Raw genomic sequence first — 57,671 nt, 5'->3', positions numbered from 1 at the left:
CTTCTCGAGGTAATGAACAAAGCCTTCTTCCCAGCTCTCCGTTGGTCCGCGCGAGCAGCCTACGATGATGCTGAAATCCTGGCCCAACCAGCCCGCTTGCTGCACCGCCTCATCGGCGGCATGGAGCGCGAGAACGGTAGTTCGGTCGGGGTCCGTTCGCTCGGTGAAGGCCTCGATTTGGTTGTGGCCGGGGAGTTCTTTGATCTTGTAAACCGGCATGCCGGTTGGTTCGTCGACCGACCAACTGGGCGTGCCCTGCACGTAAGTCTTCCAGGCGGCTGCAGAACTGCCGCCCGCCGCTGAAATACTGCCGTATCCGTGGATATTAATTTTCATCGGGGCGCGAAGGTACGATTTTGATTACTCGCCCTCAATGATGTCCTTCCGCCGGTAGTAGTCGAGGATCTTTTTTGCGGTACTTAGGTTCGTCACCTCCGCAATCTCCGACGCGAGGGCATTACGGACTTTCTTGGGGCTACCGAAGTGGGCCATCAGTTTCTGCACCGTCTTATCTCCGATGCCGGGGATTTCGTGCAGTTCGGTACCGACCATACCGATGCTCCGTTTGTTGCGGTGATGGCGCAAACTGAAACGGTGAGCTTCGTCACGGCACTGCTGGATGAGCCGAAGCGATTCCGATTTCTTATTGATGTGCAACGGAACGGAATCATCGGGGAAATAGATTTCCTCCAATCGTTTGGCGATGCCCACCACTACCATTTTTCCGCGCAGACCAAGCTCATCGATTGCTTCCATAGAGTGGCTCAGCTGACCTTTACCACCGTCGATGATGACCAGCTGCGGGAAGGGCTCGTTTTCGTCCCGCAAGCGGCGGTAGCGGCGAAAAACGACTTCCTTCATACTGGCGAAGTCATCCGGCCCCACTACGGTTTTGATGTTGTAGTGGCGGTAGTCCTTCTTACTTGGCTTCGCGTTTTTGAAGACCACGCAGGCACTTGCCGGATTGGTTCCCTGGATGTTGGAGTTATCGAAACACTCGATGTGCATCGGCAACTCGTTCATCTGGAGGTCCGACTGGAGGGTCCGGAGAATACGCTCGGCCGGCGTTTGTTTGTTCTGGTGGCTGATGCGCTGCTTTTTGCGCTGCAGCAGCATGTATTTGGCGTTCTTTTGGGAGAGTTCCAGCAGGCGTTTTTTATCCCCGATTTTGGGAACCACGATCTCTGCGTCTACGCCGGGCAGGTCCATTTCCTGGTCGAGGATGATCTCCGGGGCGATACTGTTGAAGCGGTCGCGCATCGCGGGGATGGCGTAGGTGAGCAGGCTCTCGGCGTCGTCGTCGAGGTTCATCACAATTTCCCGGGTATCGGTGTTGATGATGTTTCCGTTCACGATTTTGATGTAGTTGAGGTAGGCTTCTTTTTCGTCGATAGCGAGGCCGAACACATCCACGTCTTTGATGGTGATGGAGACAATCTGCGATTTGCTCTGGTAGTTCTTCAGGGCATTCAGCTTGTCTTTTTGCTGCTGCGCTTTTTCGAATTCCATCTCTTCGGCGTAGCGTTCCATATTTGCCTGCAGGTGCCGCTTCACTTCGGCGAAATTACCCTTCAGGATATTCTTGATCTGGTCTATCTTGGCGTTGTAGCTTTCCTCCGTTTCTTCACCAACGCAGGGTCCTTCGCAATTTTTGATGTGGTACTCGAGGCAGACTTTAAACTTACCTTCTTCGATGTTGCTTTCGGAAAGATTGAGGTTGCACGTTCGGAGCGGGAAGAGTTCTTTAATCAGCCCCAGAATGATTTTGCGCTGGGTAATGCTCGTATACGGCCCGAAGTAACTGCTGCCGTCTCTGACCACATTTCTGGTGACGTACACCCGGGGGAAGCGCTCGTTTTTAACACAGATGTAGCTGTAACTTTTATCGTCTTTGAGCAGGATGTTGTAGCGTGGCTGGTGGGTTTTGATCAGTGCGTTTTCCAGCAGTAGAGCGTCGGCTTCGGTCTCTACGATGGTAAATTCGATCCGGCTGGCGTTTCGGACCATAATCCGGGTGCGGTGCAAACGGTCTTTACGCTCCCCAAAATAGCTGGCCACCCGGTTGCGCAAAACCTTCGCTTTACCCACGTAAATAATCTTATCATCCGAATTGATGAACCGGTAGACACCGGGTTGTTTGGGTATGGTATCGGCAATGGCCTTGAAATCTTCGGTGGTCATGGTTGAAGTAACAGTTGCTCTAACAAATCGTTTGAAGCGGAAGGGAATAATCCGGCGGGGACGCAGGATGCCGTGCACGTTTTCGGGCAAAGTTGCAGCCCCGGAAATCGGTACGGTGCGGAGGGAGATCTCCTCTCCCCTTCAACCTGGCTCCTTCCAACCTTGTAGTGCACCTGCGGCCGCGCCCGGTTACCCTTTATAATTGAAACTATCAAAAGTATCCGTCAGCGTCAGCCGGCCACGATCATTCTCGGCCAAACGTCCTCCGGCCACTTTGGCGTCGTGTTCGAGCAGTAACGTCCAGTCTCCGGCCAGGGCGTCTCTGAGCAGCCGTTTCTTCTCCTCCAGCGTGCTCAGCGGGCGGACGTCGAAAGCCATCACCCAGGGCAAACTGAGGTGAGCGGCGCTGGGGATCAGGTCTGCACAATAAGCCAGTTTGCGCCCGTCGGGCAGGTCGATCAAGGGCAACTGCATAGCCTCAGTGTGGCCATATACGGTCCGCAGGCGAATCCCTGACAGCCACTCAAAATCAGAATCCTGATCGGGAAGAAAACGGAGTTTGCCGCTGTCCTTCAGAGGGTTCAGGTTAGAAGGTAAAAAACTGGCGGCTTCGCGTGCATTAGGCGTATTGGCCCAGTTCCAGTGTTTTCCGCTTACCCAATGCGTTGCGTTGGGGAAAGTGAGGTGCGCCTTCCCCTTTTCGTCGAGGTAGCTTGCTCCCCCCACATGGTCGAAGTGTAAATGGGTGAACAGGACGTCGGTAATTTCTTCAGGCCGGATCATGGCTTCTTTCAGCCCGGAGGCCAACACCTGCGGTACACTCGGATTAAAATGCTTGCGGAAACGCTCGTCGTCTTTTTCCCCGATTCCGGTGTCTACCAGTATTTTACGGCCATCACCTGTCTCTATCAACAGACACCGCATGGCCCAGGTACAGCGGTTGGTTCCCGGCTCCGGTGGGTATGCCTTGCTCCATACCGATTGAGGGACGACACCAAACATGGCTCCGCCATCTAACTCAAGGGTGCCGGCAAGGACCGTTGTTAACCTTGTTATCAAATCATTTTTCATCTATACGACTTAATCTGTTCGCTGTGTTGCTTAACGTTGTTTCTTTCACCCTGACACCAATCCGGTTCCGGACACAGGGAGGCAGACGTGGGCAAATTACTAATTAAAAGTTATCCCTGAAGATTAGTTTGGACATACGCCAGAATTGCTATAATTTAGCACCATATTTAAACGCCTTAAAACCCAAACAAATGCGTATCCTCTCCATCCTCTTTTTCGCGCTCGCCTGCACTTTAGGCAGCCTTTCAGCGCAAAGCATCGGCCTCCGAGCTGGCGCCAACTCCTCCAGCCTCAAGTTCGAATCCGATGGTATTTCCATTACTTACGACGCCAAAGTCAAGCTCATGTTTGGCGCATTTTTCGACCTACCGGTAGCAGACCGCCTCCTCCTCTCCCCCGAAGTAAGCTACCTGGGCCGGGGCTACAAGTATTCCGAAGACTTTTTCGGCCCAGACCTGGACAGCGAAGCGACCATCAACTACATCGACCTGGGCGTCCTGGCTAAATACCAACTCGTAGACAATGAGTCCATCGGTGTTTACATCGGAGCCGGCCCCGTCCTCGGATATGCCCTCAGTGGTACATCTGAATTTGGTGGTGTAAAGGAAGACATCGAATTTGATGACGAAGACGGTTTCAACCGAACTTACCTCAGCCTCGCGGGCGTTGGCGGTGTCACTTTTGCGAAAAATTTCTTCGTTGAGGCGCGTTACATGCTTGGTCTCAGCTCCTTAAATGAGGAGGAAGGTAACGATGTAAAGGCTAAATGGAATTCCATCGGCATCAACGCTGGTGTCCGCCTTCCGATCGGACAATAAGATCAAAGGACTCAGGGCTTAGAAGCGAACCACAAGCCTGTCAACGGTAACGAAACCAATTCCATGCTTGTGTTATTCGATTGATCTTTCCCTACATGCCGGTGCCCTGTCGATTATCTCGGCAGGGCACTTGTTCTTTTGGCACGATACAATCCGCAAATTCTGTTCAGGATAACCAGCCTACCTCCCCTCTCAGCGCTATAAAGCCCAGCAACGCAATTAGTGGGCCTACCCAGCAGGACAATACAAAACCATAATAGTTATGGGTTACCCGGCTCGGCTGAATCCATTCCACGATGTAACTGATAAGCCACACAAAAAAGGCTATGCTTCCCAGAATGACTGCCAGCATAAACCCTGCATACTCATCGAATAAGAGCAGCAAGCCATAGATAATCACCTGGCCGAGAATCATCAGGATTGTATTCATACAGAGGTCACTATCGTATAATCAGGCAACCACATACTGCTGCACAGCCTGAAGTTTCGGGAGAATAAAAGGCGGTTACTTCTTTTTGGTCAGGTTTGCCCGTGGCTGTACCCGGCTGAGCAGGTGTTTGCCGACAGCTTCTCCCTGCGTTACGCCGTAATCGATAGCAGGGCGGTAATGAATGCCACCGTACAGTCGGCTGAGGGCGGCTTCCTCACTAGCCTCCAGGAAACTGTTGTAACTGCGCTCCGGCAGGTCGTACTCTACTTCAGAGTCATCAGTGAAGGCGAAGTCATCACCAAAGATGTCGGTCAGGACGACGGCGCAGGCGCGGCTCACGACACTGTGCCCTGAGGTGTGCTCGGGGAAGGGAGGTGTTTGGAGCAGCGGGCGCCAGTCTTCGTCGAGGTGACGGTTGATGAAGGTTTCCGGACGAACAAGGCTCGAGCGGTACTTCTCATCCCAGCAACTGATAAAGCCATCGTGCATCGCCATACTGGTCATTGCGTAGGCGTGGGTGGTGGTTTTAAAATCAGCACCGGCTTTACGGGCAGCGATAGCGGCGATATTGATCCAGTGGCCACCAGGCGTAATCTTCTTAGTGGCAAACATTACGTGGCCTACGTGGTGGCTCACGTAAGGGTTACAGTCCCAAAACTGGGCGATTGCGGTTCGCTCTTCCCGTTCTGAATCATCTTCAGTTTTGAGTGCGTTGTAGACTTCCTCGACTTCAGTCCACCAGTCACTCCCCTTCTCTTCGCTGTATTTGGTTGGGGGAAGCGGCTTGAACTGATCGGAGCGATCGAGGGCGAAAGGGCGGATTTTGGACCAGCTGGGCTCGATGCCATCCATATAATCCGGAGGAGTAGGTTGCCACTTGCTGGGATCGGCGGAAATCGAATACTTGGGGAAGGTACGCGACTGCTTGTAGGTATCGCCGTCGTACCATTTAATGACGTGATCGGCCACAGCGTGGCCGTAATCGATGGAAGCCTGCAGGGTGGCGGCCGGGACTTTGATGGCGGCGAATTCTTTGAAGATCTCGTCCTCGAAAGCTTCGATCTTTTCTTCGCTGAAGATGAGGCTCTTGCCAACTTTGAGTTGGGCAGCGACGGCGGCGATGGGGTAAGCGATCTCAACATCGCCCGACACATCTGCGGGCTGAGGTAACGGCTGGAGGTGAGGAATCTGACCAGCGAGGGTATTCAGGCCTGGGTCTCCGGCAGCGAACGCTTCGTAGCCCGCGATGCTGGAGTAAGCGTAAATACGGCCCGCCTGCGGCGGGCTGAAGATGTCGTGAACGATCACATCGGTCAGTTTCTTCACCGAGCGGTGGTAAAACTCCGGCTGGGCTACTTCTTCCTGAAAGTTGGGATTTACTTCTTCTCCGCAGGAGAGAAACAAGCCTGTAAGAACAAGCAGTGAACAGATTCGACTTAGTATCTTCATAGTTCTGAGACAGTTTTTATTTCCGATTGAATGGTTGAGAGCGCTCTCTTTCGATCAGGCAAAGATAAGCCATTGCCCGGGAGGGTGAGGCCGGGGCGGGAGATCATCATTTTCAGGTTTACGAAGTCTTGATGTTTTTCAACACCCATTTAGAGTACTGTTCATCATGCCTCAGCGTGATCTGACCGGTAAGAACACCCTACGGGCTAAAGCCCGGAAAAAGCGCAGCCTGAAGGCTGCCGAACAGCAATTGCTTATCTTGATCAATAAAAAATCATGCAACGTCGAAACGCCCTCCGCCTTACCGCCGCCCTACCTCTCCTGGCAGCAGAGGTCTCCGCTTGTGCTACGACAGCCAATGCTCCTAAACCTTCCACGGCACCTGCTGCCGAGCCCTTCAAACTGGCCTTTGCTCCGCACGCAGGCATGTTTAAGGCGCACGCAGGAGCAGACATCCTTGATCAGATTCAGTGGGCCGCCGACCAGGGCTTTACGGCCTGGGAAGACAACGGCATGCTCAACCGGACGCCGGAACTACAAGCTCAAATCGGAGATCTGCTCGCCAAAAACAACATGCGAATGGGCGTGTTCGTGGCTAACAAAATCAACTGGAAAGAACCTACCCTCGTGCTCGGCGCCGGTATTCACCGCGAAGAATTCCTGCAAAGCATCCGCGACTCCGTCGAGGTTGCCAAACGCTGCAACGCCAAATGGATGACTGTCGTCCCCGGCTTCACCGACCTGCGCCTCGAACCCTTTTACCAATTCGCCAACGTTATGGAAACCCTTAAACAGGGTGCTGCCATTCTGGAGCCGCACGGCCTCACCATCGTACTCGAGCCCCTGAATTACCGCAACCACCCCGGCCTTTTCCTGACCAAGGCGGCGCAGGCTTACGCTTTGTGTAAGGCTGTCGACAGTCCGGCCTGTAAAATTCTGTTCGATATCTACCACCAGCAAATTCAGGAAGGCAACCTGATCCCCAATATCGATGCTGCGTGGGACGAGATCGCTTATTACCAGATCGGCGACAATCCCGGCCGCAAAGAACCAACAACGGGGGAAATCAATTACGAACGTGTACTTGCGCACATTCACAGCAAAGGCTTTACTGGCATCTACGGAATGGAACACGGAAACAGCATGGACGGTAAAGCAGGAGAACTGGCTGTGATGGAGGCTTACCGAAAAGTGGACGCTCGGTAGTAGGTAGTGGGTAGAGTGTAGAAGGTAGTTGGTAGTGGCTGCCACACGTTGGAGGCTACGATCATAACGACCATGTTGTTTAACTCTGACTCGTCCGATTGCCTGATTAGGTAGTGCTGCTGAACCGGATATCCGCACAGCACTACCTACTACATTCCACGCACTACATTCTACCCGGCCTTACGCAAAGCTAAATCAGTTTATAGCTGGTTGCAATTTGCTCGCTCAGGACATCCTTGAGCACTTCTGCGGCATCGAGGATGAGTTGTTCGTTGGAGGGGAATTCCACCGGGCGGTTACCGATGTTTCGGGCCGAAGCGGAGCTGAGTGCACGGCGGTCTCCCTGAAAAGTCGAAGCGTAGTTTTCGAAATTTGCCTGAGCGGTCAGTTCTCCCTGATCGACTATGCGGCGGTTGCGAACGTCGTAAAGCTCGAAGCCGGCAGTTACGGACGCCACTTTAGTTTGCAGCACCTCGATCACATCGGCGCGGACAATTACTTCTTTGGGTTGGGTAATGTCATTGCCCAGACTGTCTTTTGCGACGTTGCCATTTTCGTCGAGCACGTACTCAGTGCCGTCCGTTATTTCTTTTTCGTCGGTGTACTGCCGTTCGCTGCTGCGCTCGGGGCTCACATCGATGTTGCGCATGATGATCCGGGCTACGTAATCGTACTGCCGGTCGGGTTTGCGGGTGGTTTCGAATTTCCGCCAACGGTCCTCCATATTTACGGCGTTGATGCGGAAAAGAGCTTCTTCGAAACCGGCAGGAAGGTAGGCTCCGCTTTCGTTGCGCATCTCGACGGTGATGTAGAGCATGCCCAGCTCTTCGGCTTCAGTCATGTAGAGGTTGGCGCCTTTGTAGCCCTGGCGGTAGTACGCAATGCCCTCAAAAGTCTCGTAGGCTTCGCGCGCGGCGGCTTTATCGCCCTGCCGGCCGAGTTCGAGTAGCCGCTCGCCTTCGAGGTACATTTGCTCAGCGGCTTTGCCCGCTGCATCGTTCAACTGGCTGTTGACTTCCACGAACCGCAACACGGCCTGATGGCCATCCTTATCTATCAGCGGCGTGAGGGGCCTCACTTCGTCGGCCCGGTTTCTTATGCTTCGGTAATAGCTATGAATCTGCTTCCAATCTGGGTTTCCGCTGGTTTCTATACGGCGTGCCCTGGTGAGGTCTTCGTCGTTAGCTTTGTTGAAGGCCGTTTCTAAGGCAGCCACGTATTTTGGGCTTTTGTTCCGTTCTCCGACAAGTTTTCGTTTGGCCACCTGAATGGTTTCATCGTAGTTCCCCTGGTCCACCAGGGTTTGTACTTTAGGTCCGCAGGAAACGGTAGTCAGGCAAAACAGCCCCATCAAGAGCAAGTAAATCAGGTTTCTCATAAAGCAATGGGTTGATCACTATGCAAACATAGTATTTTTGGGTCTCGGGCTGTGTTATGGTAAAGTTATGCTTCAAAATCCAACACTCTTGCGGGTGAAGCGTTCCTCTATCCGGGCGCGGCGCGCAGGTACCTGGTTTGGTTGAAGTGCAGGCCTCGCTCAGCCGCCGCCCCGCCGACAAAAGACTAATATACAATTTCCCTACCTTCGCGCCAACCCTTCCCCCATGGCAAAACCTACCAACATCTGGACCCCGCTGCTCTTCGCCCTTACGCTCGCGATCGGCTTGTTTATCGGTTACCGCTTGCAAAGCAGTGCTCCCCTGATCGCTACCGGCACGGATTCCTCCGGAGGAGGACGCGTGGAAGAACTGCTTCGTTTCATCGAAGCCCGTTATGTTGATGATGCTGACACCGACAACCTCCACGAGGTAGCCATCGAGGCAGTACTCTCCGAACTGGATCCGCACAGCAGCTACATCCCGGCGGATGAGTTGCTGGCCCTTACTGAATCCATGGAGGGAAACTTTGAAGGGATAGGCATTGAATTTCTGGTTGTCGACGACACCATAACCGTGGTATCCGTTTTGCCCGACGGACCAAGTTCCGTGGCCGGCCTTCAGTCCGGAGATCAGATCCTCATGGTGGAGGACAGCCTCGTAACGGGCGTGAACGAGCACGGCATCGACCCCGCCAGTCTGATGCGGGGCGTCAGCAATACCGACGTAAACATCACCGTGCGCCGCCCCGGCGAGCCCGAACTGATCGGATTCAACATCACCCGCGGGCCAATTCCCGTATACAGCGTAGACGCCGCTTACAACCTCAACGAATCTACCAGCTACGTCAAAATCAACCGCTTCAGCGCAACGACCTACGATGAATTCGTGAAAGCTCTGGAAGAAAATATGGAGAACGGCGGTACCCGCAACCTCGTCATTGACCTGCGCGACAACCCCGGGGGCTACCTCCAGCAGGCCACCAAGATCCTCAGTCAGTTGTTTCCTCAGAAAGGGCAACTGCTGGTGTACACCGAAGGACGCAACTCCCGCCGGGTGGAATACAAAACCAACGGCCGCGCGTTCTACAACATTCAGAACGTTGCTGTTTTGATTGACGAAGGCTCCGCCAGCGCCAGTGAAATCATTGCAGGAGCAGTTCAGGACCGGGACCGCGGCATTGTTGTCGGCCGCCGTAGTTTCGGTAAAGGTTTGGTGCAGGAACAATACCCACTCAGCGATGGCTCAGCTCTCCGGCTAACGGTTGCGCGCTACTATACGCCCTCAGGGCGCAGTATCCAACGCTCTTATGAAGATGGAGAAGACGACTACCGCTCCGACCTCAACCGGCGGTTCAATAACGGAGAACTAACCGGCGGCTCTGAAGCAGTTCAGGATAGTTCAGAAATTTACTACACCAACTCCGGCCACGCCGTCTTTGGTGGTGGAGGCATCACGCCCGATTACTTCGTCCCGCTCGATACTTCCCTCAACAACGAGACTTTCCTTCGTCTCCGGCAGCAGGTTCCGGCTTACCTGTTCCAGTACATCCGGGAGAACCCATCTCTCAAGCAGTACGAAACTCTGGAAGACTTTCTTGCCGGTTACCGCCTGCAACTGGATGACGTCATCCCCGAACTAACCAAGCGCGCACTTCAGGATTACGACGAGGGGATCGGCCCCCTGCCGGCCCGCCTCCGCCCAGAGCTCGCCCTGTTCTTCCGCGCCCGGTTGGCGCGTCAGTTGTTCGACAACTCTGCTTTCTTTCAGGTCCTCAACGAAGAAGACCCTGTGGTACTCGAAGCGCTGCGGTTAATGGAAGAACCAGACGTGATGATTGCCGCGCGGCCGGGAACGGAGCAAGAGTAAGTCTGGTCGAAGCATGCTCCGCGTGCGAGCGGCAGGAGCTGCCTGCAGCAGCGAGTTTGTAGTTCGACAACCACAGCATATGGAATCTTCGATTAATGTCACCTTCGAAGTTCAGAAAGCAGAAAGCCATCTGCGGTACCCCCAAATAATCTAACGAGGAAAAACATTTGGAAGTAGCTCTTTGCGCACAGACGATACGTGTTTTGAGGACCGAACTCTAACAATCTACTGTGTAAAATCGCGCCCGGAGAGTGCATCGGCCGGGGCTACTTCAGCGCCCAGCGCCAGCCAACGAAAAACCTGCGTCCCTGGTTGGAAGCATAAACGTACGTGGGGTCGAACGTGAGCGCCTGCGGGTTACCGGGCGTAGCCAACGCCTGGCCCTCAGCGTCGAATTCGACCTCACGGTCAAAAGGATCGAAGGCCCGGGCGATACTGTTCGCCGGAGGCGTATAATTCAGCAGGTTTTTCACCCCTCCGTACATCTCCATGCCATTGAGGAAAGTCTTAGAGAGTTGCAGATTCTGAGTCGAGAACCATGGCGATTGAGCCGGGCGCTCATCCAGTTCGCCGAGTAGCGGCAGGTCCATCGGGCCGTAGACGTTGCCCGTATAATCAATCTTCATTTGGTAGCGAAGCAGAGGAACACTCAAACGCCATACGCCGGAGACCGACTCGGTCAGTAATTGCCGCTCTTTGACACCATCCTCGTCGGTGTAGACATCCTGAACGGTAAGCCCCACATTGAGGTTGGTACCTTTCCGGAAGCTCACATCGGAGCTTAAACTGAAGCCACGAGACACCGCTGAGCCGTCGAGGTTAGCGTAGATGATAGCGTTAGGGTTCGTTTCGTAATCCGGCAGAATCCGGTTAGTGAAGTAGGTATAGAAGGCCGACCCATCGAGACTGAGAACGGTCCCGCTGTGCGAAAATATTTTTTTAGTGTAATTCAGGTTTGCGTTCCAACTGGTTTCAGGCAGAAGTTCGTCTTCGAAGATAACATCACGCGCTCCCGAGAGTGCTGCGTGGTCTTCGGTGAACACGTTGGCGACCCGGTAGCCGTTGCCAATGCTCAGGCGTACCACATCCTTCGAGCTCTTCGAGTTCCATTTGTAGTTGAGGCGCGGCGTAACGATGCTGCCGTGCAGCGAATTGTAATCGTACCGCAGGCCGAGGAGTAGTACATCGCGGCTGCCAAGACGAATTTCGTCCTGAAGGAAGGCACCAGGCAGGTGAATGAGCGATGGTTTGTTGGTACCGATGTCATCCCCAAAACCAGCCGTCACCGGTGTATTATCGTCGTACCAGGTATAGCGGTAAGAAGCGCCGAGCAATACATCGTGGCTGCCAAATAAGGTTTTATTCCAACTCAACTGACCGAAGCCAACATACTGAGTGGCATCGTAGAAGGTTTCTCCGTAGACCGAATTCTGGTCGTGGCCATTGGCCGAAAACTGAAACATCACCCTATCCCTGACGGGGAGCTGGTAAGTGCCGAATGCCTCCCAGCGGTTGGTGTAAATGCTTTCGCCGTACACCTCATTTCCTCCCCTATGCAGGGCCCGGTCCCAGTTTAACTGCCCGCCAAAGCGATCTTCGTATACATAGCGACCGGCAATGGTAAACACCCTACCCTCCGCGCGGTCAAAAGACCATTTATTGAAGACGGAGATGCGGTCCTGCAGTGTCAGATCCGTAAAACCGTCTCCGTTGTTGTCAATCGGGTTTTGGTAACGAAAATAGTTGACGCCCAGCAGAGAATGAGCTTTGCCACCAACGGTTGCCTTGAACCCAAGGTCGGTGTTCAGTTCGCCCCAGCCAGATGCCATCACATCAGCAGAGAACGCTGGTGCATTGTCCGGATTTTTGGTAATTACGTTGATAAGCCCACCTACTGCTTCTGATCCGTAGAGCGTCGATGCGGGCCCTTTCACTACTTCAATCCTGTCAATCAGGCTTTGCGGAATGCCCGTGAGCCCGTAAACCGTGCTCAGGCCCGAAACGATAGGCATACCGTCGATGAGTACCATGGTATACGGGCCTTCAAGACCGTTGATGTGAATATCGCCGGTATTGCAAACCGCACAGTTGAGTTGTGGCCGGACACCATTGACGGTTTGCAGGCTTTCGAATACGCTCGGCGTCGGGTTGGAGCGGAAAAAATTTGCGGTGTACACCTCCACCGGAACCGGACTGTTGGTTCGGCTAACTGCTTTCATCGTACCGGTAACGACTACCTCCTCTATGGTTTCTCCCGTGGCCACCAGCACTACCTCTACCCTTTCGGTTATGTCTGCAGCGAGTTCGACAGATATGGTTTGCTGCGCAAACCCAAGTGCCGAAACAATCAGTTCCACACGCCCGGCCCGGAGATTCTCCAGAAGGAAATCACCGTCTTCGTTCGCCAGTACGCCCACGCCCTCGGCGGGAACACCAACAGAGGCAAAGGGAACGGTGTCGCCTTCTCCGTCAATGATCCGACCTGTGATCGTTGCCGACTGAGCAATCAAAACATTAAAAAGAAAAAGCTGAATGAGTAAAAAAACAAAACGCATTGATGTGTTTTTTGGCGCGAACGCGGGTGCAAAAATGGGTTCTCGGGCTGGTTGAACTTTCAACCGGCAACTCCCTCGCGACAAAGATACATTCTCCTAAAATAAAAGTTAGTCTATTCTAACATTTAATTTCTCACAGGCTTATTCGGATACTGCTTTGCAGTATTTTCCTTTTTATCCTGTGCTGATTACCCGCCCTGCACCTGCGGCCGCGCCCCGGATATTGTTACAATCCGTTTTTTGGCTACCAGGGACCGGATTCCCACTTATGCGATGATGGCCAACGGGCTGGTGCTTCGCCAATTGCCCCGGGTGAAATCCGGAAACTCCTGGGGAGCTCCTCCGTTAGCAACCGAAGCTTCCGACAATGGAGCGACGGCACTCCAGAGGCACCCTTCGTACACGTTTTGGTCGAGCGGCAATCCTTTTTGCAGGCACTCTACGATCCGGTACATCATGATGCCATCCATGCCACCGTGTCCTGATCCTTCGGCTGCCGCGACGAGTCGTTTGTAAAGCGGATGATCGTATTTGTCGCGCAATTCGGCGAGTTGCTCGCCCTGCGCCCAGCTGTGGTGGCTATCGGTGGCACCCGGCACCCCGCCTTCGAGCGCAACACGGGTCGGGAAGCCGGCCAGGCAGCCTCTTGTCCCCTGAATAAGGTTGTGTCGGCTGTACGGGCGGGGGCTGGTTTCATCCCACTGCACCATGATCGTCCGGCCGAGCGCCGTTTTGATGATGGAGGTATTGAGGTCGCCGCCTTTGTAATCGAGTTTGTTCCATTTGTGGTCGGCTGCGTAATTTTTTTCCGCGTACAGCTGGCGTCCACGGGCCGGGGTGGAATAAGACACAATGCTCTGAAAGTTATCGTCGGTCCGGCCAATGTTCATGTACTGCGCCACGGGCCCGAGGCCGTGGGTTGGGTACAGGTTTCCGTTGCGGTTGGCGTAATGATGGGTTCGCCAGGATCCGGTGCCCCGCTCCTGCTCTTCCATCTGGAACCGTAGTTCGTGGATGTAAGCCGCCTCGGCGTGCAGCGGCTCTCCGATCACGCCCTGTCTAACCATGTTGAGGAACATCAGCTCGTCGCGGCTGTAGTTCACGTTTTCCATCATCATGCAGTGCTTACGGGTCCGCTCGGAGGTATTCACCATTGCCCACATTTCATCGATGGTTACCGCGATGGGAACTTCAACGAATGCATGGGCACCGCCTTCCATCGCCGCAATCGCCATCGGGGCATGGTTGGCCCAGTTGGTGGCGATGAAGACAACGTCGGGCTTCACTTCGGCCAGCATCGCTTTCCAGCGGTTTTCACCACCGTAGTAGGTCTCTATTTCCTGATGGCGGGTCCCCTTCCCTACCTCTTCGGCGACCTTTTTCCATTTCATCACATTGTCTTCGTACAGGTCGCTGATGGCGACCACCCGGGTATTGGGCAGGCCGGCGAGAAACTTCAGGTGGTAGCCACCCCGGGCGCCTACGCCGATGAAGGCGGCGCGCAGGTCGGGAATGGGCGGGGCGGCGTAGTCGCCCATGTATTCGCCTTCGCGGGCGGGCACCTGTTTGGCCGCCGTGCAGTCCGACAATAGTCCTCCGGCGACGAGTGCGGCTCCGGAGAGGGATGATTTCTTAAGAAAGTTTCGGCGGCTGGTGGGCTTCATCTTACGGTTGCTTTGGTGAAAACGCAAGATAGAGTTATATCCCAAAGGCGCTTTGCCATGTAAATGACAATACCGGATTAGCCTCAGTACACTAGGCGTGCAGAAGTTGACGAAGAAAACGAAGGAGCATTACTACGCTTTAAAGTACCCAATGGAGCCTCCCACCCAGGTCTTATCCTTATTGTACTTCACGCCGATCATTTCTCCCTTCGAGAGACGAACGAGATTGTTGACCAGACGGGGCCGTTCTTCGTCTTCGGGCCAGACGAACATCATCCGGATTTCTACCCGTGCCGGGTCATCCAGGGTTTCTACCAATGGCAGGTAATTCACTTTTTTCTGCAGGATGAAGTGCTCAGGCTGCTCAATGGCGGCGATTTTTTGAGCCGTGGGGTGCAGGTCTACTCCGGCCCCGGCAAAACTGTAAAGTGGTTTCAGGACGTAATCTTCAAGGTTGTCCGGCAGTTCGGTCACTTCATGCAGGAAGCGGGTATCGGGCACAAACTTGCTGTCGATCATCGGCAGGGTGTACTTACTCAAGAGAAAGAACCAGTTCGGGTGGCCGGCCCACTCTACGTCCACCTCCTCGATCATGTTGAAGGTGCGCTTCAGGTCCGTACGAAGTTTGAGCTCATCGAAGATCACCCGGTTGTAAATCCGCTTCACCTCATGTCGTTCGCCATCGATCCGGTGGTATAGTTTACCGTTCTCGAGCTCTACGTCACTGATGCAGACTTCCGCAATGCCAAGTTCTGCGCAGCAGACGATGAAGTCAATTCTGGTGTTCTGGCCTACGGGGTCTACCTCCAGCAGAATTACGTTTTCCGGAGCGTGATCTCCGAGGATGGCTTTCCGAAAAATGCGGAGGTATTCTTCTTCGTCAATCCCGCCAAACAGGCACGTACGATCATCGGGGATCGGATAGAACTTCCGGTAGCTGCGGTTGAGCAGAAACTGGAAAAAGTACAGCGATGGAAACCCCTGGCACTCGATCAGCTGCGGAGCAATTCCGCCATCCTCCCCTTCGCAAATCCCAAAGTCGAACTGCATGAACAGGGGGTGTTCGTTTTGCCCGGGCACGAATTCTCCGGGAGGGATGGCGGCACGGGAACGCTCCGCAAAATCTTCGCGGGTAACGACCGCAAGGATGTCGTCACAGGCAGTCAGCAAATCGCGTTTCAGCGTATCGGGGATGAACACCGGCGTTTCGGCGACGTGGAAGTTAGGTCGGTGATTGTACTGATTGCTCAGCCATTCCAACATGGCGGTATAATTAGCTTCAGTGAAATCAGCATTGAATTTACGGCGGAGGTCCTTGATCATTATGGGGGGGTATTGGTTGACACGCTTTACTGTTCGGCAGCCAGTTCCCTTAACGGAGTCTTTGGCCCGATGTTTGCCCCCCAAAGATCAATAAAAGATAGTTTGTTCCGGTTTTTTCAGCTCAATACGTTGCGCTCCGGGCTGAAAATCTTTCAGGCTCGTCCGCAACACTTCATAACGCCCATATACGATTTTGGCTTTTTCTGCGGCATCGCAGGACGCTGGCCGGTAAAACCCGTTCAACTGAGCGTCGATGGCGTTCGACAGTTTCAGGTCGTACTGAAACAACCCGCAGACTTCAGAGCTCTCAAAGCGAAGACCGGTGAAATAATACTCATCGTTCACTTTCCGGTCGAAGTGGTAATCGTACCTGCCGTTGGCCATCGCAACGCGAAAACTCAGCTTGTCCTTTGAGGCATTTATTTCTTCGATGCGGGGAACGAGTTCATCGGTCAGCATACTCTCGCTGCCGAGGGTGTAGAAAGCTTTCCAGCCATCGTTCGTCATTCGTTCCATTACGAGGGTCGCCTCCCCTGAGGCCGACTTGCTCATTCTTCCGCGCAGCAACAGGTTATCGCGCTCGGCTACGCTCACCTCAAGGAGGACTTCGTCGTCGGCCTTTCCGTCTTCCGGATTTTCCGGAAGAACAGGTACTGAGAAATGATAGAAAATGCTTTCACGGTAAGAGGTTCCCATTTCGTTTGCCGACTGAGAGCGGTTGTAGTTGGTTGCGGTAATTTGCCATCCTTCCCGTCTCAGTTCATCGAGCAGGTCGTGGACCATTCTCAGGTCGAAGCGGTCGGTGCCCGGCACGATGGTATAGTTCTTAAACACAGCCGGTCTCCGGTCATAGTTCGCCTGGGTTACGTACCGATATTTCTGGAAACGCGTACTGCTGGAAAGTGAAAGCTCCCAGGTCCCGTCTCCGAATTCGACGAGCAGACTCGCGGAGCCGCGTGGAATTCCGGTTGATCCGGCGTCTGTTTGGGCGAAAACGCAGGTGCAAAGAAGGGATAAGAAAAGCAGGGTTAATAATCGGGGCATAGGTAAAGGGTATTTGTTCTGAATCAACGTTAGGCGGAGACCGGGTTCCAAAGCAAAACAACGAAGACGACAGACAAAGCCATCGCTTCCTTTGCCCTCTGGATTCCTGTCTTCAAATCTCACATTAAATTAGACTACGCTGACGTCCTGCAATACTCCATGCCAGACATTTAACCAGACTTTAAGAAAAGTCATCCCCGATTCAGACGAACACCTCAAACTGAAAGATTGGCCTTAGCCAATCACGCCGTCATCGTCCATATCCAGCTGGAATACCTTTTCGAGCAGGCGGAACATTTTGGGATGATGCTCGGCAAAGGCCGCCGGGCGGTTGAAGAAATACTCGGCTACTACGGCGAAGAATTCGGCTTTATTGGTGGTCGCATAATCGTCGATATCGGATTCCCCGCGCTCGATAGCTTCCATTTCGCTGCGGATCATCTCCAACCAGGGGAGAACGTAACTATTGTCCATAAAATAGGCGGGGATACCATCGGTATCTCCGTCGGCTTTATCCAGCAAATGGGCAAACTCGTGGATTCCGGTGTTGCCTCTGCCCGCATGTTCGAAGCCCTGGTGGAGGGACGGCCGCGAAAGCAATAATTTTCCGTTCATGAATCCGCCACCCACCATGCCGGCAACGCGGCGGTCGGCACCGGTTGTAGCGAAGTCTCCTTCGCGAAAGGAAGTTTTGTACAGCAGAACCTCGTTCAGCTTCGGGTACTGGTTCCACTTCAAAAAACCGAAGGTAGGGATGATGCCGCTCGCCGCTACGTACACCCGGTCAGTTTCGGTCACCTCGGTACCGATACCCGTTATCTCGACCCTGCGCAGGAAGTCCCGCATTCGCTGACGGAATCGGCTCTTGTCTTCGTCGTCCAGTTCACGGTAATAGTTGACTTTTTCTTCGAGGGTGTCCCGCCAGGTTTCCTTGAACTCGGGCAGCGGCTCCAGCGGTTTGGGGCGAAAGATCCAGTACAGCAATGCTGCGAAAAGGACGACGACCGCAATGGCGGCCAGGATGATGGAAGTAGACAATTACGGAAGGTTTAGCATTCCTCTAACCCCGGTTGCTGGTGATCTGTTGACTTCAGCGTACTTTTTGCTGTGACCCCGATTACTTTTTTTCCTACCTTGACCCGTCGTTAACAAACAATCGATCCCACATGCACAGCTTCTCAAAAAACCTTATTTGCACCTGCGTCCTCGCGCTGATGTGTTCCTTCCTGAGCGCCCAACAGTTCAGCGCGCTCCTTATCACCGAAACGGCCGGCTGGCAGCACGAGAGCAGTTTCGACGCCATTCCGGCAATGCACAAGCTGGCATCCCGACACGATTTCAAAGTGGAGCTGAAACAAAAAGCGATGCGCTTAAACGACGAGTGGTTGGCTAAATACGACGTGATTATCATGATCAACACTACCGGTGATGTTTTCAACGACGCCGAGCAAGCTGCCATCGAGAAATTCATCCAGGCCGGTAAGGGTTGGGTAGGTGTTCATGCCGCCTCCGATACCGAATACGACTGGAAATGGTACACGGATATGGTGGGCCATATGTTTAAAATCCACCCTGTAGTTCAAACCGCAATGGTGGATGTTCACGACAATAGCTTCCCCGGACTGAACACCTGGCCCAAACGCCGGATGTGGACCGACGAATTCTACGAATATAAAGACGGAACCCGCAGACCCGGATTCAACTACCTCATTACCGTAGACGAAACCACCTATAATACAGAGGCTCAATGGGGAGACAACAAATCGCGCGGGCATGGTGATTTCCACCCAATGTCATGGTACCACAATTATGATGGAGGACGTGCATGGTACACCAACTTCGGGCACGTTCCGGCTGTATTCAGCGACAAAGACTTCCTCGATCACCTCTACGGAGGCATTTTCTGGGCGGCGAAGGGGAAGAAGTAATTGGTTCGTTGGGGCGTTGGTTCGTTGGAGTTAGCACGTCTCAAAATTCCAACGCCCCAACGAACCAATTACTTTCAGACGATCCCGTTTTTGACAGCATAAAGGACGAGTCCAACGATGTTGCGCGACCCGGTCTTGTCCTGTAGGCTCCGACGGTGTCCTTCTACCGTACGGGCGCTGATGAAGAGTTTTTCGGCGATCTCCTTGCTGGTGAACTCCTGGCAAATGAGGCAGAGGACCTGACGTTCTCGCTCGGTTATTTCGGGCCCGCCGTAACTGGCGGAATCTGACTTTTGGCGCCCTCCTTTGAGCAGTGCCTTGGAGACGTAATCGCGGAAGTAGATGCCCTCCTGGGCAACCCTTTCCACGGCAGTGCGTACCACCTCGGGGTTCTCATCTTTGAGCAAAAAACCACTCGCCCCTTCTTGCATAAGGTGATTGATGAGCCGGTCGTTGTCGTGCATGGTCAGCATGATGACATGAACCTCTGGATACTTTTCTTTGATCAGTTTCAGGGTTTCGATACCGTCCATTATGGGCATCTCGACGTCGAGGATTACGACGTCAACTGGCTCGAAGGCGAGGCGTTCGAAAAACTGTTTGCCGTTGCCCGCCTCAAAAACGACGTTGAAATTTTCATTGTCGGACAGGATCATCCGTAAGCCTCCGCGAAATAGTTTCTGATCATCGACCAATGCGATGCGAATAGGAGTGGTGGAAGTCATGGTATGCAGGTTATTCATGTGAACAGTATTTCGCTAACAGGGTCCTTGTTTTCTATGTCGTTAATGTCACGGTAACGGTGAGGCCATTGCCGGGAGAGGTCGTGGATTTCAAATTCCCCCCGATCAGGGAAACACGGCTCTCGATGTTGCGCAGTCCGAGACCGACGCTTTCTATAGCTGCGGGGTCGAAACCTTTTCCATCATCAGCGTAAACAAAGCTGAAGCTGTCCTGCTTTTGCCCGATGGATACATCGATGGTTTTAGCCTTGGCGTGCTTCAGGGTGTTGTTGAAAAGCTCCTGCAGTACGCGGTAAATGGCCACTTCCTTTTTAGGATCGAGCCTTACATCCGTGTCAGAACGGAAGTTAACCTTTATTCCGCCGCTCTTATTGATTCGTTCACACATATCTTCAGCGGCGGCCTGAAGTCCGAACTTTTCAAGTGTGGGAGGCAACAGATCGTGGGTGATCCGGCGGGTATTCTGGATCATTTCGTCGAGGATGGAAAGTGCCTGGTCTCTTATTTCTGTATTTTTTTCGATGGGTGCATCAGCCTTAAGCTGACGCAGATAAAGCCGGGTAGCGGACAGCAGGCTGCCAATATCGTCGTGGAGGTCTCCGGCAATTCGGCGTCGTTCTGCCTCCTGTACTTCTACTGCAGCTATCAGCAATTCCTTCTGATGTGCCTTTTCTTCCTCTTCTCTTTTTCTTTCCTGCGCGAAGATTCGCCGCTGATACACCACGAAAAACACCACGAGAGCGATGCTTAACAAGACCATGCCAAATATTCCGGCAAGGAATAAGTTCAGGTACTCTCCGCTAAGATTGGCTAAAACAATCATTTTCGTTAATTAGGTGACCTGTGTTTATTTTCATCATGAGGATTAAGAAAGATTGCTATCGTGAAGAAAACATAAAGCAAAACCGTCACGATAGAATTGATCCGGTAAATCGAGTAAAAGAAGTCACGGTCGTAAGTGATAAAATTCAAACCTATCCAGAGTAAAAAATTCCCGGCGAAATAGATCAACAGCCCCGAGCTGACCCAAAACATCGGCTTTCTTTCGATGTAGTAGTCGGTAAGAGTACGCAGCAGGTAAAGGAAGTAGCCCACAGAAAGGATGATGCCCGCAATCGAATAAAGGCCTACAATCTTGCTGGGAAAAACCTCCAGCCCTCCCTCCGAAATGATGTTCAGGATAACGAGAATCAAGAACGCCAACGGTAGAAGCCAGCGCAAAAATCTGTACTTTCCATGATCCAGGTACTCTGAAAAAAACCTGGTAAGTAAAAAAAACAAGACCGGAGTAAGCAGATGGTACCAGGGTGAATTGGTCTCATCGTTGAATAGATTTTTGAGGTCATTGTCGGTGGAGCAGTGCTCCATTAACAAAGAATATCCGGAAAAAAATATGATCTTAAGGTGTACAGGATGCCTGAAATGGCCTGTGATCAAAGCTACTATAATTGGCAGTAGCAGCGTCTTACGACTGACTGATCTCCATGTCCATTCCAATGCCCAAAAGTCAGGATTGTACAAATAGTCTATCATAGTTCTTTTGGAGGCGGTTCAGGGCCTCCAAAGTCATAAAAGGTATCCCCTTCGCTGTTTGCAGTACTATTGATTCCTGCCATTCGCGGACTTTCGGCATTCTTCAGAACATCCTTCACCTCGATGACGGGACGAAAGCTGAAAGGGTGCTGCCAAACAGCCATACCGTTGCCCATATGTACATCGAGCATGGGGGCATCGCTCTTGAGGCTGTTCAGAATATCTTGGTAGATACTTGCACTTTCGGCTTCGGCAAAACGATAAGACCGTACTCTTTTACCGAGTACTTTGGATACCGCAGTAAAGGGCTCAGCCAGGACTTCTTCAGGCAATTCCATCCAGCTGTGGATGAATAAATAAGCTCCGGCCGCCGAAAGCGCGTTCTTGTCGCTTTCGGTTCCTTCGCCCATCGTTTCGCTGAAGCGGCTGTTTTTCTCCCAAATAAGCTCTACGCTTCCGGCGTAATCGTCCGCACAAAGTTGCTGCCCTTTGGCCGGGTAGTGATTCAGCGCCTGCATGAAGAGCGTAAATGCGGGGTACTCCGGAATTTCATCGGTGAGCAAATCCTTACGCAAACCGAGGTGAATTTTGAAATGGAAGTCCTTTGTGGGCATTCCCTCTTCATTGGTCACGACGTTGCTGATGAGGTCCTCCATGTCCTCGCGGCCGATCCGGTAGGTTACAACGCGCTCACTCTGACATTCTTCATCATCGTACGCGTAAAAGGCCCGCGGCAGGTCTTCCTGGCGGCAGCGCTGCCAATTTTTGACAGCGTCTTCCACAGCAATGTGTTCTCGTTCAATCATCAAAATCTAAATTATGGGTGGGTGTATTTCTGGAGGGTTGCGCTCGCAAGAAAGGCCAGTGCAACCCTGCATTACAAGGCACCAGGTCCAAAATAGGTATTTATACCTATTCAATACCGTATTTCTACCTACAAATGCGCGATAGAAGGGGGTAAAATGCCGAAGCCACCCTAAATCGATGGCTTCGGCGACAAAAATTCGTTCAAGGGAGTATAATTTTCAAAGTATGACTGATTTGTACAGCGAGCCAATTGCACCGATCCGAACGCCCCGGCAGGTGCTGCACCGTGTAGCAAACATGGGTTAGGGAGCTAACACAGCTCCGACAGATTAATGAATTGCCCGCAATAACGAACCGTTCCTGCTGATTTCGCAGGCACCTGGTGTAAATCCAGGTACTTTCCCTCGCTCAAACGGGTAATTCCACTCATCGGCGACTTACTGCAACCAGACCACTAAGGGCGCAAACGCAGGTGCCGGGCGTGGTTTTAACAGGCTCCGTATAGCCATTCGACTCAAGTTGATACAAGCGTATTTTTCCGCACAACTCATTTTGCACCTGCGGCCGCGCCACCAGAAAACGATCCGCCCCCTGCGGATAAATACCTCTTCTGGCAAGGGAGTACAACCCTGCACCAACAGGTAAAAACCCCTGTTTTTGCCGGTAGAGCCACCGGAACCTCACGTTAAAGTTCTAAAACAAGCTGCAAAATTATAAATTCGCATGCTGATTATCGGCAACTCCACACAAATGGACTTTTTTGGTTCCCTCTCCGCTGAGCTTTACACGAAGCATGTTGGAGAGGGAACCAAAAATGCCTGGTAGTGTGCGGCACCAACCAACCTCTGTCACCTAACTCAACAGTTCCTGAAACAACGAGCCCCATTACTTTGGGATTCAGTTTTACCCCTTACACACCATTAGCCCCAAAAGATTTCATGGCCATCACGACCAACACATACTCCGTAGGTGTAATTGATTTCATTCTTCTCTGAAAAGGCCTGCCAACCTTACTTTCAACAAGGCCAAAGAACAATACCAGAACGGCAGCTCAGCTAAGACCGGGCTTCTCATGCATAAGAACCTTCACAGAACGATAAGTAGATTTAATTTTTGAAAGCAGGTTTTTGCTCCCCGTCGGTAACACTACAGGCGGGGAGTTTTAGTTCCCGTAACAACCGGACACTTCCTTACTGTTGCCCGACCCCGCAACTAAGTAAAACCTTATATTCACCCTTCTGAACACACCCCCATAGCCAATGACCATTTACGCTCTGATGATTGCCGTTGCAGATTATCCCGCACCAATCACCAAACTCCCCGGTTGTGCCGAAGACCTCAAAGCCGTCGCCACGTTTTTTACTGAATACGCCCGTATAAATGGCGTAGAAATCAAGTTAAAATCGCTGCTCGACGACCAAGCCTCTAGAGAAGGAGTCATTGCCGGATTTTCTCACTTTTCTGCTGCCGGTCCTGACGACGTCTGCCTGCTCTACTACAGCGGCCACGGAGCCCAGATGCCGGCCCCGAGAGAATTTTGGGACCAGGAAACCGACCGGAAATGCGAAACCTGGGTGTTGTACGACAGCCGGCTACCCGGCGGCAGAGACCTTGCAGACAAGGAAATCAGCTACCTGCTGGCCACCCACACCAAGGCCGCCGGGCAGGTTCTCGCTATCTCAGACAGCTGCCACTCGGGTACCATCACCCGCACCGCGCAAATGGTTCCCCGCATGGCACCGGACGCTAATGCAGATGTCCGGTTTCAGGACTTCCTGGGCCACGAGAGCTACCGCACCGAAGGAGAGTTCCGCCATCCGCCCGTTCGCGACCACGTAACGCTCTCCGCCTGCCGCGCCGAACAGCTGGCCATGGAGATGCCCTTCAACGGTACTCCGCGGGGCCTGTTCACCTACCACCTTCTGGCAACAATGAACAGCGTCGACCTCTCACAAATCAGTTATGCCGGGCTCGCCGACCGCGTCCGCGTTCGCATTAAAAACAATTACCGTAACCAGGACGCTCATTCAGTTGCTACGGGAAAGGCTGATATGAACCAGTATTTCCTCAGCGGCAACCTGAAGCAAAACCGCTCGTTGTGCCTGGATTACGCCCAGCCTGGTGGGTGGTTCGTTCCCCAGGGAGAAATCTCGGGGAGTTCGGCTGGCACAACGGGTACTGTTCTGGACGGCGAAACAGAGCGCGAGATCACCGTAAACAGAGTGGATGGTGGCCGGTCCTACATCCGGGCAGAAGAATGGATGAACCCTGACCGTACCCCCTACCCCCTGCTCTATCTCGGTAACGAAAAGAAAGTCCTGAAACTCTACCTCTCCGCTGATTTTCCGAACCAGACCTATAATGCACTCCTCGCCAACGCCATTGAAGATACCAATGGTCAACTCCTCATCACGGATGAGTTGAAGGACGCAAAATACCAGATCACCTACCTCAAAGAATATGGCGTGGTGCTGAGCCTGCCCGACGAGCAGCGACCATTATTTGAGGGTGAAGACATCAGGCAAGACGGCTGGGCCGGACGGTTCATCCGTAAAATCAGCCAAGTCTCCGGTTACGAAAACGTTCTGAAGCTCGGTCCCACAACCCGGGTTCTAAATTTGGAAACGGCCGTAGAAATCAAGCTCGAACAGATTGCGACCGACGTGTACGGCGAGGAAATCACCGCCGACAATCAGGAACAACCCACCGACGGCACGGCCGTATTCTCCTATACCCGCGACGAAGAAGGAGACCTGGCCCAACCACTCCTTCGCCTCGGGGTGAAGGTGAAGCCTGGTCAGGGTCCGCTTTACGTTGGCATGCTTTACCTTGATGAAGCGTTCTCCGTCTCCGGTACAGCCATGCCCGTAAAGCGATTGACCGACGAGGACCAATCGCCCTACCTGACCCGCCTCTCCGGCGAAGACGAGAACGGAGATTCGTACTATTTTAACCATATTGCCCTGAGCCTTCCGGATCAACTACAAAGCTGGGGACTAACCGAGATCACTAATTATCTCAAAGTTATCGTATCCCAGTCTGAGTTTACGCTGGCGGAGTACGAACAGCCCGGGCTGTTATTGCAGGAAAAGAAAGAAAAGGAAACCCTCCGTGGCGCCGGAGTGCCCAGGGTCAAACGCAAAGAGCGACGAGACCGTTGGGGCGTAAAAAACATCCCCATCACCATCTACCGGCCACTAATGTCCGGAGCAGTGACTCACCCGGACGGTAGCTCAGTAATTACCGTTGAGCAAATGCCCGACGGCGTGTCCTTCAACGACATCGTGCTCGACTGCTCGATGAGTTCCAGCCGGGCACTGACCAGTACGGCCGCTCCGGCCCTGCCCACCGAAGGCTTCGGCATGGCACCGGCCAACATGTTCAACAGCCGGGATGTCATGGCCAGCCAAACGCCTCTGGACATGGTTCACCTGACCGGGCTCACCAACGGAGACCAGGTAACCGCCCGGAGCCCCATGCGCCTGAAAGCCGGTGACCTGGCTAAAGATGGTTGTCTGATCTTCGCGTACGACGAAGTAGCCAAACGCTATTACCCCGTCGGTTTCCCCGACCGGGACAGCAATACCCTGGTGGTACAACAACTTCCCCAACCGGAGGCAAAGCCGGAACAATACTCTCGCAGCCTCGGAGGCTCCATCAAGCTCTTTTTCCGTAAGGTTGTCGTCGACGCCGTGCCCTGGCTCGACGGATCGGTCAATAAACTCCGCCAGGCGGAGGTAACGCCCGATCTGAAGGTGAATTACCTCACCGACAACACCAAAGCACTGACCGATAAAGTTGCGGCGGCTCAAAAACCAATCGCACTTTTCATCCACGGAATCATTGGGGATACCACCACCGCTCCGGCGATCCTGCGCCGGGCGAAAATGGCAGACAGCAGCGAACTCTACGCCCAGTACGACCTCCTGCTGACCTATGATTACGAAAACCTGAAAACGCCACTGATGGATACCGCCCGCGACCTGCAAAAACAGCTCACGGAGATCGGTCTTTCAGCGGGCCACAGCAAAACGTTGCACGTGTACAGTCATAGCATGGGCGGGTTGGTGAGCCGTTGCTTCATCGAAATGCTGAGCGGCAGAGATGTGGTAACGCACCTGCTTCAGTTCGGCACCCCGAACGGCGGCAGCCCCTACGGCAACGTTGCCCAGTGGGTCACCCCCCTGTTGTCGCGGGCTCTGGCGAGCGGAGCAGCCTACCAACCATACCTCGCCCCTCTGCTTGGTCTGCGTTGGTTCATCAACAACGCTCTCGAAACACTGAAGCAGATGAAAACCGGATCTGACTTCCTCAAAATGCTGAAAGAAGAAGGTGTTCGGGGCAACGTCCCCTACTCTGTTATCAATGGAGATATCCGCTTGATGCCGGACGTAACAACTGAAGATCTCAATTTTTACCAGCGAATTATTGCCAAACTCGACTGGCGGGATGCGCTCGACGCCGTCTTTTTCATGGCGCCTACTGATATTGCGGTGTCGGTAAAAAGCCAACAAGACATTCCCGGCCTTCAAAACCTGCCCGACGCCATTGGCAGCGACCACCTCAGTTATTTCATCAACGAATCCTCCGTTGAGGTTCTGGAGGGTTACCTTCCTGCTCTGTTCACCGCCAAGTAATACATATGCTCACTGATATTAATGATCTGGTAAATGAAGGACGGGTAAGAGATGCACTGAGCGGCCTGACCAGTCACCCCCGAAGCGAGGAAGGAGACGAAAACTACAGCCGGGCTATCAACATGATGACTGGGACGCTGAACGACATTGAGCGAAACGAGATAGAAGGCACAGAAAGCCCCGAATCTCTTCAGCGCGCAAAAGCAAAAATGCGGCGAAGCATTCTATCTTTCAGTCAGATGCATAACATCACTCACGTAGAGGCACCGCCGGCTAAAGTCCGGCTCCCCATGGATACGGTTCCCGATCCTGCGTTGCAGACCACGCCCGCCGACAAACCATGCATCCTCTTCCTGGCCTCCGACCCGCGGGGAATGGGAGAATTGAAACTCCACGAAGAGTTCGTAAAAATCAGAACCCACCTGGACGATAAGACGGACAACTTCAGGCTTGAACTCAAGTTTGAGCAACGACCGGACACCCTGACCAAAACCATCCTGGACGAACGGCCGGCATATGTGCATTTTGCGGGGCATGGCGTTGGCGCAAGTGACGAATTCAACCCTGCAGGCATCGTGCTCGAAGACCGCGAGCGTAATCCTAAAATAGTAACCGGAACAGCTCTTGCCAACATGTTCCGACTACTGAAAAAGCGCTTTGCGATCAAAGCCGTCGTCCTCAACGCCTGTGAGAGCACCGAACAGGCACGGGCGATTTCGACCAACGGAATCTACACGATCGGGATGGCCGAAGAGATACCGGACCCGGCAGCCATTTCCTTCGCCGGTGGGTTTTACCTTGGCCTGGCGGAAAGCCCCGACGACATACCTTTTGCTTACGAAATGGCGGTCAACAGCCTCCTGATGGAAGGCTTTGAGCAGGCACAGATCCCTAAATTATTTCTCGATGGAAAAGAAGTGACATTCTAGTGAGCTAGCCCGCGTCCGCCATACGCCGGTGATAATTAACCTGACCGAGGTGATAGGCAAGGTGGGTTGCCAGGTGAAAAAGAAACCACCCGACGGTCATTGGTTCAGAGAATACCCGCAGAGGATAGGGTTCAGACAATTGTTCTTCGGAGAGAGAATCGATACAAGCGATCACCTCAGTTTTAGTAGCAGCTATTTTCTGCAGGAGGTCGGCACGGGGAACGTCTTTCAGGTTAAACTCAGCATCACGGTTGCGGACGTAGCCCGAATTACCGAGCTCGGCACTAATGAACGTATTGAGGTTCCCCACGAGGTGGAGCGCCAGGTTTCCGCCCGGGTTGGCAGTACCGGGCAGTACCCGCCAGATGTTACTTTCAACAGCGTAATCGGATATTTCCTGATGCAGTCGGTCGAGGTCACGAATATATAGTGATCTGAGAATAGATATTTGAGACATAATGCTAGTTTTACGCAAAACTACCGGGGCGGGAACGCAGGTGCAGGGCAAGGTAGTTAAAAGGCAAGGGAAGTACCACCAAACATTCGTTCGGAGAGGCGACCCCCTACCTTTTCATTGCACCCGCGACCGCGCCGAAAAAATGTTCGCTTTCCACAACCTAAAGAATACGCCGGGCCGCCGAACCTAAGGCCACGTAACGTACTTTTAGGAAAAACATCATCTGATCTTGCTGACTGAACTGATTAAACGAGACACTTCCTGGCTGCATTTTAATGCCCGTGTACTGCAGGAAGCTGCTGACGAGCGTGTTCCGCTTTACGAACGCATAAAATTTCTGGCGATCTACAGCTCTAACCTCGACGAGTTTTACCGCGTTCGGGTTGCCAGCCTGCGTCAGTTCAAAAAACTTGACAAGGCCGACCGGCGGGAACTTTTCAACTTCAAACCGAAGCGGGAACTTAAATCCATCCGGAAAATAGTGGCAGCCCAACAGGAAGAATTCGGACAGATATTCCGGGGCCAGATTCTTCCCCAGCTGAAAAAGGAGAACATTCACCTCCTTCACTGGAACGAGATGAGCCCCAACCAGACCGAGTTTGCCGCGGGCTATTTCGATAAAGAGATCAAACCTCACCTCGATCTGCACTGGCTGCCCGCGGAGCAGGTGGCGTCTTCGGAGTTGCCTTTCCTGAAAAGCGGGCAACTCTGTCTCGCCGTTGAACTCGACGAAGAAACCGCCCGCGAAACCGAAGAGATTGCCCTGGTCCCTTTACCCACCAAGAAGCAACCGCGTTTCATCGTCCTGCCTAACCCGGAGAGTGACCCTGACGGTTACTACGTCATCTTTCTGGACAGCATAGTCCGTGCCAACCTCGCCCGGTGGATCGGCCGCAAGGTCGCCTTCGGGTATAGCTTTAAGCTCAGCCGCGACGCCGAATTATACATCGAAAACGAATTTGACGGAGAGCTGCACCGCAAAATTGAGCACCGGCTTTCCCAGCGCGAAGATGGTCTCCCTACCCGCTTTCTTTACGACTCCAATATGCCCAAATGGATGCGGAAACGGCTCAAAAACACCCTCGGCCTGAGTAAGTACGACATGATCCCCGGCAGCAGGTACCAGAATTTCATGGACTTTTTCAGCTTCCCGCTACCGCCCGGCCGCGAAGACCTCGCTTACGAAGACCTGCCCCCACTGCCCCACCCCCGCCTGAACAGCGAGGATTCCATTATGGAATCGATGGACGCCAGCGACCTGCTGCTCCATTTCCCCTATCAGAAGTACGATTACGTCCCGAAACTGATCAGGGAAGCCGCAGACCACCCTGAGGTCACCAAATTTCAGATTACCCTTTACCGGGTAGCCGGCAAATCTGCCGTGGTTACCGAGCTGCTCCGGGCCCTCGAAAAAGGCAAGGAGGTAGAAGCGTTTGTGGAAACCAAAGCGCGCTTCGATGAGGCCAGCAACCTGTACTGGGGCAAGCAGCTTGAAGCGGCTGGCGCTTACGTTCGCTACAGCTACCCTGCCGTTAAGGTACACACCAAACTCCTGCATATTCAGCGGGAAATCCCTGGCCAGAAAACCGTTCACTACACTTATATCGGAACGGGCAACTTCAACGAAAAAACCGCCAAAATATATACCGATCACGCCCTGCTCACCTGCCGGCCACGAATCGGGAAAGACGTACAGCAAGTCTTTCAGCTGCTGAAGGGAAACCTCATCCTGCCTAACTGTAAAAAACTTCTCGTTGCTCCTTTCACACTTGCCCGTGGCATCAGCGACATGATCGACGAAGAGATTAAAAGGGCCAAAGCAGGAGAAACGGCTTACCTCTTCTTCAAAATGAATAGCCTCGAAGAAGAAAAAATGATCAATAAAATCCGGGAGGCTGCCGCCGCCGGAGTTGACGTAAAACTGATCGTCAGGGGCATTTGCCGCTTGCAACCGGGGCCGGAGGAAAACATTGAAATAATCTCCATCGTAGATCGTTTCCTGGAGCATGCCCGGGTGTACATCTTCGGCGGTGGCGACGTGGAGAAAGTCTACATGGGCTCCGCCGACCTGATGGACAGAAACCTCTACCGCCGCGTAGAAGTTGTTACTCCCGTAGAAGATCCGATCCTTCGCCTCGAAATGCGGCGTATTCTGGACATTCAGTGGAGAGATAACCAGAAGGCCCGCTTCCTATCCTACGGCCGACTCAACGAATTCCGTAAAGGTGGCGAAGGAGTCTTCCGGGCGCAAACCGACCTCTACCGTTACTTCGAGCGACGGGACGACATTATTGAGAGGTAGTTCAAACATTTGACGGCAGGCAATCAGCATTCAGGCTTGCGCGATGTTAATAGATACCCCGAATGCTGATTGCTCAACGTTGACTCTTCTTCTATGAACTTCCTGGCTCACCTCACTCTTTCTTACTTCAACACCGACCTTCAGGCCGGAAACTTCCTGGGTGACTTCGTTAAGGGCAAAGCCAAAGCGGAGCTCCCCGTCGGTGTCCAGCGCGGCATCGATATGCACCGCGCAATTGACGCAATGACCGACACCGACCCGGACGTGAAGGCACTCAACCACCTTCTTACCAACCGTCATGGCCGTTATGCCAGCGTGATAACAGACATCGGATTCGACCACTTTCTTTGCCTCAACTGGGAACAGTTCGGCCCGCTCGAGTTTGATGGTTTTCGGGTGGGAACCTACTGGGCGCTGCACGCCCGCCGCGGTTCGATGTCGGGCCGGGTTCGGGGCTACATTCAGGGGATGTTGAACCACGACTGGCTGACCCTGTACCAAAGCCCCGAAGGGATGGCCCATGTATTCGAGCGGCTGCGGCCCCGCCTCAGCAAACCGGAGTTGCTCGATGGCGTAAACGAAAGTATTACAGAATACCACGACGAATTCAACCAGACCTTCCTTGCGCTGTTTCCCCGACTACAAACACTCGCCGATGCCTACCGATCAGACCCCACCAAGACCCATCGATCTGCGCCTGGATCGCTTCAGCTCCCAACTTAACGTAAAGCAGGAGGCCGGGAAACGTATGGTCTTCGGCGCGATCCGTAAAAAATGGCTGGTCTTACAGCCGGAAGAGTTTGTCCGCCAACTCCTCGTCCACTTCCTCATCAACGACATGCGCTACAACCGCAACCGGATCACCGTAGAACGCGGCGTGACCGTCAACACCAAAGCGCGGCGTACCGATATCCTTATATTCGATGACGATATGCGGCCTTTCATGCTCATTGAGTGCAAAGAGCCACGGGTAGAACTGGACACCTCCGTTTTCCGGCAGGCGGCCACCTACAACGGTCCGCTTCGCGTACCCTACCTCATGATTAGTAACGGCCGGCAAAGTATAATCGCAGAGATCGATTTTGCCGCCGAGGACTACCGCTTTCTGGATGCTGTGCCCGAGTGGAGGTAAAGATATTCTTCCGGCAACGGCTCTCCTGACGGGCTGGCAGCGCAACAACTCTCATTGCACCTGCGCACCGTCGCCCGCAAAATAATTTCTTTGGCACCTGATTTCAATCCGTAAAACATAAGCACGTACCTTGCCAACTATGCTGAAGGTATCCGGTCTGACCATAAGTTTCCCCGATCAACCGCCTGCGGTGAACGATCTGAGTTTCGAGTTAGAGGCTGGCCACCGGCTTGGCCTGCTCGGCTTGTCCGGTTCGGGTAAGAGCCTTACGGCACTTGCCTTGCTGGGCCTCCTGCCGCCGACGGCCAGAATTGACGCCGGCGAAGCCTGGTACCAACCTCAGGATGGCGCGCCTCTCGATCTTCTTCGCCTCAATGGAAAAGAATGGCGCAAGCTACGGGGACGGGAAATCAGTCTTGTTTTCCAGGAACCCCTCACGGCACTCAATCCTGTACAAACCACCGGAGACCAGCTTCTTGAGGCTGCCCGCTACCTCTGCCCGGAGCTCACAACAGCCGCAGCGCGGCTGCAGCATATCAACGAATGGCTACGGCGGGTGGAACTCCCCGACGATCAGGAACGTATCCTCCTGTCCTATCCGCACCAGCTGAGTGGTGGGCAGCGCCAACGGTTGCTCATCGCCCTTGCGCTGCTCGGCGCTCCGCGCCTGCTCATCGCCGATGAGCCTACTACCGCACTGGACACCATCACCGAAGCAGGCATTCTGCGCCTCCTGGAAAAACTGAGAACTGAACTCGGCATGACCACCATTTTCATTACTCATGACCTAAACGTTATGGCTCGCAGCGCCGATGACCTGCTGGTAATGAAAGCCGGACAAGCCGTACGACAAGGCCCTGCGGAAGAATTGCTGAAAGCCGGAGAAAACGTTTTCAACAGCGAAATATCTCCCATTTCCCCCACCGGAGCACCCCACTTTGCGGACAACAATCATGCAGATGATGCTGAAAGCTCCCAGGAGACAACCGAAGCTCTTTCCGTTAATCACCTGACCATTTCTTACCCTGTTCCAAAAACATACCCCTGGTCCTCCCCCCTGCCCAAAAGCGTAGTCAATGACGTTAGCTTTTCCCTGCAGGCAGGCGAATGGCTGGCCATTGTTGGTCCGAGCGGTTGCGGTAAGACCAGCATTGCCCGTTGCCTTTCCGGGCTTCTCCCCGCTACTGAGGGCTCTGTTGAACTGGGTAGCAGGGGTAGTATTCAACTTGTTTTTCAGGATCCTTTCAGTTCTCTCAACCCCGCTCATACCATTCGGCGCGCCATAATGGAAGTACTACGCATCAGACTCCCGGGTAAGAAGAAAGCAACCTACGAACAGGAGGCAGGGCGCTTTCTCGATCAGGTCGGGCTCCCGGCCGATGTTTTTGCCGAACGACGGCCCCAGGCCCTCAGCGGAGGCCAAAGACAGCGGGTAGCCATCGCCCGTGCACTCGCTGCAAACCCTACGGTGCTCATCGCCGACGAGGCCGTATCTGCCCTCGATGTTCCTTTGAGAAAAGACATACTCGATCTCCTGGATACGCTCCGTCGGGAACAGGGTATTGCGTTACTCTTTATTACCCATGATTTAAAGCTCGTCGCCGACCGCGCCGACCGCGTAATCATTATGGAAGACGGGCGTATCGTGGAGCAAGGAGCCGCAAAAGCGATCTTCGCCGCTCCGGCCAGCCCGATGGGAAAACGACTGGTAGCGGCGGGAGCTTAAAGACGCATCGGATTAATATCCTCTAAAAATATACTCTTCAGAATCACATTCGCCTGCAGAAATCCGTTTCAAGCCACATGAACAGACTACTCTTCGTTTTTTTATTGACTTTCCCGCTACTTATCACCGCTCAATCATACGACGCCTCACTGGGGCTCAGACTTGGCACAGAGATTGGAGCAACCGCCCAGTTGAGACTTCCCGTCGTCCACAAAAACTTTGTCGCCGAAGGTATAATTCACCAGAGCCTTCGCCGTAACGAAGGTTCGTTTACCCTGTTGGGCAAACAACATCAAAACATCCTGAGCCGTCGGCTGAATATTTTCTACGGAGCAGGAATGCACCTGGGCTGGACCGACGAGATCAACACCAAAACCGGCGAAGTCTACGGTCGCCCCTTCGGCATCGATGGAGTTCTGGGCGCCGAAGCCACCTTTGCCAAGATCAACGTTTCCTACGACTTCAAGCCTGCCATCAACTTCGGTGGCGACGCTTTCCCCGTCTCTATTCAGACCGCCATCAGCGTGCGGTACGTTATCGCCAAACGCAACGACATCTGGGACAAGAAGAAGGAACGCGCCAACAACAAAGAGCGTAACCAGAATCGTCGTGAGCGCGAACGCGAGAAAAAACGCAAACAGCGCATCAAGGAAGGAAAAGACCCCAATGGCTGGAAATTCTGGAAGAAAGACGGGAAGTAAGCTTATTCCCTGATCAGATTCTTAGGCAGATACACAACGCCTGAGCTGGTATAGTTCGCCTTTCAAATTACTTCAAAGCGGAGAACATACACTGGCAAACGGCCTTCAGGTGCAAGCCTATTTGCAGGCATCCGATTTACGCTGATAGGCCTGTAAGTGCACATATTTCATCTTGCCTACTTCCTGCCGCTGGCGCATATTAGCCAATCGCCGGACATCACGTCCCCGCAGAGATCGGATTTCCTGGCGGTGACGGCGGCGCAGTGCCTTCAATTCCGCGCGTTGATCACGGCGCAGATTTTTGCGGGCCAGACGACAGGAAATCGCATCACCTCCACCGGCAACTATAATTGTTGGCACCTCGTTGTCCATCGCCTTGAACACATTGTAGGCACAGTAGGGCTTCTGGCGAAGTCCGCGCTCTTGTGTACGTAGCAGGGTTTGCTCCTGAATATAGCTGCAGATTCCTGGCCACGATGTCAGCCGTTGATCGGCGAATACTTCCTGCAGCGCGTAAAGTACCTCGCTGAAGAAGATACCACCATCTCTACTCAGAAATGTCTCGTATTCGCGGTCAGCACTCACGAGATCGATCACTTTGGTGTACCCGGGTTGATCGCTGAACAGAACATGATAAGGTCGGTCACCGGTAGGGACCGATGCCAGGCGTCCGCTGGAAGGAGCGCTGTCTTCCGGGCGCCCCGGCGCAACCCGCTGGTCTACCTGAGTCGAGTTACATGCAATCACCAGATTGATCAACAAGCTGGGGTTTTTCTCCAGCAACCGAAAGCGTAACTCATCGCCTTCCATGGCGTTTTCGTAGCCTCCGAAATACAACTTTGGCAACTGACCGGAGCTCCCGGCATCCCGAAACCCATGCCCGGTGTAAACAAAAATGATGATGTCACGCTCCTGATACGCGAGCTGGTAATCCACCACAAAATCAAGCGCTTCCCGGTTGAAATTATGACCATTAAGGCGGTAATAGTGCACATCGGAAATACCCAGGGCTTTTTGCATCCGGTCCACTTCGCGCTGCACACCGTAATCGATGCTCCGCGAGCCTTCCCGAATCAGATAAGTCGGGCTGTTATCATCCAGCATTTGGATAACATGAATGTGGCGGGTTTCCGCGTATAAAGAGGTAAAAAAGGTGGTGCACAGGCACAGAAGGAGCAATCTCTGCAGCAGCATGAGTAGGGATTTGTTCAGGTATTTGGATAGTAATCGTGGGAAGTTATACACTAACGAAAGTTCGATCTTCCGTAGTGTGTTTCCCAAATGTTAAGGGCAATTTGGTGGCGCGTACGCAGGTGCAAAGCAGGTTGAGGGGGAACGCAACTTCGTCAGCAGCAAAAACGCTCCGGCAACGAGCAATCATTTGCCCCACTTCCGTTTTCTTCAGCTGTGCGTCAACGGACCAATACTACCCCACCCTTCAGGGCTTCTGCATCTCCGTTTACATCAGTGTACTGTACGTCCCACAAATAAGCCCCTCCGGGGCTCTCCCGGCCGTTGAAAGTACCGTCCCAGCCGTCCTTGATGACGTTGGTCGAGAACACGAGTTCTCCCCAGCGGGTCCAGACGCGCAGGCGGTAGTTTGTTACTCCGTTGAGCAGCCCGACAGGAACAAATGCGTCGTTCAGGCCGTCACCGTTCGGGGTGAATACATCCGGCAAAAAGTAAGTATTGATCAGCCTCAGCCTCAGGTCTTTCGTGATGGTGTCCACACATCCGCTCGGGTGGGTGACAAACTGGGTGATGAATACCTGACCGGTATCCCGAAGGGTGTAATCGAAATCCTGCGCGGGCGTGGTAAAGAGCTGATCTCCCGCTGCATTCCGCAAAACGTACCGTCGCTGATTGGCTCCGACACTTTGGTCGAGCACCCGAATATCAGGTAAGATGTTGGTGGGTTCATCCGGAGTCCAGATGAAATCGGCTTCGGGTGCGTCCCGAACATCAACCAGGCTTACGAAGGTGGTATCCACGAAGCATCCCGTAGGGCTCGTGATGCCGAGGTACACATCATAAACTCCGCTGTTTTCATACACGTAGGTCGGGCTTGCAATATCAGCCATACCTCCGTCGCCAAACTCCCATTCAAAGATGTAATCGTCGTTTATCGGTTGGCTCAGGTTGATGAAGTCTTTGGTAAAAGGTACGCACCCGAATCCTTCATCCGGTTCAATCAGAATCGTCCGTGGGCTGGGGAAATAGTCGAGATTATTCGTTGCAATCGCAGTACACCCATTGTTGTCCGTTGTCGTGAGGGTGACGTCAAAACTACCAGGAATGCTGTACCGGTGGCGGGGATTTTGCCGCGTGTCTTCGTTGGAGTTATCCGCGAAGTCCCACGACCAGTTTACAATGGTGTTGTCCCCCAGCGGAACGGACAAATCCGTAAAGTCAATGGGCTCATCGTCGCATCCCGGTACGGTGAATTCAAAGTCAGGCTCTGTATCCGGGAAGACACCCAGGAGGAAGAACGCCGTATCCCGGCAATTATCGGCAATAGAGCTTCGGTTCAGAATCATCGTTCCTTCGTAAACCCCAACTTCGTTTATCGTGGAAGAGAAATCACGATTACTGCCGGTGATCAGGCCTTCCGGACCATCAAGCTCCCAGTTGTATTCGGTAATGAAGCGCTCGACGGTACTTTCATTGATGATAGTGTTCTGCCCCGGTCCGCACTGGCGGATAAAGAACCGCCCCTGGTCGTCTATTTCCGTCTCCAGCAAATCCGCAAACACCTGGTTACCACACAGGTCTACCGTCATCTGAAATTCCCGCTTTGTTTCACTGAGCAGTACCGGGACGCTGTCCCGGCTCCATTCCTCTACACAAATTGCAAGCGAGAAAGTGCCCCGGAAGATCGGATTTCCTGACATCAGCCCTGTTTCCGGATCCAGGTTGAGTGTACTGCCTACACCAAGCTGGTTGTTTACATTGAACTGAGGCATCCGAAAGCCAGCAGAAGTATAAGGCGGCGGCGACTCAACCAAAGGTACTACATCATCAAAGGAGGATGGAGTCTGCATGCTTCCGTCTTGCCCTCCACCAACAATAGGATCACAGAATTTATAAACGAGACTGTCCCCTTCCCGTTCCGTAGCCCCAAGGTCAATCTGGAAATCAGCATTAGCACACAGTGCAATCGGAGGGTTGATGTTGAATTTAGGGCTCTCATTGCACCGCTGCTGTGCTTCGGGAGTAATCTCAATAAAGTAAGTAGAACCAATCTCGCTTGGGTTGAGTAGGTTGAGAATCGTCATATTACGGCAACAGCGCTGGTAGGTGAGCGTGTAGGACTCATCGGATACCGGTAACTGAATCTCAAAATCGTATACCCCGATCTGCTGACACACCTCTTCGTTGAACTCAAGGCAAGGGTTACCCAAATTGATGGGAACATCCGCCACCGGCCCCAGCAGCAACGATCTGGTTGCCTCATAAGGCGTTGTATTATTACCTCGATAAATCGAAATGTGCATCGGAGAGCTCGAAAAGCCATCGGGCCCGGTAGAAGTGGTTAACGCTACGCCATCAAAATAAGCTCCGTCGCCAATACAGTCGCGGTACATATTTATCTGACACGCGTAGACCTTAATCCCTGTACTCGGGTCATCATTAAGCCAGCCCTGGCAGGAGTATGTAAACTCTCCTCCAACAATATGATCGGCTAAAACCTCTGAAAAGGGAACAAATGTTAGTGCCAGAAGGAGTAAAAGGCCTTTGGGTGATAGTTTAGGGAAGCTCAATCTTTAAATTTTAGGGACAGTACAATCTGAACGGTAAAATAAGGGTTCCTAGTCTGAAAGCTACAACCAACGCCTTAAAAACTAACCTATATTGGTGGTAGCAGACAAAATTGTAGTCCCGAAAGTTAAAATTTGTGTTCAACAGCACCGGCCTCACCCTCCGGCAACAGCGTAGTGCACAACTCTCACGAATATAATGAAACCCCGGCCACCGCCCCGATTTGAGCGGTCCGCCTTTCCAATAAGTAATATGAACATAAGGACTAATATTTTCTCAGAGATGCACCACCCGTTGCCTCCCAGGGGCGCTCAGGCCCTGCCAACCCTTCATTCTGGTGGCCTGGTGCTTCTGCCTACTGCCAATCTCTGGCAACTCTCCGCGCACGTTCAGCACCCCAACGCAGTTCGTAACCTGCTAACTGTCTGCCCCCCTTCTCCGGTTAACCGCCCAGAGCTGGTCTTTGCCGATCAGGAAACACTCTTCGAATGGTGCCCTCAGATTCACCCCAGACTGTACACCTTGCTGTCTTACCACAAGCGTCCGCTAACGCTGTTGGTGCCCGCTGGCCCCAACATACCCTTGGCGCTCATCGACTCCCGGGGCGAAGTGGCTGTCCGGCTGGCGATGGATAGTTTCGTTTACCGCCTTTGCGAAGACCTCGAAGCTCCCCTCGTCTGTTGCATGGCCATTGGCCAGGGGGCGAGTGGCCTGCCCTCAAGCTTCGGCAAAATCCGATCCGATGTACTCCGTGCGGCGGATTACACCGTTACCCGGCGCCAACGCGAAGAGCTTGGGCGTTTCCGCGCCGTAAGCGCACGCTACGGCAGCGATGGAGAAATTGAGTTCCTGCTCTGATTTCTCCTTCGCGAACGATGACCTACTCTTCCAGGAACAGACCGGCCGGGCCGTTGTTATTGGCAACGATCCATCCGGTTCGTCCGTCTGCGAAGCTGATCGGCGCCAGGCGCCGGGCGTCCAAGCTGGCCCACAGGCCGTGGTCACGGTTCGGCGGGGTCGTCCATCCCCCTTCGCCGTCGTTCAGCAGAAGCACCCCGTTACCGCCGTCCATCCGGCCTGTCTCCACGTTGAGGGAGTAGTCGTTACCGACCAGTAATAAGTCGGTCTGCCCGTCTCCGTTGAAATCAGCAGCCCGGATGGCCCGTACCGCAGACACCTGTACCACTGAGGGCAAAGCCGTAGCTGCCCAACGGTCGTCAGACTTACGGAAGACCGACGAAGTAACTGTTTCCAGCTCGAAGGTGGAGGCTTCCGCAAGTTGTTCTGCGGTGAAGATCTCCTTCACTGATGCCTTAGCGTAATCTTTGGTACGGACGAATTTCTTTTTCATGCCGGGCAACTGTTTCAAAAACTGCGCCTTGGTTGTCATTGGTACCATGCGGCCGTCTTTGTCCGAAACGGTCAGAATGGGGTCTACCATTCCGTTTCCGTCGAAATCGTCGGCGTAAAGTCTGACCTTGCGTTCAGGTGAAGGTTTGTACCGGCTGTTGGTTCCTTCGTTTCCGGCCACTATTTCGTTTTGTCCGTCGCCGTCCAGGTCCGTAATCAGCAGGCTTTGCCAGTTGCCGGCGGAGCCGGCAGGGCTACTAGATGACCGCACGTAACCGTTGTCTCCAGCAGTAAAAATGGTGATTGGCATCCATTCGCCACCAATCACTATTTCTGGCCGGTCATCTCCTTCGATATTGCCAACGGCGATGCTCGTTACCATGCCGATGTTGGCAAATTCAGGTACTACGCGCTCCGTTACGTCGGAAAACTCTCCGTTATTGTTTTCCAGCAGGTAAGACCTCGGGATATTCGGATACCCTCCGGGTACAGATCGCCCTCCTACAATGATGTCAAGGTCGCCGTCGGCGTCATAATCTAAAGCGACAACCGCGCCCGTACTGGTCGGCATAGTTGGTAAAGCGGCTCTTACCAGTTTGCCACCGTCGTTGCGGTAAAGTCGATCCTGGTAGCGGTCTGATCCGTTGGGGAAGGCGCTTCCTCCGCTGGTTACGTAAAGATCGTTGTCGCCGTCGCCATCAAAATCCAGGAGCAGCGCATTCACGTCTTCGTAGCGGTTATCTGCTTTCGGGAGTTGGTTGGCTGCTTCCTTTAGTGTACCATTGGCCTGCTGCAGGAAAACTGAAGACTCAGTACCGGCGGCTCCCCCCAGGAACACATCGTCCAGGCCATCGCCGTTCAGGTCTCCGGTTACCAGGGCAGGACCTTCTCTGCTCAGCATTCTGGGGATCAGGGCCTGACGATCGAAGTCATCGAACGTGTTTTCCCGGTGAACGAACTTTAGTCCGCGCTGGTCCTGCGGGAAAGAGAACAGCTTTGCACCTGCGGCCGCGCCCTGCAATTTCGCGTTGCCTGCATCCTGATAATTTACCGTCAGGCGTTGGTTTACGGCGATATCTTCGATTACCTGTGTTTTGCCATCCGCCCAGTTCAATTCAATGCGGTCAATCTGGCCAACAGCACCAAGGCCGAATTGCAGTACGGGATCGACAGACCCCAGAAATCCCCGAACCGGCTGTAGCTCCCGTGTAAACCGGCGGTTACCGGCTACTACCGTCGCTTTCAGGCCGTAACCCCCAGGGTTTTCTTCACTTCCTACAGCACTGATTTGGAACCAACTACCTCCAACTCCTTTTTCTACGGCCTGATTCCGATAAACGAGCGGGGGAGCATCCAGAGTAGCAACTACCAGGTCCGCATCACCGTCATTATCGAGGTCTCCGTAGATGGCGCTACTGGAGTAATTGTTGCCACCAAGCCCCCAATTTTCGGTTGTATTTTCAAACTTCAGGTCGCCAAGGTTTCGGTACATGTGGTTGGACTGCGGAGCAGTAGGGATATGCGACAGGTAAGAATTGTACGCCTCAACGTCGGCCTTTTTGAGCAAGCCGGAAGCGACAAGAGAATCAGAAGTGAAAGCGATGAAGTCCATATCCGTAACGTCATAGCGGTAGCCGTTAGAGATGAAGACATCCGTATTTCCATCGTTATCAAAATCTACTAATAATGGGCCCCAACTCCAGTCGCTGGCGGCAATTCCGGCCAACTGCCCTACTTCCGAGAAGCCGTTCCCGTTGTTGATTTGCATCTGATTGCGCATCATCTGGTGCCCGTAGCCCAGGCGGGTAAGGGTATTGTAACGATCGGGCCTCATTCCGTTCTCAAGGCTCTTGAGGCGAACCATATCATCCGCAAGCATATCAACAGTAACCAAATCCGGCAAATCGTCGCCGTTCAGGTCAGCCAGGTCGCTGCCCATTGAGTTAAGAGAGGTATGACGGAAGTAGTTTTGGCTTTGATCGGTGAACGTTCCGTTTCCCTGGTTGATGTAAAGCTTGTCTGCGTCGATATAATCATTTGAAATATAGATATCCTGACGACCATCGCTGTTGAAATCATGGACCAATGAACTGAGCCCGTAGCCATAGTTATAAATACCCGCCGTCATGGTTACATCCGTAAAGTGCGTACCATCGTTGCGCAGCAGTTGATCAGATTGGTAGGCATGCACGGGGGTGGTAATCCGCTGTATTCCGTTTGGAGTTTGTTGAGCGCGAATTTTATTGACCGAGGCAAAATCGGTCGGAATGTTCAGCAGGTAACAGTCAAGGTCGCCATCGCCGTCGTAATCGAAGAAGTTTGCGTGGTTGGTCGCCCGGTCGCTGTCCAGGCCGTACTGTGCCGCGGCTTCTTTGAAGGTTCCGTCTTGCTGGTTGATGAAAAGTTCGTTGCTTCTTGCGGGCTGAGCTCCTTCTCCTTTCTGCAGCCCGGTTCGGGCCAGGTAGATGTCAGGATAACCGTCTGCGTTTACGTCGACAACGTTTACGCCCGATTTAAGGCCGCCGCTGGCGGCCACGCCGGCCGTGGAGGTTACGTCCTCAAATTTCCAATTTCCCGCGTTCCGGTACAGTTTATTCTCCTTCTGGGTGCTCACAAAGTAAAGGTCCATCAGACCGTCCTGGTCAAAGTCAAGCATAGCAACCCCTCCACCGTTGAAGATGTAAGCGTAGTTGACGTAATTCAACTCCGAGGTGATTTCTAAGGAATTGACAATATCAATCCCCGTCTCACCCGGTTTTTGTTCGGCGAACAAGCCATTTACCGGGCCGGGAACCGGACTAATATCATTGGCTTCAAAAGAGGTATCCTGATCACAAGACAGAACAAAAAGTACTGGTGTGATCAGTAGAAAAAAGCGAAACATATTCATATTAACTTAGCTGATATGCTCGCAAATGTAATGATGTTTACCCGGCTTACACGGTGGTCAGGCAGGCCAATCCGGCGCGGACGCAGGTGCAAGGTGAATGGTGCGGCAGCTAAAAGCGCAAAAGCATGCCCATATCTTAAAATTATAAATATGCCATTTTTTAGAGGGTAATTTCAGCAACAACGGAGAACTAACTTCTTGAAAGTGACGAATTTGCCAACCATTATTGCGGTCTGTTTTTACCAGCGTTTACCCAATTGCACGTTGATAAACAGGCTCACATGCAGTGGGCTGTTGGAGACTCCGGGAGTAAGATCACTTTCGATCATAATATCTGTATCGCCCAGCAAATAATCTGCAGAAATACCTGCCTCAAGCGATTTTGCCATCTCATCGTAAGCTCCGAAACCGAAATGTGCAGCTACTTTCGCGTGGATCCCCGGGCGGATAGAAATTTCATCGATGCCCTGAGTCCATGCCGATGCGCCAAAGATTCGGTCCTGGTTGAGGAAGTCGGAAGCGTTGTCTCCGGTGTACTTGATATCGACAATCCGGTTACTGTTGGGTTCCCCCGCGTCAACTTCCAGGTAGTAAGGTTTCAGGAAGCCGATGGTTGGCCCGAATTCGTAGGAGTAACCAACCGCAACTCCCCGTTGGCGGGCCTTTTCACTCAGGTATTTTCGTTTACCGAAGCCCACCCGAAGTGCATACAACTGATTCTGCTTACCGAAGACATAGGCGCGACTCACCCGGTTGGTGAGCAGATTGATCCGATCGGGATTCTCCCGGCGCTCCCGGCTGTGCCGTAAATCACCAAAAGAAAGCGACCAGAATTTCATTTCGTCGAAAGTAACAAGCTTCCCCGAACGCATTCCGATCAGGAAGTTACGTGGCGAAGCGAGTGACATATTGAACGTCAACTCATTATCGTACACCAGCCCTTTTCCGGTTGCACCGTAAATGTTGCTGTTTCCTGGCAATCGTTGTTGCGCAGCAACAACACTCGTTAAAAGGAAACACAATACAAGAAGGGAAAGTGGACGCATCATGGTTGAAAGATAATACAGTAAAGACAGTAAAAGGTAGTGCTTTGTTGTGTATTCTGTGGTCTCAGGCTTCAAATGGTATTCTAACGACGGTTCGGGATAGCTGTTGCAACGCAGGCTGTTGAAAAGATCGCCAAGCTGCTGAACGTGGTAATTAATCGAAATTTGCGATGGTTGGCTCAAGAGTCCCTAACTAAAGATTGGCCTGTTTATCTTTGCATTTCCCATGGCAACCGTAACGGAAGAAAACTATCTTAAAGCATTAATCTCTCTGGCAGATGCCGAGGACAAAGTTGCAGTTTCTGAACTGTCGCGCGCCCTTGGTGTAAGCAAGCCTTCGGCCAACAGCATGGTCCGAAAGCTCGCCGACGCCGGCCTTGTGCGCTACGAGAAGTACAAACCCCTGCGCCTCACTGCGGCCGGCCGCAAAGCGGCCGCGCTCATCGTGCGGAAACACCGCCTGACTGAGATGTTCCTTGTTGAACGAATGGGCTTCGGCTGGGAAGAAGTTCACGCTATTGCCGAGCAGATCGAACACGTTAAGTCGCCTGTTTTCTTCTCCCGGATGGATGAACTCATGGGCTTTCCCACTATCGACCCTCACGGATCTCCCATCCCCGATAAAGACGGTAATTACGTAAAAACGCACCACCGGCGTCTTAGCGATTGCGACAGCGGGCAAACGGTCACCATCGTTGCCCTGGCTCACGACTCCAACGAATTTCTGCATTTCCTCAATGACCGGGACCTCAAGCTGAAGTCGGTTTTAACCATTCATCACCGGGAGGCGTTTGATGGTTCCCTAACCGTATCATATTCAGGTCACGACAACGTGGTCTTCAGTAAAATTGTGGCAGACAGGATATTGGTTCGTTGACGAAAGTGCCGTTTACCGGGTGTGTATCACAATGGTCCGCTACAATTTTAAGTGTCTCTGGCGCTCGACATCTTCCCCCCCCATCACTGCTTACATTTTAGATGTGTACCCAGGAAAAGCTATGGTCCGGCCGCCTTCACCGATGCCCAAAGACTGAGTTCTCCCCTTTTGCCCGTTCATTTTTTCTTGATAAAAAACGAACCAAAAAATCAAGGCTGTGCCACCGGCTGATTGTGGAATCCAATTTTTGAAGCCTAAAATGGAAAAACTCGCGTTAGCGTTGATCAGGTTGCTTATACCCCCATCGGTTCGTTGAAATCCGGGTAGCTGCGTCCTAGGCCTTGAGAACGCTCAGACAGTTTCCATTTTTTAACGGCTTCAAAAACTGCATTCTACTGCCGGTGCCAAGGCCAAGGCCGAGGCCGGAGTGTCGGAGCTCTGTGCTTTGCTTTCAATTACGGAGCTTAGAGCGTTCAGGAAAATCTTTGGTCCGGTCGCCTTCACCTCTGGTGAACAGCGGAGATGAGCGACCTCTGGTCGCGTAACAGGCGCGTAGGGGGTCGGTCGGAGTACAACCCCTCCACCGACACTTACGACTATTTTTATTGCGAAGCGACTTTGGCCTTGGCTCCGGCCACTGATTCGGTTGCTGGTGGCCGTCAAAAAAGCAAGCTGTATGAGCCAATAGTGAAACACACATTTACCGGCATCCCGTCCTACTAAAAGTCTAATTTCCTACCTTTGCCTCCCAAACGCAAAAATCAGAACAACTATGGCTTACGACCTCATCGTAATCGGCAGCGGCCCCGGCGGTTACCCCGCCGCCATCCGTGCCTCGCAGCTTGGCATGAAAGTCGCAATCGTTGAACGCGAAAACCTCGGTGGCATCTGCCTGAATTGGGGCTGTATCCCAACCAAGGCGCTTCTCAAGAGCGCTCAGGTATTCGAGTACATCAACCATGCTGAAGACTACGGTATCAAGATTGGCAAACCCAAAGCAGATTTCGGAGCCATGATCGGCCGTAGCCGTTCCGTCGCCGATGGAATGAGCAAAGGAGTTAACTTCCTGATGCGTAAAAACAAAATCGAAGTTATTGAAGGAACCGGTAAGTTGGTCCGCGGCAAGAAGGTCGAAGTGACCGCCCCTTCCGGCAAATCAACGACTTACGATGCCGAACACATCATCGTTGCAACCGGCGCCCGCGCCCGCGCACTGCCGAACCTGCCTATCGACGGTGAAAAAATCATCGGCTACCGCGAAGCAATGACCCTGCCCAAGCAGCCCAAGCGTATGGTTGTAGTTGGAGCCGGCGCCATCGGTGTCGAGTTTGCTTACTTCTACCACAGCATCGGTACCGAAGTAACCATCGTTGAGTACATGCCCGAAGGCCTCGTGCCCCGCGAAGATGCCGACGTGAGCAAAGAACTCACCAAGATCTACAAGAAAAAAGGCATCAACGTACTGGCAAACACCAGCGTGGAAAGTGTTGACACCAGCAAGAAAGTCCTTAAGGTAACTACCAAAAACCGTAAAACAGAGAAGGAAGAAGTCATCGAATGTGACGTCGTTCTCTCCGCCGCCGGAGTTGCCCCCAACACCGAAAACATCGGGCTGGAAGACCTGGGGATCAAAACCGATCGCGGGCTCATCGAGACGGATGAAATGTACCGCACCAACGTTCCCGGCGTTTACGCCATCGGAGACGTGACCAAAGGTCAGGCCCTCGCTCACGTCGCTACTGCTGAAGCTATTACCTGTGTCGAAGCTATCGCCGGTCACCACCCCGATCCGATCGACTACAACAACATCCCCGGCTGTACGTACTGTGTCCCCGAAATTGCCAGCGTAGGTTACACCGAAGCTGCCGCCAAGGAGGCTGGTTACGAGCTCAAAGTAGGTAAATTCCCCTTCAGTGCTTCCGGGAAAGCAAGCGCCGCCGGCGCCAAGGAAGGTTTCGTAAAGGTGATCTTCGACGCCAAGTACGGCGAGTTCCTCGGCGCTCACTTTATCGGTTCCAACGTAACCGAAATGATCGCTGAAGTGGTCGTAGCCCGCAAGCTGGAAACCACAGGAATGGAGATCGTTAAGTCGGTTCACCCCCACCCTACCATGTCGGAAGCGATCATGGAAGCTGCCGCCGCTGCTTACGGCGAGGTTATTCACCTCTAGTACAGTGTTTAGAGCAGGCGCGGCTTCAGCCGCGGCCTTTAAAATTTAGAAACAGCCACGAACGCACGTTCGTGGCTGTTTCTTTTTGCGAGCACCTTCACCGGAGGATTTATTGTTTGATGCGAAATATACTCGTCTGCACAATCAACCCGTTCTCCACTTTCACCCACTTAAAGCGTTTAAGTCTGTAAACGCCGTCGGATAAAGGGCCCTCTTTGGTGTAAATAGCACAGCCGCTACCAAATCCATTCATTCTGCTGCAATCCACTAAGATGATCCTTCCTTTATGTGGATAACCTTCAATATAGTATTCGTGAACGACGACGCCTCCCAACACTTCAAACCTTGTAACACCGTCTTTAAGTGTGTACCTGCCATCCAGAGCTTTTCCTCCATTCAGCATCAGTGTATTACCAACGCCAAGTAAATTCAATACGGATTCGAATACAACGACTCTCCCGTCAGCAAGAAGCCTTGTGCAGCGTTTTCCTGAAGGGGTATTTGGTAGCAGGAAGCTGTCTAATACGTCATCATCCATTAGTTTGGTAATATTGACATCATTTAAGCTCCAAAGCATCGGCTAAAGCCGAGCCTACTGTGAAAGACACCTCCAGCTAACAACTAGCCGCAGCAACAGAAACCCTAACCGCCAGCCCACCTTCAGCCGTTTCTTTATAGTCTTCGTGCATGGCGCGGGCGGTATCCAGCATGGTTCGGATGACCGAGTCCAGGTCAACAACTGCGTCATCGGCTTCAGACTGCAAGGCGAGGTTAGCGGCGGTGATGGCCTTCATTGCGCCCATTGCGTTGCGTTCGATGCAGGGGATTTGTACCAGGCCGCCGATGGGATCACAGGTGAGGCCAAGGTGGTGCTCCATCGCAATTTCGGCGGCCATCAGGGTTTGCTCCGGGGTGCCGCCCAGGGCTTCGGTCAGGGCCGCTGCGGCCATCGCCGAACTCACGCCAATCTCGGCCTGGCAGCCGCCTTCGGCGGCGGAAATGGTAGCGTTTTTCTTGAACAGAGAACCGATCTCTCCGGCGACGAGAAAGAAATTGCGCTCAGTAGCGGGACTCGCGCCCTTGCAGAAATAGCGGTAATAGAACAACACGGCGGGGATCACTCCGGCCGCACCGTTGGTCGGGCTGGTGATGACGCGGCCCAAGGCCGCGTTTTCCTCATTAACGGCCAATGCGAAGCAACTCACCCAGCTGGTGACGGTGGTAAAGTCAGGAGAAATAGCCCGTAATTGGGCATCGAAGGCGGCGGGATCAGAAGAAGCCGGCGCGCCCAGCAGCCGGGCCGCCATCTTACGCGCTCTGCGCTTTACGCTCAGCCCTCCGGGCAGGTTTACCTCCGGTGCAATACAGCCTTTGTGGACAACACCAGCGAACACCCGCAGGTAACGATCGATTTTTGCGTTGAGGTCATCTGCGGTGTATTCCCGTAGTTCATTCGCCCGGACAATCTCTGCGACGGATTTGCCGGAGGAGCGGCAGTAATGCAACAACTCTTCGGCGGTTTCCGTAGGAAACGGTATCCGTTTCCGGGTTTCCAACTGGCTGACGGAACCTTCCCGCACGATGAATCCGCCGCCAATGGAATAGTACGTCCGACGCACTTTTCGCCCGGAGCGAAGGCGGGCAATGAACGTTAAGCCGTTTGGATGAAAAGTACGGCTACGCTGTTCAAAAATGATGTCTTTTGCCGGGTCGAACGGTACACTCACCGGCCCGTCGGCTCTCTGTGCCAATTGCAGCAGTCGGTTTGCCTTAATTCGGCCGATGTGAAAAGGAATGTCCGCCGTTTCGATGGTTTCCGGATCGAAACCTTCGAGGCCCAGCTGAACGGCGATGTCCGTTCCGTGTCCGATGCCCGTTTTGCTCAGCGAACCATAAAGCAAGACTTTAACGGAGACAACCTCCAGCAACTCCGGCAACAACTCCCTAAATGCTAAAGCCGCTTTCCAAGGGCCCAGAGTATGAGAACTGGACGGGCCTACGCCGATTTTGAAGATGTCGAAGACGGAGATGATTTGCATGCTTATGGTCTTAAGGTCGCAAGATAAATACTTGTTCTACGCCAAACTCGACAGGCGAACTTTTTTGTTTAATGCATTGCTCGCTTTGATCCGAGATCATCGATTGTCGTACAAACAGTGTAATCCTTCATAGGAGCGACAAAAAAGGATTCGACTGGCGAGTTTTAGCGAAAACGGACGAGTTACGCTTTTCGGGACTTTAACCGGATAGCATTCCCAATCACCACCACATCGGAGAAAGCCATGAATAAAGCCGCCCACATCGGGTTGAGGAAACCCATTGCGGCGAGCGGAATCGCAACGATATTGTAACTGAAAGCCCAGAATAAAGACTCTTTGATCGTACGGAGCGTAAGAGCAGCCACCTTTCGGCCTTCGGTGAGCAGGCTCAGGTCGTCGCGGAGGAGGACAATCTGTGCGGCGTCGAGTGCGGCGGCGGAGCCGCCGCCAAGCGAGATGCCGATATCAGCACGGGAAAGCGCTGCGGCATCATTGATGCCGTCGCCGACCATCGCGGTAGGTTTTTCGGCAGACAGGGCCGCGATTCGTTCTAATTTTTGTGACGGAAGCTGTTCGGCGTAAACCGATTTTATGCCCAGCTCTTTGGCGGCAGCATCGGCTTTTGCCCGCCGGTCTCCGGTCAGAAGAGTGGTTTCAATGCCTGCCTCGTCCAAACTTTGCACCAGCGTCCGCGCCCCCTTTCTCAAATCATCAGCGAGCGATAAGCTGGCCAGGAATTCATCGTTTTTCAGCAGTATCACATCTGCGTTTGCCGGTACATTTACGCCGGCGGGCAGTTTGCGGGCGGCCCCCAGATAGTAGTGATTGCCCACATTGTCGGTTGCATTGAGGCCCAAACCGGGCGTCTCCGAAACAGTGAGGGGCCCGGCAGCAGGTGCAAGGGAGGTCGTTTTCAAAAAGGCAGTGATCGAAGCCGCAATCGGGTGGCTCGAGAACTGCTCCATATCGTAAATGATGCGGCGGACCTCAGCTTCGTTTGCTCCTTCGGCTACGGTAAAATCTCCGACCCGGAGATCACCCGTGGTGAGCGTCCCGGTCTTGTCAAATACCATCCGTTCAATTCCGGCAAAGCGCTCCACGGTGCTCCCGCCCCGAACCAGCACTCCTAAACGCGCCAGCCGTCCTACCCCGACCATCACGGCCGTAGGCGTAGCCAGCCCCATCGCGCACGGGCACGAGATCAGCAGCACGGCAATGGCGTTCATCAGGGCTTTGGTCGCCGTGAAGAAGCCACCACCCCAGCCGATGAGAAAAGTCAGCAGCGCAATGACAAGTACCACCGGAACAAAAACAGCGCTGACCTTATCGGCGAGTCTTTGCAGGTCGGGCTTGTCCGCTTGTGCCGATTTAACCAAATCGATGATTTTGGCCAAAGTCCCGTCTTTGTAGCCAGCCGTGACGGCAAAAGTCGCTTGTCCGGAAGTAATGATGCTTCCGCCAAGAACGCGCTCTCCCACGCTTTTTTCCACCGGCATACTTTCACCGGTCAGCATCGCTTCGTTGACCGTTACGGCCCCTTCCAGGATTTCACCATCCAGCGGAACCTTGTCGCCGGTGTTCACCCGCAATCTGTTGCCAATGGCTACGTCCTCAACCGGTATACTTACTACCGTTCCGCTCTTCGTCACCCGCTGTGCGTTCTCTTCCTGAAGATCAGACAGCGCGCCGATGGCGGTCGTAGTACGCTCTACTGCTCTGGCTTCCAGCCAGTTTCCAATCAGAACGAGCGTAATGATAGTTGCAGCCGTTTCGAAGAAGTAGTAATCAGGGTCTTGCCAGACCAGCCCCACGATACTGTAAACGAAGGCTGCCGTTGCACCGATGAAGATCAGCACGTCCATGTTCAGCATCCGCTCGCGGAGGCCAGCGAAGGCCGATTTACCGAAATACAGGCCGCCAACCGCGTACACTGGTCCGGCCAGCGCTAATTGTACCCAGCCGTTGTGCATCAGGCCGATTTCCAGGCCGAATGTCATCAGCAGGTGAGCGAGAAGCAGAGGTGCAGTCAGAACTGCACAGAAGAGCAAACGCCGCCGCGCCTTGCCTTCGTGTTCGTGCGCATGATCGTGGCCTGCGTGATCATGAGCATCCTCCTCCAGCACGGTGAAGCCCAGCCGGTTGATACCAGCACGAACGGTAGCCAGATCGATTGCCTCGTTATCTTCCCGAAAACGGACTTCTTTGGTCTGGAAGTTCACCAGCACATCAGTAAGGCCTTTCCGCTCAAGAAAGCGCTGAATAGACATGGCGCAATTGTTGCAATCCATGCCATCAACCTTCAATTCGATAATTTCCCTTTGCTTATTCACGAACTTATGTGGTTTTATCGGTTTTTATAGAAACACGGTAGTCCCGTAATTAGTTAACCAACATTATCAGTTGGCCAGTCGTCTGGTTTCACAAAAGTGAACATCTTTGCAAACCAGCCGACTGACCGGCTATTTGACACAATTCCCCCACTATGCGCTTTTACAGCTTTCTCACCTTTATTTGTCTTGCCTTGCTTGCCACCTCCTGTGGTAACCGTACCGAGGCAGACCACACCTCTGAAGACAACGCCATGAAGGCCGACGATTCAGCAATGACTATGACCGAAGGCAGCATCGTAGATGTTTCCCTCGAACCCATGCCCGCAACGCAGGAATTCCAGGATGCCGTTATTTCTGACTGGACCTACACCGACGGTAAGTTCAATTACGAGACTTCCGGCTACGAGTTTGCGGTACCAACGCCGGATGCCGATGCACTGATGTGCGCCAACTCCGGCAAAGGCCAGCACGCTCACCTCATCATCGATAATGAGCCGTATATCGCAAAGTACGAGCCCAGCTTCGAGCAAAGCATCGAAGACGGTTACCACCACATCCTTACTTTCCTGAGCCGCTCTTACCACGAGTCTATCAAAACCCCTGCGGCACACCGCGCAGTAATGGCAAGCGTAAAGAACGGAGCTTTCGTGAAAACCGCTCCGATCTCTGACCCAATGCTTTTCTACAGCCGCCCCAAAGGAACGTACACCGGTAAGAAAGAAACCGAAAACGTAATGCTCGACTTCTACCCGGTAAACGCTCCCCTCGGAGCCAACGAATACCAGGTAAAAGCGGTCGTAAACGGTAAAGAAGAATTCATGATCGACACCTGGCAGCCGTACTACCTCAAAAACCTCCCAATGGGCGAAAACACCGTTGAGCTGACCCTCATGAAAGACGGCGAAAAAGTGGACGCTCCGCTCAATCCGGTAACACGGACGTTTACTTTGGCTGAGGCTCCTGCGGAGTAGGGAGTTTGGAGTCGGGAGTTTGGAGTCGGGAGTCGCTGCCGCGTACGACATTCGCGGCGCTATGCTTGCTTACCTTGAGTGAGTTTGGAGTCCGGAGTCCGGAGTCGCTGCCGCGTACGAGATTCGCGGCGCTACGCTTGCTTATCTTGAGCGAGTTTGGAGTCCGGAGTCGGGAGTCGCTGCCGCATACGACATTCGCGGCGCTACGCTTGCTTATCTTGAGCGAGTTTGGAGTCGGGAGTTTGGAGTCCGGAGTCGGGAGTCGCTGCCGCGTACGAGATTCGCGGCGCTACGCTTGCTTATCTTGAGCGAGTCGGGAGTCGGGAGTCGCTGCCGCATGCGAGATTCGCGGCGCTACGCTTGCTTACCTTGAGCGAGCGGTAGCAACTTCTGACTCACGACTAAGCAGACTCCAGGCTCTTGAGAACAACCGTTCCCGCTACCCGGTCGTGCAACGCCCGTTTCATAGGGTCAGAAATTACCCACATCACCGAAAACAGTGGTAGGTAATTGATCATAGCGATGATCAGATTCTCGCCCAGGGGATGTTTGCGGCCAAACTCGATGTAGGCCGGCCAGGAGTCTACCTCCATGAAACCGTCGGCCTGAAAGTGCCGGACGATGATGAAAACGGTAGCGTAAAACACCGCTGCCCACGGCAGATACCGCAGAAGGCTTTGGTTCCAGGAAATGGGGCCAAAGCCTTTTTGGTTTACCACCAGGATGTTCATCCACTTTTTGCCGAGCGTTTGCCCGTAAAGCCCTTCCATGATCGGCTTATAGATCGCCTCGACCAGCAGCATGAGGATGGCGAAGGGCAGGGATTTGAGCTCAATGATCGAATAAAGCAGACCTCCCGTCAGTGGTAAAAGCACAGCACGGTCTAAGAGCCATGCGATAAAGCGACGCTGAAGAGGAGCGGGATCGGGACTTCCCGTTTCGGGGTTGATATGTGGAGTATTTTGCACGGGGCAAAGATAACTGCTTGACTTCAGTCTCAGGGAGTGGCTCCCGTCTGATGTTCCGCAAGGTGGTCTAAGTAAAGAATTCCGTTGAGGTGGTCTACTTCGTGTTGGAAGATCACAGCTGTGAAATCAGATATCTTCTCCCGGTGGTGGCTACCATCCATCCGGTCGTATTCAAGGATGATCCATTTGGACCGGATACAATTGCCCCTGCGGTTGGGTATAGACAGGCAGCCTTCGCGAGACCGCTGCGTTTCTTCCGAGTACTCCACTATTTTAGGGTTCAGGTAGACTTCGAAGGGCAAACCTTCTGCCTCTTTGTCCAATCTTTGTACCCAGATGATGTTTTTGAGAATTCCTACCTGCGGAGCGGCAATCCCTACACCGAGAGACATACTGTCCCGAACCGTAGCGTAGAGGCGGTCGACAAACAGTTTCAGCAGAGGATCGGAGGGATCTGCTTTTACGTCGGTACTTGCCGTCCTGAGTAAGGTCGAGTCAGAACTGCTGGTGATCTTGAAGACCCGCATTGGTGTATCTGCATCACCGTTGTTGATCATTACGGATTGAGCGGCCGTAAAGCCAGCCGGAGAGGTTGGCCGGCACCCCATTACAACAAGCATCAACAGCCCCCCGAGGAAGTATGGTATCAGTTTCATACGTACGTCTTTATCTGCTTGTTTGCCCGTTTCTGTATGGGCCGAAAACCGGGTGCCAGTAACTTTATCCCTTACTTCCTTTGAAGTGATCTTCCTTCCGGCGGAAGAGGACGTTGAAAGAAGTCAGTGAACCATAGATCCGGGTGATGTACTGCTGCAGATTTACCTTTTCTTCGTCGGTCATGCTGCTGGAGTTGATCCGCTGTTCCATTACCCGCAGGCGGTCGCGGACCATTACGATTTTGTGGAAGAAAGTATCGATGGGCATTTCCTTGGTGGCCATCCCTTCTTCCCCTGGCTTCAGGATGAGGGTGCCGCCGTCCCAACGATCGCCGAGTTCAGTAGTTTCCTGAATACCGTTGTAGGTACGCAGAATGCGGACGAGGGCCTCTTCGGCTTCGTTGAAAGAAACAGCCTCGTCGGGTTCTATCCGCTCGATCACGTCCCAGCCGGAAAAATCGCGGCCGACGGGCTTCATTCCGTGAGACATAAACACTACGTCGTAAGCAGCTTTGTAGAGCTTGACGACTACACCTTCTCCGTAAGCAGGGTGACGAACGCGGCTTCCGACGCCAAGGGTGGTGGTTTCTGACATAATCTTTTTGGTTTGTTGGACGCGAAAATAGTGAAAGGTAACCAGACTCTGAAGCCCCCAGACAATGGACGTGTGCCTCACGAGACGCCTGGTGCGGGGCGCGGCCGCAGGTGCAGGGCAAGCGTAAAAGAGCAAGGCAGGGTCGTATATTCGCCCAAAGCCTACAAACAATGCGACGAATCTTTCTTTCTATCCTTCTACTGACCATCATGAGTGCTGCCCTAACTGCCCAGTCCGACCCCAGCCCGTACGCCCTGTTCAATCAGGACGGCAAGCAAACGAAGTTCAAAAAACTCGTCAAGGAAGCCCGGAAGGCCGACGTAATCCTCTTCGGAGAAAGCCATAACGATGCCGTGGTACACTGGCTTCAGTACAACCTCGCCCTGCACCTGCGCGCCGCCGCCCCCCTAAGTATTGGCATGGAGATGTTCGAGTCCGATCAGCAAGCGGTCCTCAACGATTACCTCGCCGGGAAAGTCGAAGCCTCCGCCATCGACTCCGTCGGTGAAGGGCTGTGGAACAACTTCAAAACCGACTACAAACCGGTAGTAGACTGGGCCGCCCAAAACGACGTAGCCGTCATCGCCACCAACGTTCCCCGCAGATACGCCCGCGTGGTTTTTAAGGGTGGCCTCGATGCCCTGAACGACCTCCCCGCCGAAGAGAAGCAGTTCCTCCCTACCCTACCTGTTCCGTACGACGCCACGCTGCCCGGCTACGTCAAAATGCTGGAGATGATGCCCGGCGGGCACGGCGGCGAAACCTTTCCTATGGCCCAGGCCATCAAAGACGCCACAATGGCCCACTTCATCGTAGTAAACAAGAAAGAAGGCGTGCCCTTCCTCCACCTCAACGGCAGCTACCACTCCAACGATTACGAAGGCATCGGTTGGTACCTCAAAAAATACGCGCCGGAGCTGAAGGTGCTCACGATTACGACCATCGAAGAAAGCGATCCCTCCACCCTCAGCGCTGAAAACCGTGGCAAGGCAGACTTCACGATTGTTGTTTCGGAGTTTTTGGGGAAGACGTATTAACTCTTTCTTCCTGCTGAAAAATGAAAAACCCGTACAAGCATCGCTCGTACGGGTTTTTCTGTTTTCACTAGTTCCTAGTTCTCTAGTTCCTAACTCTCTAGTTCCTAGTTCTCTAGCTCCTAGTTCTCTAGCTCCTAGTTCCTAGTTCTCTAGTTCCTAGTTCACTAGTTCCTAATTCCCTAACTCCTAGTAGCGGTAGTGCTCTGGCTTGTAAGGGCCTTCAACCGGTACGTCGATGTACTCGGCCTGTGCGGTAGAGAGTTCTTCGAGCTCAACACCGATCTTGGAGAGGTGCAGGCGGGCAACTTTCTCATCGAGGTGCTTAGGCAGCATGTACACCTTGTTTTCGTAGTTGTCGCTGTTTTCCCACAGTTCCAGTTGCGCAAGCGTCTGGTTGGTGAAAGAGTTGGACATTACGAAAGACGGGTGACCGGTAGCACAACCAAGGTTGACGAGGCGGCCTTCGGCCAGGATGATGATGTCTTTACCTTCAACGTTATACAGATCGACCTGAGGTTTGATCTCATCTTTGGTATCACCGTAGTTAGCGTTGAGCCATGCCATGTCGATCTCATTGTCGAAGTGACCGATGTTACAAACGATAACTTTGTCGTTCATCGCCTTGAAGTGCTCCTCGGTGAGGATGTTGAAGTTACCCGTAGCAGTGACGATGATGTCGGCACGGTGGATAGCGTTCATCATTTTCTTCACCTCAAATCCGTCCATTGCGGCCTGGAGGGCACAGATAGGGTCAGCCTCGGTAACGATTACGCGGCAGCCGGCGCCACGCAGAGAAGCGGCAGTACCTTTACCTACGTCACCGTAGCCGGCAACGATGGCAACCTTACCGGCCATCATTACGTCGGTAGCGCGGCGGATGGCGTCTACGGCAGACTCCTGACAGCCGTACTTATTGTCGAACTTAGACTTGGTAACGGAGTCGTTCACGTTGATGGCAGGCATCACGAGGGTGCCTTTCTTCATCCGCTCGTAGAGGCGGTGAACGCCGGTGGTTGTTTCTTCGGAAAGGCCTTTGATACCTTCGCAGAGTTGCGGGTAGTCGTCGAAAACCATGTTGGTGAGGTCACCGCCGTCGTCGAGGATCATGTTCAGTGGCTCGCCACCGGGGAAGGCGTGGAGCGTCTGCTCGATACACCAGTTGAATTCTTCTTCGTTCATACCCTTCCAGGCAAAAACGGGAATACCAGCGGCGGCAATGGCAGCAGCGGCGTGGTCCTGCGTAGAGAAGATGTTGCAGGAAGACCAGGTTACTTCGGCACCAAGCTCAACGAGGGTCTCGATGAGAACGGCGGTTTGGATGGTCATGTGGAGGCAGCCGGCGATACGGGCACCCTTGAGTGGTTTTTTAGCACCAAACTCCTCACGGAGGGCCATCAGGCCTGGCATTTCTGCCTCGGCGAGGCGGATCTCCTTGCGGCCCCAGGCTGCAAGGTTGATGTCTTTTACTTTGTAATTGGTAGCGGTCGCGACTGCTGACATTGTCATTGGATTTAAATGAGCCGCAAAGATACGGCTCAACCGTCAAGTCTTGTTGTTACAGTGTCACTTTGTCACCACTCTTCCTGTAGCCGGACTTCAACGTCCGCCGGAACCAGCCACTTCAATCATTTTTTTGCGCGGCCGCGGGTGCAAAGCAGGGATGAAGGAGCAAGGACACACCCAGTAAACCGCTTACCCCCACCTCCGGTGATTAGCCGGGAAGAGCGACTTCCAGGCGCGACGGAGGTTGGAAACGCATTGGAGTTCATCATTACTGGTAGGGATTTAGAAGAGTTGAGCGGAAGCTTAGAAGCTTATCTTTACGGAATAAACGACCCCGGATGAAATCCTTCATTATTCAAACAATAGTTCTTTTGCTTATCCTGTCTGGCTGCGGAAGTTCAGATCATCCCGGAAAAAAACTGCCAACAGCAGGCAGCACACATCAGTTGCTGGACAGCAGCACATCCATCAGGCTACCAACAGACTTTGTCCGTATTGACACCGAAGAGTATGTCCATGCAGATCCTTCTTCCCCACTCGCCAACTGGGCAATCCCTGTCTTACAAACGACCCTGGACAACCTCAAATTTCAGGACAGCAGCATTGACATGTTTCTGGATTCGACCAATAGAGGGACAGTACTTGCGATTATTGACACTAAATACATACCACTGAGCAAAGAGTCTGGCTCGATGTTGGCGTCCACGATTAAAAAAGCCCAGGATTCGGACATGCGGCATGCTTACACAACCAAAAATAAATCCTTTAAGCGCAACGGCACCCTCGGCATGATGCATTTTCAATACATGGTGGCCGACGTTCAATTGGGAGGAGATCCGTTTTACCAAGGGCTTTTCTTTTTGAGCTCTTCCCAGAAAATTTACGTAGTCTACGAGCTATCCGGTAAGGAAGCCAGCATCAAAGACTACCTGTGGACACTGACCGAATAGTTAAACCTGACTTACCTTGCTTTTACATCACGATAACTTATGAAAACATCCGGCTCTTTTACCGTTACCATGGCTCCTCTGGACGCCTACTCGAAATCCTCCCCGGGAGCGAATCTTGGCCGGATGCTCGCCGCATTGCGTATTCCGGCAGCTTTGACCCCCCAGTTCCGAAAAGTACTGACCCCCCAATTCCGGAGTATTGACCCCACCCCCTGTGGAAAACATTCCGGAGTATTGCCCCCCTCGGTTTACGTGGAGACTCGTGCTTGATCCTCCCATCTTCGCCGCTCATCAAGAGCAGCGACAATGGGCAAAATCAAGCGTATGGACCAGATCAAAAATATTCTCCGGACTTATCAGTCCACCGAATCAATCAAAGCTACAGCGAGAACCCTGAAGGTGTCAAAGAACACCGTTCGGCACTACTATCGTTTAGCCACCGCTTATAACGAGGACCTGGAAATAGTACTTGGCTTAGCCGACGAGCCGTTGCGCCAGATTCTCTACCCTGACAAAGCCGGTGCCGTTGCGGATCGTAAGTTAATCTTTGAAGGCAAAGTCGATTACTGGATCAAAGAACTGCAGCGGCCCCACGTAACACGGCAAGTGCTCTTCGAGGAGTACAAAGAGGAGTATCCGGAAGGCTATG

Annotated in this window: 44 protein-coding genes and 1 pseudogene (1 of these 45 running past the window's edge); 18 read left to right on the top strand and 27 right to left on the bottom strand. The window is 53.1% G+C overall.

What is annotated here, in order from left to right:
* From FUA23_RS00225 to FUA23_RS00215, 3 genes are all read right to left on the bottom strand, one after another.
* Positions 1-336: the 5' portion of a beta-ketoacyl synthase N-terminal-like domain-containing protein gene (locus tag FUA23_RS00225; protein ID WP_147928684.1), read on the bottom strand. It extends 813 nt beyond the left edge of the window; the window shows 336 of its 1,149 coding nt (coding positions 1-336); its start codon is at positions 334-336; its stop codon lies beyond the left edge, outside the window.
* A 24-nt stretch (positions 337-360) separates the two neighbouring features.
* Positions 361-2,181, bottom strand: a complete 1,821-nt coding sequence (gene uvrC, locus FUA23_RS00220) for an excinuclease ABC subunit UvrC (protein WP_147928683.1) — start codon at positions 2,179-2,181, stop codon at positions 361-363.
* 189 nt (positions 2,182-2,370) lie between these two features.
* On the bottom strand, positions 2,371-3,252 hold the full coding sequence (locus FUA23_RS00215; RefSeq protein ID WP_147928682.1) for an MBL fold metallo-hydrolase: 882 nt from the start codon (positions 3,250-3,252) through the stop codon (positions 2,371-2,373).
* Positions 3,253-3,443: 191 nt separating this feature from the next.
* Between FUA23_RS00215 and FUA23_RS00210 the strand changes: the two genes are divergently transcribed.
* On the top strand, positions 3,444-4,070 hold the full coding sequence (locus tag FUA23_RS00210; protein WP_147928681.1) for a porin family protein: 627 nt from the start codon (positions 3,444-3,446) through the stop codon (positions 4,068-4,070).
* A 166-nt stretch (positions 4,071-4,236) separates the two neighbouring features.
* Here the strand turns inward: FUA23_RS00210 and FUA23_RS00205 are convergent, their stop codons facing one another.
* Both FUA23_RS00205 and FUA23_RS00200 read right to left on the bottom strand, forming a co-directional pair.
* A complete protein-coding gene (locus FUA23_RS00205; protein ID WP_147928680.1) occupies positions 4,237-4,500 on the bottom strand; it encodes a hypothetical protein in 264 nt (87 codons plus the stop codon).
* Between the two features lie 75 nt (positions 4,501-4,575).
* Positions 4,576-5,949, bottom strand: a complete 1,374-nt coding sequence (locus FUA23_RS00200; RefSeq protein WP_147928679.1) for a vanadium-dependent haloperoxidase — start codon at positions 5,947-5,949, stop codon at positions 4,576-4,578.
* A gap of 276 nt (positions 5,950-6,225) precedes the next feature.
* On the opposite strand from FUA23_RS00200, the gene FUA23_RS00195 reads away from it, so the two are divergent.
* A complete protein-coding gene (locus FUA23_RS00195; protein WP_147928678.1) occupies positions 6,226-7,155 on the top strand; it encodes a hydroxypyruvate isomerase family protein in 930 nt (309 codons plus the stop codon).
* A 190-nt stretch (positions 7,156-7,345) separates the two neighbouring features.
* Here the strand turns inward: FUA23_RS00195 and FUA23_RS00190 are convergent, their stop codons facing one another.
* Entirely contained in the window at positions 7,346-8,533 is a 1,188-nt protein-coding gene (locus tag FUA23_RS00190; protein ID WP_147928677.1) for a hypothetical protein, read from the bottom strand.
* A gap of 226 nt (positions 8,534-8,759) precedes the next feature.
* On the opposite strand from FUA23_RS00190, the gene FUA23_RS00185 reads away from it, so the two are divergent.
* Positions 8,760-10,400 (top strand): S41 family peptidase, encoded by a 1,641-nt coding sequence (locus FUA23_RS00185; RefSeq protein WP_147928676.1) that lies wholly within the window; start codon positions 8,760-8,762, stop codon positions 10,398-10,400.
* 266 nt (positions 10,401-10,666) lie between these two features.
* On the opposite strand, the gene FUA23_RS00180 is transcribed toward FUA23_RS00185, so the two are convergent.
* The 5 genes from FUA23_RS00180 to FUA23_RS00160 all read right to left on the bottom strand — a co-directional run bounded on the left by FUA23_RS00180 (position 10,667) and on the right by FUA23_RS00160 (position 18,024).
* Entirely contained in the window at positions 10,667-12,955 is a 2,289-nt protein-coding gene (locus tag FUA23_RS00180) for a TonB-dependent receptor (protein WP_147928675.1), read from the bottom strand.
* 266 nt (positions 12,956-13,221) lie between these two features.
* Positions 13,222-14,619, bottom strand: coding sequence for a Gfo/Idh/MocA family protein (locus FUA23_RS00175; protein WP_147928877.1), 1,398 nt, complete (start codon positions 14,617-14,619; stop codon positions 13,222-13,224).
* 132 nt (positions 14,620-14,751) lie between these two features.
* Positions 14,752-15,942, bottom strand: coding sequence for a hypothetical protein (locus FUA23_RS00170; protein WP_147928674.1), 1,191 nt, complete (start codon positions 15,940-15,942; stop codon positions 14,752-14,754).
* 87 nt (positions 15,943-16,029) lie between these two features.
* Positions 16,030-16,986: a hypothetical protein gene (locus tag FUA23_RS00165; RefSeq protein ID WP_147928673.1), complete on the bottom strand. Its 957-nt coding sequence runs from the start codon at positions 16,984-16,986 to the stop codon at positions 16,030-16,032.
* Positions 16,987-17,220: 234 nt separating this feature from the next.
* Positions 17,221-18,024 (bottom strand): M90 family metallopeptidase, encoded by an 804-nt coding sequence (locus FUA23_RS00160; RefSeq protein WP_222706975.1) that lies wholly within the window; start codon positions 18,022-18,024, stop codon positions 17,221-17,223.
* Positions 18,025-18,152: 128 nt separating this feature from the next.
* On the opposite strand from FUA23_RS00160, the gene FUA23_RS00155 reads away from it, so the two are divergent.
* On the top strand, positions 18,153-18,914 hold the full coding sequence (locus tag FUA23_RS00155; protein ID WP_147928672.1) for a ThuA domain-containing protein: 762 nt from the start codon (positions 18,153-18,155) through the stop codon (positions 18,912-18,914).
* Positions 18,915-18,988: 74 nt separating this feature from the next.
* Here FUA23_RS00155 and FUA23_RS00150 read toward each other — a convergent pair whose 3' ends face one another.
* From FUA23_RS00150 to FUA23_RS00135, 4 genes are all read right to left on the bottom strand, one after another.
* On the bottom strand, positions 18,989-19,657 hold the full coding sequence (locus FUA23_RS00150; RefSeq protein ID WP_246143947.1) for a response regulator transcription factor: 669 nt from the start codon (positions 19,655-19,657) through the stop codon (positions 18,989-18,991).
* Positions 19,658-19,691: 34 nt separating this feature from the next.
* The gene (locus FUA23_RS00145) at positions 19,692-20,480 is read right to left on the bottom strand and encodes a sensor histidine kinase (RefSeq protein ID WP_147928671.1); all 789 of its coding nucleotides are present in this window, start codon (positions 20,478-20,480) and stop codon (positions 19,692-19,694) included.
* A 5-nt stretch (positions 20,481-20,485) separates the two neighbouring features.
* Entirely contained in the window at positions 20,486-20,878 is a 393-nt protein-coding gene (locus FUA23_RS00140) for a hypothetical protein (RefSeq protein ID WP_147928670.1), read from the bottom strand.
* Positions 20,879-21,186: 308 nt separating this feature from the next.
* Positions 21,187-21,996, bottom strand: coding sequence for a hypothetical protein (locus tag FUA23_RS00135; RefSeq protein ID WP_147928669.1), 810 nt, complete (start codon positions 21,994-21,996; stop codon positions 21,187-21,189).
* A gap of 1,260 nt (positions 21,997-23,256) precedes the next feature.
* Between FUA23_RS00135 and FUA23_RS00130 the strand changes: the two genes are divergently transcribed.
* Positions 23,257-26,634: a caspase family protein gene (locus tag FUA23_RS00130; RefSeq protein ID WP_147928668.1), complete on the top strand. Its 3,378-nt coding sequence runs from the start codon at positions 23,257-23,259 to the stop codon at positions 26,632-26,634.
* Between the two features lie 5 nt (positions 26,635-26,639).
* Positions 26,640-27,563, top strand: a complete 924-nt coding sequence (locus FUA23_RS00125; protein WP_147928667.1) for a CHAT domain-containing protein — start codon at positions 26,640-26,642, stop codon at positions 27,561-27,563.
* Between the two features lie 4 nt (positions 27,564-27,567).
* Here the strand turns inward: FUA23_RS00125 and FUA23_RS00120 are convergent, their stop codons facing one another.
* Positions 27,568-28,020, bottom strand: coding sequence for a DinB family protein (locus FUA23_RS00120; RefSeq protein ID WP_147928666.1), 453 nt, complete (start codon positions 28,018-28,020; stop codon positions 27,568-27,570).
* Between the two features lie 229 nt (positions 28,021-28,249).
* On the opposite strand from FUA23_RS00120, the gene ppk1 reads away from it, so the two are divergent.
* The 5 genes from ppk1 to FUA23_RS00095 all read left to right on the top strand — a co-directional run bounded on the left by ppk1 (position 28,250) and on the right by FUA23_RS00095 (position 33,881).
* Complete coding sequence (gene ppk1 / locus FUA23_RS00115) at positions 28,250-30,322, top strand: polyphosphate kinase 1 (protein ID WP_147928665.1); 2,073 nt, start codon at positions 28,250-28,252, stop codon at positions 30,320-30,322.
* 69 nt (positions 30,323-30,391) lie between these two features.
* Positions 30,392-31,045, top strand: coding sequence for an acyl carrier protein phosphodiesterase (locus FUA23_RS00110; RefSeq protein ID WP_222706974.1), 654 nt, complete (start codon positions 30,392-30,394; stop codon positions 31,043-31,045).
* Positions 30,978-31,454 carry a type I restriction enzyme HsdR N-terminal domain-containing protein gene (locus FUA23_RS00105; RefSeq protein WP_147928663.1) on the top strand — a complete coding sequence of 159 codons (477 nt, stop codon included), beginning with the start codon at positions 30,978-30,980 and terminating at the stop codon, positions 31,452-31,454. Before FUA23_RS00110 ends, FUA23_RS00105 begins: the two co-directional genes overlap by 68 nt.
* 139 nt (positions 31,455-31,593) lie before the next feature.
* Positions 31,594-33,180 (top strand): ABC transporter ATP-binding protein, encoded by a 1,587-nt coding sequence (locus tag FUA23_RS00100; protein ID WP_147928662.1) that lies wholly within the window; start codon positions 31,594-31,596, stop codon positions 33,178-33,180.
* Between the two features lie 77 nt (positions 33,181-33,257).
* Positions 33,258-33,881, top strand: a complete 624-nt coding sequence (locus FUA23_RS00095) for a hypothetical protein (RefSeq protein ID WP_147928661.1) — start codon at positions 33,258-33,260, stop codon at positions 33,879-33,881.
* Positions 33,882-33,998: 117 nt separating this feature from the next.
* On the opposite strand, the gene FUA23_RS00090 is transcribed toward FUA23_RS00095, so the two are convergent.
* Positions 33,999-35,075 (bottom strand): hypothetical protein, encoded by a 1,077-nt coding sequence (locus FUA23_RS00090; protein WP_147928660.1) that lies wholly within the window; start codon positions 35,073-35,075, stop codon positions 33,999-34,001.
* Positions 35,076-35,293: 218 nt separating this feature from the next.
* Complete coding sequence (locus FUA23_RS00085; protein WP_147928659.1) at positions 35,294-37,642, bottom strand: PKD domain-containing protein; 2,349 nt, start codon at positions 37,640-37,642, stop codon at positions 35,294-35,296.
* Positions 37,643-37,892: 250 nt separating this feature from the next.
* Here FUA23_RS00085 and FUA23_RS00080 point away from each other — a divergent pair, with 250 nt between their 5' ends.
* Entirely contained in the window at positions 37,893-38,498 is a 606-nt protein-coding gene (locus FUA23_RS00080) for an L-threonylcarbamoyladenylate synthase (protein WP_187270829.1), read from the top strand.
* A 22-nt stretch (positions 38,499-38,520) separates the two neighbouring features.
* Here the strand turns inward: FUA23_RS00080 and FUA23_RS00075 are convergent, their stop codons facing one another.
* Positions 38,521-41,874, bottom strand: coding sequence for a VCBS repeat-containing protein (locus FUA23_RS00075; RefSeq protein ID WP_187270828.1), 3,354 nt, complete (start codon positions 41,872-41,874; stop codon positions 38,521-38,523).
* Positions 41,875-42,119: 245 nt separating this feature from the next.
* Positions 42,120-42,929, bottom strand: a complete 810-nt coding sequence (locus FUA23_RS00070) for a hypothetical protein (protein WP_147928656.1) — start codon at positions 42,927-42,929, stop codon at positions 42,120-42,122.
* 223 nt (positions 42,930-43,152) lie between these two features.
* On the opposite strand from FUA23_RS00070, the gene FUA23_RS00065 reads away from it, so the two are divergent.
* Entirely contained in the window at positions 43,153-43,803 is a 651-nt protein-coding gene (locus FUA23_RS00065; protein WP_147928655.1) for a metal-dependent transcriptional regulator, read from the top strand.
* 772 nt (positions 43,804-44,575) lie between these two features.
* Positions 44,576-45,973 carry a dihydrolipoyl dehydrogenase gene (lpdA, locus tag FUA23_RS00060; protein ID WP_147928654.1) on the top strand — a complete coding sequence of 466 codons (1,398 nt, stop codon included), beginning with the start codon at positions 44,576-44,578 and terminating at the stop codon, positions 45,971-45,973.
* A gap of 109 nt (positions 45,974-46,082) precedes the next feature.
* On the opposite strand, the gene FUA23_RS00055 is transcribed toward lpdA, so the two are convergent.
* The 3 genes from FUA23_RS00055 to FUA23_RS00045 all read right to left on the bottom strand — a co-directional run bounded on the left by FUA23_RS00055 (position 46,083) and on the right by FUA23_RS00045 (position 50,342).
* A complete protein-coding gene (locus tag FUA23_RS00055) occupies positions 46,083-46,511 on the bottom strand; it encodes a hypothetical protein (RefSeq protein WP_147928653.1) in 429 nt (142 codons plus the stop codon).
* A 76-nt stretch (positions 46,512-46,587) separates the two neighbouring features.
* Positions 46,588-48,012, bottom strand: coding sequence for an L-serine ammonia-lyase (locus FUA23_RS00050; protein ID WP_187270827.1), 1,425 nt, complete (start codon positions 48,010-48,012; stop codon positions 46,588-46,590).
* 182 nt (positions 48,013-48,194) lie between these two features.
* Complete coding sequence (locus FUA23_RS00045) at positions 48,195-50,342, bottom strand: heavy metal translocating P-type ATPase (protein WP_147928651.1); 2,148 nt, start codon at positions 50,340-50,342, stop codon at positions 48,195-48,197.
* 152 nt (positions 50,343-50,494) lie between these two features.
* Between FUA23_RS00045 and FUA23_RS00040 the strand changes: the two genes are divergently transcribed.
* The gene (locus FUA23_RS00040; RefSeq protein WP_147928650.1) at positions 50,495-51,313 is read left to right on the top strand and encodes a phosphopeptide-binding protein; all 819 of its coding nucleotides are present in this window, start codon (positions 50,495-50,497) and stop codon (positions 51,311-51,313) included.
* Positions 51,314-51,714: 401 nt separating this feature from the next.
* Here FUA23_RS00040 and FUA23_RS00035 read toward each other — a convergent pair whose 3' ends face one another.
* The 3 genes from FUA23_RS00035 to FUA23_RS00025 form a co-directional block, all read right to left on the bottom strand.
* A complete protein-coding gene (locus FUA23_RS00035; RefSeq protein ID WP_187270826.1) occupies positions 51,715-52,281 on the bottom strand; it encodes an RDD family protein in 567 nt (188 codons plus the stop codon).
* A gap of 29 nt (positions 52,282-52,310) precedes the next feature.
* Positions 52,311-52,937 (bottom strand): peptide deformylase, encoded by a 627-nt coding sequence (gene def / locus FUA23_RS00030; protein ID WP_147928648.1) that lies wholly within the window; start codon positions 52,935-52,937, stop codon positions 52,311-52,313.
* A 64-nt stretch (positions 52,938-53,001) separates the two neighbouring features.
* On the bottom strand, positions 53,002-53,532 hold the full coding sequence (locus tag FUA23_RS00025) for a hypothetical protein (RefSeq protein ID WP_147928647.1): 531 nt from the start codon (positions 53,530-53,532) through the stop codon (positions 53,002-53,004).
* 170 nt (positions 53,533-53,702) lie between these two features.
* Between FUA23_RS00025 and FUA23_RS00020 the strand changes: the two genes are divergently transcribed.
* Complete coding sequence (locus FUA23_RS00020; protein ID WP_147928646.1) at positions 53,703-54,569, top strand: ChaN family lipoprotein; 867 nt, start codon at positions 53,703-53,705, stop codon at positions 54,567-54,569.
* 186 nt (positions 54,570-54,755) lie between these two features.
* Here FUA23_RS00020 and ahcY read toward each other — a convergent pair whose 3' ends face one another.
* Complete coding sequence (gene ahcY, locus FUA23_RS00015) at positions 54,756-56,069, bottom strand: adenosylhomocysteinase (RefSeq protein WP_147928645.1); 1,314 nt, start codon at positions 56,067-56,069, stop codon at positions 54,756-54,758.
* Between the two features lie 341 nt (positions 56,070-56,410).
* On the opposite strand from ahcY, the gene FUA23_RS00010 reads away from it, so the two are divergent.
* Positions 56,411-57,022: a hypothetical protein gene (locus FUA23_RS00010; protein WP_147928644.1), complete on the top strand. Its 612-nt coding sequence runs from the start codon at positions 56,411-56,413 to the stop codon at positions 57,020-57,022.
* A gap of 324 nt (positions 57,023-57,346) precedes the next feature.
* A pseudogene (locus tag FUA23_RS00005) lies at positions 57,347-57,671 on the top strand (hypothetical protein); the annotation flags it as partial.

This window comes from Neolewinella aurantiaca (genome assembly GCF_008014675.1).
Classification (GTDB): Bacteria; Bacteroidota; Bacteroidia; order Chitinophagales; family Saprospiraceae; genus Neolewinella; species Neolewinella aurantiaca.
This window is presented reverse-complemented; position numbering and strand designations above follow the sequence as displayed.

What these genes read in the sequence shown, in the direction of transcription:
- FUA23_RS00200 (WP_147928679.1), bottom strand. Translation starts at nt 5,949, where the DNA reads ATGAAGATACTAAGTCGAATCTGTTCACTGCTTGTTCTTACAGGCTTG.
- FUA23_RS00120 (WP_147928666.1), bottom strand. Translation starts at nt 28,020, where the DNA reads ATGTCTCAAATATCTATTCTCAGATCACTATATATTCGTGACCTCGAC.
- FUA23_RS00125 (WP_147928667.1), top strand. Translation starts at nt 26,640, where the DNA reads ATGCTCACTGATATTAATGATCTGGTAAATGAAGGACGGGTAAGAGAT.
- FUA23_RS00065 (WP_147928655.1), top strand. Translation starts at nt 43,153, where the DNA reads ATGGCAACCGTAACGGAAGAAAACTATCTTAAAGCATTAATCTCTCTG.
- FUA23_RS00105 (WP_147928663.1), top strand. Translation starts at nt 30,978, where the DNA reads ATGCCTACCGATCAGACCCCACCAAGACCCATCGATCTGCGCCTGGAT.
- FUA23_RS00210 (WP_147928681.1), top strand. Translation starts at nt 3,444, where the DNA reads ATGCGTATCCTCTCCATCCTCTTTTTCGCGCTCGCCTGCACTTTAGGC.
- FUA23_RS00185 (WP_147928676.1), top strand. Translation starts at nt 8,760, where the DNA reads ATGGCAAAACCTACCAACATCTGGACCCCGCTGCTCTTCGCCCTTACG.
- FUA23_RS00010 (WP_147928644.1), top strand. Translation starts at nt 56,411, where the DNA reads ATGAAATCCTTCATTATTCAAACAATAGTTCTTTTGCTTATCCTGTCT.
- FUA23_RS00170 (WP_147928674.1), bottom strand. Translation starts at nt 15,942, where the DNA reads ATGATCAAGGACCTCCGCCGTAAATTCAATGCTGATTTCACTGAAGCT.
- FUA23_RS00040 (WP_147928650.1), top strand. Translation starts at nt 50,495, where the DNA reads ATGCGCTTTTACAGCTTTCTCACCTTTATTTGTCTTGCCTTGCTTGCC.
- FUA23_RS00155 (WP_147928672.1), top strand. Translation starts at nt 18,153, where the DNA reads ATGCACAGCTTCTCAAAAAACCTTATTTGCACCTGCGTCCTCGCGCTG.
- ahcY (WP_147928645.1), bottom strand. Translation starts at nt 56,069, where the DNA reads ATGTCAGCAGTCGCGACCGCTACCAATTACAAAGTAAAAGACATCAAC.
- uvrC (WP_147928683.1), bottom strand. Translation starts at nt 2,181, where the DNA reads ATGACCACCGAAGATTTCAAGGCCATTGCCGATACCATACCCAAACAA.
- FUA23_RS00080 (WP_187270829.1), top strand. Translation starts at nt 37,893, where the DNA reads ATGAACATAAGGACTAATATTTTCTCAGAGATGCACCACCCGTTGCCT.
- FUA23_RS00145 (WP_147928671.1), bottom strand. Translation starts at nt 20,480, where the DNA reads ATGATTGTTTTAGCCAATCTTAGCGGAGAGTACCTGAACTTATTCCTT.
- FUA23_RS00090 (WP_147928660.1), bottom strand. Translation starts at nt 35,075, where the DNA reads ATGCTGCTGCAGAGATTGCTCCTTCTGTGCCTGTGCACCACCTTTTTT.
- FUA23_RS00195 (WP_147928678.1), top strand. Translation starts at nt 6,226, where the DNA reads ATGCAACGTCGAAACGCCCTCCGCCTTACCGCCGCCCTACCTCTCCTG.
- FUA23_RS00165 (WP_147928673.1), bottom strand. Translation starts at nt 16,986, where the DNA reads ATGCCCCGATTATTAACCCTGCTTTTCTTATCCCTTCTTTGCACCTGC.
- FUA23_RS00100 (WP_147928662.1), top strand. Translation starts at nt 31,594, where the DNA reads ATGCTGAAGGTATCCGGTCTGACCATAAGTTTCCCCGATCAACCGCCT.
- FUA23_RS00135 (WP_147928669.1), bottom strand. Translation starts at nt 21,996, where the DNA reads ATGATTGAACGAGAACACATTGCTGTGGAAGACGCTGTCAAAAATTGG.
- FUA23_RS00025 (WP_147928647.1), bottom strand. Translation starts at nt 53,532, where the DNA reads ATGTCAGAAACCACCACCCTTGGCGTCGGAAGCCGCGTTCGTCACCCT.
- FUA23_RS00150 (WP_246143947.1), bottom strand. Translation starts at nt 19,657, where the DNA reads ATGAATAACCTGCATACCATGACTTCCACCACTCCTATTCGCATCGCA.
- FUA23_RS00050 (WP_187270827.1), bottom strand. Translation starts at nt 48,012, where the DNA reads ATGCAAATCATCTCCGTCTTCGACATCTTCAAAATCGGCGTAGGCCCG.
- FUA23_RS00075 (WP_187270828.1), bottom strand. Translation starts at nt 41,874, where the DNA reads ATGTTTCGCTTTTTTCTACTGATCACACCAGTACTTTTTGTTCTGTCT.
- lpdA (WP_147928654.1), top strand. Translation starts at nt 44,576, where the DNA reads ATGGCTTACGACCTCATCGTAATCGGCAGCGGCCCCGGCGGTTACCCC.
- FUA23_RS00180 (WP_147928675.1), bottom strand. Translation starts at nt 12,955, where the DNA reads ATGCGTTTTGTTTTTTTACTCATTCAGCTTTTTCTTTTTAATGTTTTG.
- def (WP_147928648.1), bottom strand. Translation starts at nt 52,937, where the DNA reads ATGAAACTGATACCATACTTCCTCGGGGGGCTGTTGATGCTTGTTGTA.
- FUA23_RS00095 (WP_147928661.1), top strand. Translation starts at nt 33,258, where the DNA reads ATGAACAGACTACTCTTCGTTTTTTTATTGACTTTCCCGCTACTTATC.
- FUA23_RS00055 (WP_147928653.1), bottom strand. Translation starts at nt 46,511, where the DNA reads ATGGATGATGACGTATTAGACAGCTTCCTGCTACCAAATACCCCTTCA.
- FUA23_RS00020 (WP_147928646.1), top strand. Translation starts at nt 53,703, where the DNA reads ATGCGACGAATCTTTCTTTCTATCCTTCTACTGACCATCATGAGTGCT.
- FUA23_RS00190 (WP_147928677.1), bottom strand. Translation starts at nt 8,533, where the DNA reads ATGAGAAACCTGATTTACTTGCTCTTGATGGGGCTGTTTTGCCTGACT.
- FUA23_RS00215 (WP_147928682.1), bottom strand. Translation starts at nt 3,252, where the DNA reads ATGAAAAATGATTTGATAACAAGGTTAACAACGGTCCTTGCCGGCACC.
- FUA23_RS00205 (WP_147928680.1), bottom strand. Translation starts at nt 4,500, where the DNA reads ATGAATACAATCCTGATGATTCTCGGCCAGGTGATTATCTATGGCTTG.
- FUA23_RS00130 (WP_147928668.1), top strand. Translation starts at nt 23,257, where the DNA reads ATGACCATTTACGCTCTGATGATTGCCGTTGCAGATTATCCCGCACCA.
- FUA23_RS00070 (WP_147928656.1), bottom strand. Translation starts at nt 42,929, where the DNA reads ATGATGCGTCCACTTTCCCTTCTTGTATTGTGTTTCCTTTTAACGAGT.
- FUA23_RS00175 (WP_147928877.1), bottom strand. Translation starts at nt 14,619, where the DNA reads ATGAAGCCCACCAGCCGCCGAAACTTTCTTAAGAAATCATCCCTCTCC.